The 54031-nt window shown below is 62.8% G+C and carries 59 protein-coding genes and 1 pseudogene (1 of these 60 cut by a window edge); 23 read left to right on the top strand and 37 right to left on the bottom strand.

Annotation, left to right across the window (positions count from 1 at the left end; genetic code table 11):
• The first annotated feature begins 190 nt into the window (after nucleotides 1-190).
• The 3 genes from NKI01_RS13320 to NKI01_RS13330 are packed head-to-tail and all read left to right on the top strand — an operon-like array spanning nucleotide 191 to nucleotide 2222.
• The gene (locus tag NKI01_RS13320) at nucleotides 191-919 is read left to right on the top strand and encodes a hypothetical protein (RefSeq protein WP_245278485.1); all 729 of its coding nucleotides are present in this window, start codon (nucleotides 191-193) and stop codon (nucleotides 917-919) included.
• Complete coding sequence (locus NKI01_RS13325; protein ID WP_352493900.1) at nucleotides 916-1311, top strand: phage holin family protein; 396 nt, start codon at nucleotides 916-918, stop codon at nucleotides 1309-1311. The genes NKI01_RS13320 and NKI01_RS13325 overlap by 4 nt, the downstream gene beginning before the upstream one ends.
• Complete coding sequence (locus NKI01_RS13330) at nucleotides 1308-2222, top strand: hypothetical protein (RefSeq protein WP_352493901.1); 915 nt, start codon at nucleotides 1308-1310, stop codon at nucleotides 2220-2222. Before NKI01_RS13325 ends, NKI01_RS13330 begins: the two co-directional genes overlap by 4 nt.
• Nucleotides 2223-2533: 311 nt before the next feature.
• Here NKI01_RS13330 and NKI01_RS13335 read toward each other — a convergent pair whose 3' ends face one another.
• The 3 genes from NKI01_RS13335 to NKI01_RS13345 form a co-directional block, all read right to left on the bottom strand.
• The gene (locus NKI01_RS13335) at nucleotides 2534-3055 is read right to left on the bottom strand and encodes a ferritin-like domain-containing protein (RefSeq protein WP_352482843.1); all 522 of its coding nucleotides are present in this window, start codon (nucleotides 3053-3055) and stop codon (nucleotides 2534-2536) included.
• A gap of 81 nt (nucleotides 3056-3136) precedes the next feature.
• A complete protein-coding gene (locus NKI01_RS13340) occupies nucleotides 3137-3412 on the bottom strand; it encodes a hypothetical protein (protein WP_352482842.1) in 276 nt (91 codons plus the stop codon).
• Nucleotides 3413-3578: 166 nt separating this feature from the next.
• Nucleotides 3579-4664 carry a M20/M25/M40 family metallo-hydrolase gene (locus tag NKI01_RS13345; protein WP_352482841.1) on the bottom strand — a complete coding sequence of 362 codons (1086 nt, stop codon included), beginning with the start codon at nucleotides 4662-4664 and terminating at the stop codon, nucleotides 3579-3581.
• Between the two features lie 452 nt (nucleotides 4665-5116).
• Here NKI01_RS13345 and NKI01_RS13350 point away from each other — a divergent pair, with 452 nt between their 5' ends.
• The 9 genes from NKI01_RS13350 (at nucleotide 5117) to NKI01_RS13390 (ending at nucleotide 12247) form a co-directional block, all read left to right on the top strand.
• Nucleotides 5117-5215, top strand: a complete 99-nt coding sequence (locus tag NKI01_RS13350; RefSeq protein ID WP_352482840.1) for a pyrroloquinoline quinone precursor peptide PqqA — start codon at nucleotides 5117-5119, stop codon at nucleotides 5213-5215.
• Between the two features lie 87 nt (nucleotides 5216-5302).
• A complete protein-coding gene (gene pqqB, locus NKI01_RS13355; RefSeq protein WP_352482839.1) occupies nucleotides 5303-6235 on the top strand; it encodes a pyrroloquinoline quinone biosynthesis protein PqqB in 933 nt (310 codons plus the stop codon).
• A 14-nt stretch (nucleotides 6236-6249) separates the two neighbouring features.
• The gene (pqqC, locus tag NKI01_RS13360; protein WP_352493902.1) at nucleotides 6250-6990 is read left to right on the top strand and encodes a pyrroloquinoline-quinone synthase PqqC; all 741 of its coding nucleotides are present in this window, start codon (nucleotides 6250-6252) and stop codon (nucleotides 6988-6990) included.
• Nucleotides 6987-7283: a pyrroloquinoline quinone biosynthesis peptide chaperone PqqD gene (pqqD, locus tag NKI01_RS13365; RefSeq protein WP_023716589.1), complete on the top strand. Its 297-nt coding sequence runs from the start codon at nucleotides 6987-6989 to the stop codon at nucleotides 7281-7283. Before pqqC ends, pqqD begins: the two co-directional genes overlap by 4 nt.
• The gene (pqqE, locus tag NKI01_RS13370) at nucleotides 7253-8398 is read left to right on the top strand and encodes a pyrroloquinoline quinone biosynthesis protein PqqE (protein WP_051409553.1); all 1146 of its coding nucleotides are present in this window, start codon (nucleotides 7253-7255) and stop codon (nucleotides 8396-8398) included. The genes pqqD and pqqE overlap by 31 nt, the downstream gene beginning before the upstream one ends.
• Nucleotides 8399-8590: 192 nt before the next feature.
• The gene (locus NKI01_RS13375) at nucleotides 8591-9769 is read left to right on the top strand and encodes a lanthanide ABC transporter ABC transporter substrate-binding protein PedA1 (RefSeq protein WP_352493903.1); all 1179 of its coding nucleotides are present in this window, start codon (nucleotides 8591-8593) and stop codon (nucleotides 9767-9769) included.
• On the top strand, nucleotides 9757-10725 hold the full coding sequence (locus tag NKI01_RS13380) for a PQQ-dependent catabolism-associated beta-propeller protein (protein WP_023716592.1): 969 nt from the start codon (nucleotides 9757-9759) through the stop codon (nucleotides 10723-10725). Before NKI01_RS13375 ends, NKI01_RS13380 begins: the two co-directional genes overlap by 13 nt.
• Nucleotides 10722-11447 (top strand): lanthanide ABC transporter ATP-binding protein PedB/LutE, encoded by a 726-nt coding sequence (locus tag NKI01_RS13385; RefSeq protein WP_023716593.1) that lies wholly within the window; start codon nucleotides 10722-10724, stop codon nucleotides 11445-11447. The genes NKI01_RS13380 and NKI01_RS13385 overlap by 4 nt, the downstream gene beginning before the upstream one ends.
• Nucleotides 11444-12247 (top strand): lanthanide ABC transporter permease protein PedC, encoded by an 804-nt coding sequence (locus NKI01_RS13390; RefSeq protein WP_023716594.1) that lies wholly within the window; start codon nucleotides 11444-11446, stop codon nucleotides 12245-12247. Before NKI01_RS13385 ends, NKI01_RS13390 begins: the two co-directional genes overlap by 4 nt.
• A 3-nt stretch (nucleotides 12248-12250) precedes the next feature.
• On the opposite strand, the gene NKI01_RS13395 is transcribed toward NKI01_RS13390, so the two are convergent.
• The 10 genes from NKI01_RS13395 to NKI01_RS13440 form a co-directional block, all read right to left on the bottom strand.
• Entirely contained in the window at nucleotides 12251-12664 is a 414-nt protein-coding gene (locus NKI01_RS13395) for a c-type cytochrome (RefSeq protein WP_023716595.1), read from the bottom strand.
• Nucleotides 12645-13523, bottom strand: coding sequence for a cytochrome c oxidase assembly protein (locus NKI01_RS13400; protein ID WP_352482832.1), 879 nt, complete (start codon nucleotides 13521-13523; stop codon nucleotides 12645-12647). The genes NKI01_RS13395 and NKI01_RS13400 overlap by 20 nt, the downstream gene beginning before the upstream one ends.
• The gene (locus tag NKI01_RS13405) at nucleotides 13520-13861 is read right to left on the bottom strand and encodes a hypothetical protein (RefSeq protein ID WP_023716597.1); all 342 of its coding nucleotides are present in this window, start codon (nucleotides 13859-13861) and stop codon (nucleotides 13520-13522) included. The genes NKI01_RS13400 and NKI01_RS13405 overlap by 4 nt, the downstream gene beginning before the upstream one ends.
• A 1-nt stretch (nucleotide 13862) precedes the next feature.
• A complete protein-coding gene (locus tag NKI01_RS13410) occupies nucleotides 13863-14468 on the bottom strand; it encodes a cytochrome c oxidase subunit 3 (protein ID WP_352482830.1) in 606 nt (201 codons plus the stop codon).
• Complete coding sequence (gene ctaD / locus NKI01_RS13415; protein WP_352482829.1) at nucleotides 14465-16441, bottom strand: cytochrome c oxidase subunit I; 1977 nt, start codon at nucleotides 16439-16441, stop codon at nucleotides 14465-14467. The genes NKI01_RS13410 and ctaD overlap by 4 nt, the downstream gene beginning before the upstream one ends.
• Complete coding sequence (coxB, locus tag NKI01_RS13420; protein WP_352855270.1) at nucleotides 16438-17412, bottom strand: cytochrome c oxidase subunit II; 975 nt, start codon at nucleotides 17410-17412, stop codon at nucleotides 16438-16440. The genes ctaD and coxB overlap by 4 nt, the downstream gene beginning before the upstream one ends.
• Before the next feature lie 38 nt (nucleotides 17413-17450).
• Nucleotides 17451-17984 (bottom strand): c-type cytochrome, encoded by a 534-nt coding sequence (locus NKI01_RS13425; protein WP_023716601.1) that lies wholly within the window; start codon nucleotides 17982-17984, stop codon nucleotides 17451-17453.
• Nucleotides 17981-18850: a substrate-binding domain-containing protein gene (locus NKI01_RS13430; RefSeq protein WP_352855269.1), complete on the bottom strand. Its 870-nt coding sequence runs from the start codon at nucleotides 18848-18850 to the stop codon at nucleotides 17981-17983. The genes NKI01_RS13425 and NKI01_RS13430 overlap by 4 nt, the downstream gene beginning before the upstream one ends.
• Nucleotides 18831-20633: a methanol/ethanol family PQQ-dependent dehydrogenase gene (locus NKI01_RS13435; RefSeq protein ID WP_352963458.1), complete on the bottom strand. Its 1803-nt coding sequence runs from the start codon at nucleotides 20631-20633 to the stop codon at nucleotides 18831-18833. Before NKI01_RS13435 ends, NKI01_RS13430 begins: the two co-directional genes overlap by 20 nt.
• 62 nt (nucleotides 20634-20695) lie before the next feature.
• Nucleotides 20696-21361, bottom strand: coding sequence for a heme-binding protein (locus NKI01_RS13440; protein WP_502897684.1), 666 nt, complete (start codon nucleotides 21359-21361; stop codon nucleotides 20696-20698).
• A 322-nt stretch (nucleotides 21362-21683) separates the two neighbouring features.
• On the opposite strand from NKI01_RS13440, the gene NKI01_RS13445 reads away from it, so the two are divergent.
• From NKI01_RS13445 to NKI01_RS13460, 4 genes are all read left to right on the top strand, one after another.
• Nucleotides 21684-22514 carry an SIR2 family NAD-dependent protein deacylase gene (locus NKI01_RS13445; RefSeq protein WP_502895875.1) on the top strand — a complete coding sequence of 277 codons (831 nt, stop codon included), beginning with the start codon at nucleotides 21684-21686 and terminating at the stop codon, nucleotides 22512-22514.
• Between the two features lie 84 nt (nucleotides 22515-22598).
• Nucleotides 22599-22784 carry a hypothetical protein gene (locus NKI01_RS13450; protein WP_352482822.1) on the top strand — a complete coding sequence of 62 codons (186 nt, stop codon included), beginning with the start codon at nucleotides 22599-22601 and terminating at the stop codon, nucleotides 22782-22784.
• A 49-nt stretch (nucleotides 22785-22833) separates the two neighbouring features.
• On the top strand, nucleotides 22834-23424 hold the full coding sequence (locus NKI01_RS13455) for a LysE family translocator (protein ID WP_352494026.1): 591 nt from the start codon (nucleotides 22834-22836) through the stop codon (nucleotides 23422-23424).
• A gap of 85 nt (nucleotides 23425-23509) precedes the next feature.
• Nucleotides 23510-24007 carry a hypothetical protein gene (locus NKI01_RS13460; RefSeq protein WP_352493906.1) on the top strand — a complete coding sequence of 166 codons (498 nt, stop codon included), beginning with the start codon at nucleotides 23510-23512 and terminating at the stop codon, nucleotides 24005-24007.
• Between the two features lie 29 nt (nucleotides 24008-24036).
• Here the strand turns inward: NKI01_RS13460 and NKI01_RS13465 are convergent, their stop codons facing one another.
• The 3 genes from NKI01_RS13465 to NKI01_RS13475 all read right to left on the bottom strand — a co-directional run bounded on the left by NKI01_RS13465 (nucleotide 24037) and on the right by NKI01_RS13475 (nucleotide 25031).
• Nucleotides 24037-24336, bottom strand: a complete 300-nt coding sequence (locus tag NKI01_RS13465; RefSeq protein ID WP_352482820.1) for a DUF982 domain-containing protein — start codon at nucleotides 24334-24336, stop codon at nucleotides 24037-24039.
• A gap of 70 nt (nucleotides 24337-24406) precedes the next feature.
• On the bottom strand, nucleotides 24407-24700 hold the full coding sequence (locus NKI01_RS13470; protein WP_352493907.1) for a DUF982 domain-containing protein: 294 nt from the start codon (nucleotides 24698-24700) through the stop codon (nucleotides 24407-24409).
• Between the two features lie 127 nt (nucleotides 24701-24827).
• Nucleotides 24828-25031, bottom strand: a complete 204-nt coding sequence (locus NKI01_RS13475) for a hypothetical protein (RefSeq protein WP_023676144.1) — start codon at nucleotides 25029-25031, stop codon at nucleotides 24828-24830.
• Between the two features lie 290 nt (nucleotides 25032-25321).
• Between NKI01_RS13475 and NKI01_RS13480 the strand changes: the two genes are divergently transcribed.
• Nucleotides 25322-25906, top strand: a complete 585-nt coding sequence (locus NKI01_RS13480) for a sigma-70 family RNA polymerase sigma factor (protein WP_036244131.1) — start codon at nucleotides 25322-25324, stop codon at nucleotides 25904-25906.
• A gap of 367 nt (nucleotides 25907-26273) precedes the next feature.
• Here NKI01_RS13480 and NKI01_RS13485 read toward each other — a convergent pair whose 3' ends face one another.
• The 10 genes and pseudogenes from NKI01_RS13485 to NKI01_RS13530 form a co-directional block, all read right to left on the bottom strand.
• Entirely contained in the window at nucleotides 26274-26492 is a 219-nt protein-coding gene (locus NKI01_RS13485; RefSeq protein ID WP_352963615.1) for a hypothetical protein, read from the bottom strand.
• A gap of 222 nt (nucleotides 26493-26714) precedes the next feature.
• Nucleotides 26715-27482, bottom strand: a pseudogene (locus NKI01_RS13490) (class I SAM-dependent methyltransferase); the annotation flags it as partial.
• Nucleotides 27479-28468: a GNAT family N-acetyltransferase gene (locus tag NKI01_RS13495; protein WP_352963460.1), complete on the bottom strand. Its 990-nt coding sequence runs from the start codon at nucleotides 28466-28468 to the stop codon at nucleotides 27479-27481. The gene NKI01_RS13495 and the pseudogene NKI01_RS13490, both read right to left, overlap by 4 nt.
• Nucleotides 28469-28475: 7 nt before the next feature.
• Nucleotides 28476-29540 (bottom strand): glycosyltransferase, encoded by a 1065-nt coding sequence (locus NKI01_RS13500; protein ID WP_352493909.1) that lies wholly within the window; start codon nucleotides 29538-29540, stop codon nucleotides 28476-28478.
• A 20-nt stretch (nucleotides 29541-29560) separates the two neighbouring features.
• A complete protein-coding gene (locus tag NKI01_RS13505) occupies nucleotides 29561-30493 on the bottom strand; it encodes a glycoside hydrolase 5 family protein (protein ID WP_023716616.1) in 933 nt (310 codons plus the stop codon).
• Complete coding sequence (locus NKI01_RS13510) at nucleotides 30486-31247, bottom strand: TIGR04290 family methyltransferase (RefSeq protein ID WP_023716617.1); 762 nt, start codon at nucleotides 31245-31247, stop codon at nucleotides 30486-30488. The genes NKI01_RS13505 and NKI01_RS13510 overlap by 8 nt, the downstream gene beginning before the upstream one ends.
• Nucleotides 31248-31249: 2 nt before the next feature.
• The gene (locus NKI01_RS13515) at nucleotides 31250-32050 is read right to left on the bottom strand and encodes a nucleotidyltransferase family protein (RefSeq protein ID WP_352590375.1); all 801 of its coding nucleotides are present in this window, start codon (nucleotides 32048-32050) and stop codon (nucleotides 31250-31252) included.
• On the bottom strand, nucleotides 32050-33153 hold the full coding sequence (locus NKI01_RS13520; RefSeq protein WP_352963464.1) for a CgeB family protein: 1104 nt from the start codon (nucleotides 33151-33153) through the stop codon (nucleotides 32050-32052). Before NKI01_RS13520 ends, NKI01_RS13515 begins: the two co-directional genes overlap by 1 nt.
• Nucleotides 33154-33167: 14 nt before the next feature.
• A complete protein-coding gene (locus tag NKI01_RS13525; RefSeq protein WP_352963466.1) occupies nucleotides 33168-33764 on the bottom strand; it encodes a histidine phosphatase family protein in 597 nt (198 codons plus the stop codon).
• A complete protein-coding gene (locus NKI01_RS13530; RefSeq protein ID WP_352850525.1) occupies nucleotides 33761-34864 on the bottom strand; it encodes an inositol-3-phosphate synthase in 1104 nt (367 codons plus the stop codon). Before NKI01_RS13530 ends, NKI01_RS13525 begins: the two co-directional genes overlap by 4 nt.
• 159 nt (nucleotides 34865-35023) lie before the next feature.
• Between NKI01_RS13530 and NKI01_RS13535 the strand changes: the two genes are divergently transcribed.
• Complete coding sequence (locus NKI01_RS13535) at nucleotides 35024-36856, top strand: hypothetical protein (protein WP_352493911.1); 1833 nt, start codon at nucleotides 35024-35026, stop codon at nucleotides 36854-36856.
• A gap of 251 nt (nucleotides 36857-37107) precedes the next feature.
• On the opposite strand, the gene NKI01_RS13540 is transcribed toward NKI01_RS13535, so the two are convergent.
• From NKI01_RS13540 to NKI01_RS13575, 8 genes are read right to left on the bottom strand one after another with little or no spacing between them, the layout of a single operon-like run.
• Nucleotides 37108-38154, bottom strand: a complete 1047-nt coding sequence (locus NKI01_RS13540; protein ID WP_352493912.1) for a UDP-glucuronic acid decarboxylase family protein — start codon at nucleotides 38152-38154, stop codon at nucleotides 37108-37110.
• Between the two features lie 23 nt (nucleotides 38155-38177).
• The gene (locus NKI01_RS13545) at nucleotides 38178-39287 is read right to left on the bottom strand and encodes a CgeB family protein (protein WP_352482807.1); all 1110 of its coding nucleotides are present in this window, start codon (nucleotides 39285-39287) and stop codon (nucleotides 38178-38180) included.
• Nucleotides 39284-40378, bottom strand: a complete 1095-nt coding sequence (locus tag NKI01_RS13550; protein ID WP_352963469.1) for a CgeB family protein — start codon at nucleotides 40376-40378, stop codon at nucleotides 39284-39286. The genes NKI01_RS13545 and NKI01_RS13550 overlap by 4 nt, the downstream gene beginning before the upstream one ends.
• Nucleotides 40375-41505, bottom strand: coding sequence for a CgeB family protein (locus NKI01_RS13555; RefSeq protein ID WP_352590366.1), 1131 nt, complete (start codon nucleotides 41503-41505; stop codon nucleotides 40375-40377). The genes NKI01_RS13550 and NKI01_RS13555 overlap by 4 nt, the downstream gene beginning before the upstream one ends.
• A gap of 2 nt (nucleotides 41506-41507) precedes the next feature.
• Nucleotides 41508-42608, bottom strand: a complete 1101-nt coding sequence (locus NKI01_RS13560) for a glycosyltransferase family 4 protein (protein WP_352482804.1) — start codon at nucleotides 42606-42608, stop codon at nucleotides 41508-41510.
• Nucleotides 42593-43885 (bottom strand): TIGR04295 family B12-binding domain-containing radical SAM protein, encoded by a 1293-nt coding sequence (locus NKI01_RS13565; RefSeq protein ID WP_352482803.1) that lies wholly within the window; start codon nucleotides 43883-43885, stop codon nucleotides 42593-42595. The genes NKI01_RS13560 and NKI01_RS13565 overlap by 16 nt, the downstream gene beginning before the upstream one ends.
• A complete protein-coding gene (locus NKI01_RS13570) occupies nucleotides 43882-44961 on the bottom strand; it encodes an NAD-dependent epimerase/dehydratase family protein (protein WP_352482802.1) in 1080 nt (359 codons plus the stop codon). Before NKI01_RS13570 ends, NKI01_RS13565 begins: the two co-directional genes overlap by 4 nt.
• Entirely contained in the window at nucleotides 44958-46064 is a 1107-nt protein-coding gene (locus NKI01_RS13575; RefSeq protein WP_352493913.1) for an NAD-dependent epimerase/dehydratase family protein, read from the bottom strand. The genes NKI01_RS13570 and NKI01_RS13575 overlap by 4 nt, the downstream gene beginning before the upstream one ends.
• A 238-nt stretch (nucleotides 46065-46302) precedes the next feature.
• Here NKI01_RS13575 and NKI01_RS13580 point away from each other — a divergent pair, with 238 nt between their 5' ends.
• The gene (locus NKI01_RS13580; protein WP_023716631.1) at nucleotides 46303-46575 is read left to right on the top strand and encodes a hypothetical protein; all 273 of its coding nucleotides are present in this window, start codon (nucleotides 46303-46305) and stop codon (nucleotides 46573-46575) included.
• A gap of 29 nt (nucleotides 46576-46604) precedes the next feature.
• Here NKI01_RS13580 and NKI01_RS13585 read toward each other — a convergent pair whose 3' ends face one another.
• Both NKI01_RS13585 and NKI01_RS13590 read right to left on the bottom strand, forming a co-directional pair.
• Nucleotides 46605-47153, bottom strand: coding sequence for a response regulator (locus NKI01_RS13585; protein ID WP_352547433.1), 549 nt, complete (start codon nucleotides 47151-47153; stop codon nucleotides 46605-46607).
• Between the two features lie 49 nt (nucleotides 47154-47202).
• On the bottom strand, nucleotides 47203-47400 hold the full coding sequence (locus NKI01_RS13590; protein WP_352493915.1) for a hypothetical protein: 198 nt from the start codon (nucleotides 47398-47400) through the stop codon (nucleotides 47203-47205).
• A 148-nt stretch (nucleotides 47401-47548) separates the two neighbouring features.
• Between NKI01_RS13590 and NKI01_RS13595 the strand changes: the two genes are divergently transcribed.
• Together NKI01_RS13595 and NKI01_RS13600 are read left to right on the top strand one after the other, a co-directional pair.
• The gene (locus NKI01_RS13595) at nucleotides 47549-50653 is read left to right on the top strand and encodes a CheR family methyltransferase (RefSeq protein ID WP_352856154.1); all 3105 of its coding nucleotides are present in this window, start codon (nucleotides 47549-47551) and stop codon (nucleotides 50651-50653) included.
• Nucleotides 50650-51009: a response regulator gene (locus NKI01_RS13600; RefSeq protein WP_352493917.1), complete on the top strand. Its 360-nt coding sequence runs from the start codon at nucleotides 50650-50652 to the stop codon at nucleotides 51007-51009. The genes NKI01_RS13595 and NKI01_RS13600 overlap by 4 nt, the downstream gene beginning before the upstream one ends.
• 60 nt (nucleotides 51010-51069) lie before the next feature.
• On the opposite strand, the gene NKI01_RS13605 is transcribed toward NKI01_RS13600, so the two are convergent.
• Nucleotides 51070-53370: an FdhF/YdeP family oxidoreductase gene (locus NKI01_RS13605; protein WP_352895229.1), complete on the bottom strand. Its 2301-nt coding sequence runs from the start codon at nucleotides 53368-53370 to the stop codon at nucleotides 51070-51072.
• A gap of 51 nt (nucleotides 53371-53421) precedes the next feature.
• Here NKI01_RS13605 and NKI01_RS13610 point away from each other — a divergent pair, with 51 nt between their 5' ends.
• Nucleotides 53422-53721, top strand: a complete 300-nt coding sequence (locus NKI01_RS13610) for a hypothetical protein (protein WP_352963478.1) — start codon at nucleotides 53422-53424, stop codon at nucleotides 53719-53721.
• 27 nt (nucleotides 53722-53748) lie between these two features.
• Nucleotides 53749-54031: the 5' portion of a GFA family protein gene (locus NKI01_RS13615; RefSeq protein ID WP_023716638.1), read on the top strand. The gene runs 155 nt beyond the window's last position; 283 of the gene's 438 nt are visible here — the first part of the coding sequence; its start codon is at nucleotides 53749-53751; its stop codon lies off the right edge, out of view.

Raw genomic sequence — 54031 nt, forward strand, 5'->3', positions numbered from 1 at the left:
CGCTAAACACGGGGGCTGCGCGGCGGACACGCCGACGTCACAGCTACTGCCACGCCATTTTTGCAGAACTTGACGCACACAACTCAGGACAAGATCCCGTCTTGAGGCGGGTTAGGCTTCGCTTACCAAAAAAGATGACGTCCGAGGGAACACGGGAAGCACAGGCAAGTTCGGTGCGCAGTGGAGGAGATTGCGCCATGAACAGTGTTATTTATCTCATCGGCCTCGTCGTCGTCGTGCTTGCGATCCTCTCCTTCCTCGGATTCCACTAGGAGACACCATGCAGGACCAGGACGATCAGGGCCGTCAGCCGGCCGATTTCGAGACAGCCAGAAGCGAGCTTTCGGAAAGACTACAACGGGAAAAGCAGACCGCGACGGAAGCGCTCCACGATGCGCGTGACGAGATCACCAGGAAAGCCGGAGATTACGCATCGGAAGCAAAGCAAGCATTGTTCAACAAGGCGGAGGGAACGCAGCGCGACGTGAGCGCCAACCTCAAGGCCTTCAGCGGCGCATTGCGCGCGGCAAGCGAGCATCTTGCCAACAATGATCAACGGACCGCTTCGAAATTCGCCCTTGACGCCGCAGGCGGGCTCGAGCGGCTTTCCTCGTCCCTGAAGGATAAACCGTTCGACGAGGTGCTTGGCGAAATTCAGTCGTTCGGCCGCGAAAACTCGGGCGCGCTGATCGCCGGTTCGGTATTGGCAGGCCTCGCGTTGGGGCGGTTCATCAAGAGCTCGCCACCCTCTGCCCAAACCGGAGCACCGGGCCAGTCGGAAACAGGCCGGGCGCCCGAGACGGGTCCTCGCTCGAATGAGTTCGGATGGCAATCGGCAGAGGCAGTTGAGCCGGCCCCGCTAGGATCCGATCAGTCCGGCGATGACTGGGCCAATGCAAGCCTGGAGCGAAACCCATGACTGACAATCAGGACACTCGCAGCCTGACAACCCTTGTCAGCGATCTGGCACAGCAGGTCACAACACTGCTTCAAACCGAAAGCAGGCTGTTGCGGGCTGAAATGTCGGAAAAGGTAAGCAAGGTCGGCGCCGGCGCCGTGGAGGTAATGGGAGGCGTCATTTGCCTGCTTGCCGCCCTGATGGTGCTTTTGCAGGCGCTGGTGATTGCCTTGGCGAGCGCCGGGCTGGGGGCCGGATGGTCCTCGCTGCTGGTCGGCGTCGTGGTGGCAGTACTGGGCGTCGTACTCTTGCGGTCCGGCAAGGCAAGCATGGCTCCCTCAGAGTTGACCCCCGACCGGACACAAGACCAACTTAAACGCGACGCACGCGTGATCAAGGAACAGATAAGATGACCGACAAATCCGCAGCCGAGTTGGAACGCGATGCTGATATTGCTCGCGCCAGAGTGGCAGATACCGCAGACTCGATCCGCAGCAAGATGACACCGGGCCAACTGATCGACGAATTCACCGGGATGTTCAGCGGCGAGGGATCCGCCATGCTCAGCAATCTTAAGACTCAGGTCAGGGACAATCCGTTGCCGCTTACATTGGTCGGCGCGGGCCTGGCCTGGCTGATGCTTGGCAAGGGCACGTCGGTAGACAGTTCAGCACTTGGTGCCTATTCGACCGGCAGGGAACATGACGCCACCCGAAACTTCTCTGACCAGAGGGGCTTGGGCGGGGCCTGGCAGGGCTCACGCGGCGATGAGTACGGTGCCGAGGGCGAAGGTTCCGCCGGCTCCATGCTCTCCGATGCCGCTCGTTCGGTCGCTTCCGTGGCAGGCGGTGCGACTGAGGCTGTGGCAGACGTTGCGAGCGGCGCCAAAGAAAGATTGACAAGCACGGCCGGGCAGGTCGGCTCGGCCGCCACCGATATCACGGGGCGGGTGCGTCAGTCGGCGCAGGACCTGTTCCAGCGCGAACCTCTGGCAATGGCCGCGGTGGGCCTTGCCGTGGGCACCGCCATCGGCGTGATGCTGCCTCACACCGCCGCGGAAGACGCGCAACTCGGCCCCTACCGCGACAAGCTTCGTGACAGTGCCGAAGAAGTCTTTGAAGAAGGCGTGGAACAAGCCAAGCAGGTCGCCGCCGAAGCATATGAGACTGTAAAGGAAGAGGCTGACCGACAGGGTTCCAGCGGCGACGCCGAGACGTTGGTCGACCGCGTCGAGAAAGTCGTGAAAAAGACGGCAAGCAAAACCGAGGAAGCCATTCGCGATCGTTTGCCGGAGACCGACGAGGCTCCCAAATCGACGTCATAGCGCTGCCACCGGTCGTTCCTGGTGATTTCGACCGCGGGTCGCCTTGCGGTGGGAACATCGAAGTCGGCCAGGAGTCCGCAACCTTCCGCAGACAAATGGGATCGCGGCGTTCAAGCCATCAGAACCGGGGCGCTCCGATCCGTTCGGATTCTTAGCTCTGAATCCGTTCGGTTCTTCGGGCTCCAAGGAAGCGTGTCTGGCCGACGCGTGGCGCGCGGTCCTTAGCAGCACTTCCGATCCCAGAAAAAACAACCACCCCGTCAATTCGGCTGGGGTGGTTGTCAGGAATTCCTCTTCCCCAGCGGGGCGGCCTAACTCTTGGCGGTCTCTCCCGCCTCACGCAGCCTGGCGTATTGCAAGGTGACGGCGCGAAGGTTCTGCTTCAACCAGTCGGCCATTTTTTCTTCTTCGCTGAGATTCTGCTGAAGAGAGTTGGTTGCCTGACTAAACCCTCCGGCTTCGGCGAGTACGAGCAATGAGTTGTAGGCGGCGATCTCGTAATTTTCGAATGCAAAGTTGGCGAAGCTGTTCTTGAGGATTTCGTCGCCGGCTACGGAATGTCCCATCGCCGCCATGCTGCCGACCATCGACATGGCCGTGTCTTTCAATGTGGAATGGTCCTCGCCGAGGCCATCCAGAATGGATTCCAGCCGGGCGATCTGCCCTTCGGTCTCCGTGATATGCTGCTGCAGGCGATCGGCGACCTGCGGATAGTTCTCGATCCGCTTGACCTGAGGCTTCATGATCGAAAGTGCCTGGTTCTCCATGGCGTGGGCGTTGCGCAGCCCAACAATGAAGATCGAACGGGTTTCGGAGTTGACGTCAGTGTCCATAGGATTTCCTCGCGATTTGATTTGTAGAACCAAACCTCGGCTTCGCCGATTTGTTCCTGGCGAGATTTGATGGACTCGTACCTATCCTTGCTCTTTAAGCAGCGCTGCACAAACATCGCTCACGACCTGCGGCAGGACGTCGAAAGCATAGCCGATGTGAAGCCGCTCAGGCGGCGTGTGGTAGTCTCGTCCCCACGGACCGATATTGATGGTGGGAATGTTGGCTAGCCCACCTGACTTCGGCCAGCGAATGCCGTCCCGCCACATCGGCGTGTTGCGGGCGACGACCTTGAGACCGGACTCGGCCGCCTCGCCAAAGAAGCTCATATCCGAGATGCCGGCGAAATAAATCCGCACAGCCGATTGCCGAGCCATAGCGGGCGCTTGCGTCGGCCGCGACGTCCGAAGCGATCGCCCGCAGCCGCGCCGCTGCCGGCCGGTCCGAAAGGTTCGTCGGCAAGTAAGGTATCGAGCCGAAGCCGGTGACGATTGCCGGTCCCGGCAAGCGGCTCAATCGCCATGCCTAGTCGGTGACCAGCCGGCATTGCTCCGGCAGTGGAAGATCGCGGGCGGCAAGCGAAGCCCCAACGGCGCCAAGCCTCGATCTTGCCTCCGCGTCGAGACGGTCCAGCACTGCCTCGTAACGATGCAGGGGGATTGTTTCGAGGAGATCGATCGCGGCGCTGCCGTGCTGGAAGTGCCGCCGCCGCTTCAACTCCGCCAGGCAGGCCGAAGCAGCATCGGCGCAAAGCCGGTCGAAGCGTTCGAGCACCTCATCCGGCGTCCGGCGATAGCTCAGCACGTTGAAGGTGGCGAACGCCGCAGCCGGCGTGGTCACGTCATAGCCGGACTTGCCGTCGCGAATGCTGAGCAGACTCGGCGGTGTACCCGGAAGCGACCGGGAGTCGTCGGTCAGCTCCGATGCCCATTCCACCCGGGCGGCTATGGCCGCGGCAATGGTCGCCGCATTCAGGCCACTCAACGGAAAGCCGCTATGCGCGGGAACGCCGACGACATGGGCCGTCGGAAGCAGCTTGCCGACCGTTCCAAGCGCGATGACGCGACCCTTGCTGCCGTCCCCGTCGTCGGCGATCGCATCGAGATTGATCGCCGCGAAAATGTCCAACTCGTGCTCGCCGGCTATCTCGGTGAGAACCTGTGCCGCTTTGCGCGCACCGGCAGAATTGTTCTCTTCGTCGGGAACCGCGATAAACAGAAAGTTTCCCGCCGCGTTGGTGCTTTCGGCGAATGCGGCGCAAACCGCCAGCCCGGCGGCCAAACCGGCCTTCATGTCGAGCAGCCCGCGGCCGGCGAGAAACTCCCCCGAGGCGAAGTCGTCCCGCGCCCGCCTCACGGCAGGCGCCTCGGCCATGGCCAAAGTTTTTCTTAGCGCTTGGGTGAGTTGTTGCGGCTGGGTGGCCAGATCCTCCAGATCGCCATAGTCGCGCGTCGTGACGGTGTCGTAGTGACCGGTCAGCACGATGGTGGCGCGGCCAGTACCGCGGACCAGCATCGCCACGCAATGGCGGCCATCTTCCGGCTCGACCTCTATGGTCCAGGTTCCGCGTGGCGAAACGCGGCTTCGCGGCGTAACTCGTCTGCCAGCCACGGGCCGAACGAGGCTTCGCCGCCGGTCCCGGTGACGCTCTTCTGCTCGGTCAATGCGATGGCCCAGCGCATGGCGCGCCCGGACAGGCTGCTTTTCGCCTCACCGTTCATCATTGTGCCCGATACAAGATGCAGGAGAACGAGCTTAGCGCCAGCAGGGCGATTTCCTCAAGAGTTGCGTTGCGCCGGCTTACATCCTCCTGGCTTCGTCAGAAGCCGGTTGTTTCACCGGGGCTTGCTTCTGGTCACAGGTGGCCGGCCGATGCTGTAAGCTTCGCGCGAACATCCGCCACCCCGGTTCCGCTTTCGGTTGATCTGTCTTTTCTTTGACGCGAGCGTCCGACGCCCAATCCGAAAGAGCACCCCTCGCATACCCTGTCGGGAACAAAGCTTGGGCTGCGTGCTTATGGGATTGGCTGCGGTATTTCCAAGGCAGCCAGATCGGAGAAAGACATGAAGAAGAAGACTTGGAAGAAGCCCGTCATGTGCGAAGTCGCGGCGGGAATGGAGATATCGCGCTATTTGCCTGCCGAAATCACCACAAAGAAATGACATTACGCAACCGGCGGGTACGGCATCGGCTGTGCTCGACCGGTTCGCGACATTGCTGGAATAGAGAAACGCGGAGTTTGTCACGGCGTGTGGATTAGGATCATCGGGTCCGCCGCGGGTGGCGGTTTTCCTCAGTGGAACGCCAACGACAGGCTGAACAGGGCCGCGCGGGCGGGTAATCCTGGGGTCCGCCCGCGTCTTCAGACGAGTGTTGCGGCATCTCCAGACGGGCGACACTGGGTGCTTTTCAATGCCTCTCCCGATATCCGCCAGCAGATTGCTGAAAACCCTGAACTCCAACCGCATCCGGAGATGTCGGCACGCGCCACACCGCTGGCAGCCGTCGTCCTGACCGGCGCCGAGATCGACCAGATTTCGGGGCTCCTCAGCTTGCGTGAGCGGCAACCCTTCGCTCTTTATGCAACGGAGCAGGTTCTGGCGGTTATCGCCTCCAATTCGATCTTCGATGTCCTCGATGCTCAGATTGTTTCGCGCCGCTGCCTTCCTCCTGAAGGCTTCATCGATCTTTGCGATGCCGAGGGCGCGGAAATCGGCATCCGCATCGAGGTGTTTTCCGTTCCTGGCAAGGTGGCGCTCTTTCTTGAAGATGGCGGCCGACAGGATCCGGAGCTCCGTTCCGCCGATGGCGGCACGATCGGGGTTCGTCTGATGGAGGGGAGCCGCTCGCTGCTCTTCATTCCCGCTTGTACAGCCGTCGATGAATCGCTGCGGCAACGGATTGCCGGCGCCGACATGGTTCTCCTCGACGGCACAGTGTTCACGGACGACGAGCTGATCACGGCCGGCGTGGGCGTGAAGACCGGCGCGCGCATGGGACACATCGCCATGTCCGGACCGAACGGTGCGATCGCATGTCTGAACCACCTGCCGGTCGACCGCCGGATTTTCATCCATATCAACAACACAAATCCGGTTCTGGACGAGGAATCGCCCGAACACGCGGCGGTGCGCGCAGCTGGATGGGAGATTGCGCAAGACCGGATGGAGCTCATGCTGTGAACGATTTTTCCGACGTGGTCGGCCGCGGCCTCAATGAACAAGATTTGCGCACAGTCCTTCTGCAGGTCGGCCGCGAGCGTTATCACAACCGACACCCCTACCATCGCAGAATGGTGGAGGGAGCGATGTCGAAGACCGAGCTGCAGGCCTGGGCGCTCAACCGCTACTGCTATCAGGCGGCCATCCCGCGCAAGGACGCCACCATCCTGTCCTACGCCGAGGATCCGGCATTCAGGGCCGCATGGCGCAAGCGCATCGAGGACCATGACGGCGAGGACGGCCGGAGTGGCGGAATTGCGCGCTGGCTGCATCTCGCGACGTCGCTCGGCCTTGAGTCGGAAGAGGTGAAAAGCCAAAGGCTGGCGCTGCCGGCAACACGCTTCGCGGTGCAGGCGTATGTCAATTTCTGCGCGTCCCATACGCTGCTCGAAGCAGTTGCTTCCTCCCTCACCGAACTCTTCTCGCCCGATATTATCGCAGAACGCGTGCCAGCGATGCTGGCGCGATACGACTTCGTCAGGGCCGACACGCTCGCCTATTTCGATCGGCGGCCCGATCAGGCCGCACGCGATTCCGATTTCGCGCTGGGCTACGTGCTTCGCTACGCCGATACGCCGGAACGTCAGCAGAAGGTTGTCGACGCCTTGGTCTTCAAGTGCGATGTGCTCTGGGCGATGCTCGACGCGCTCGACTACGCATATGGGCGTGACGGCGTCATACCCCCTGGCTGCTTCCGGCCGGAGACCAACGGATGACAGCGGACCGCCGGAGAGGGATTGTATCGGCGCAATCTCGCCCGCGCCTCGCGCCCTATGTACGCCTGCGTTTCGATCCCGTCCGGAATGCCTGGGCGGTGCTGGCACCCGAGCGCGTTCTGTGGCCCGATGCAATCGGACTGGACATCCTCCGGCGCTGTGACGGCAAGACGTCAATCAGTGCCATCGTGAGGGAGCTTGCTTGCGAATATGACGGTCAGGGCCAGGAAATCGACGCCGACGTCGGCGCCTTCCTGCAGGAATGGGCAGACCGGCTGTTGGTGCGGCTGTGACGCAGGCGCCGTTCCCTCCGATCGCGATGCTGGCTGAGCTGACGCATCGCTGCCCTCTGCAGTGCCCCTACTGCTCCAATCCCATTGATTTGCTGAAAGCCGACCGTGAAATGGAGACGGAACGCTGGCTCGACGTGTTCGAGCAAGTGGCGGCTATGGGCGTTCTTCAAGTGCATCTTTCGGGCGGCGAGCCGACGCTGCGCCGGGACCTCGAACAGTTCGTGTCAACGCTGTCGCAAACCGGTGTCTACACCAACCTCATCACGGCCGGCGTCGGCCTTGCCGGCATCCGTCTGGAAGCACTTGCCAGCGCGGGGCTAGACCATGTTCAGGTGAGCTTCCAGGGTGCCAATGCCGAAACCACCGCGCGGATCGGACGCCATTCCGGCGCCCACGCGCAAAAGCTCGCTGCCGCCAGACATGCGCGGGCCCTCGGACTGGCGCTGACGATCAATGCGCCGATCCATCGGCACAACATCGCGGAAATTCCCGATTACATCGACCTGGCGCTCTCGCTCGGCGCCGAGCGGCTGGAGATTGCCAACGTGCAATATGCCGGCTGGGCGTTGCTCAATCGTCGCTATCTGCTGCCCGACGGCGCCTCGATAGAGCATCAGGTCGCGACCGTGGAGGCCGCACGGGCACGTCTTGTCGGCGTGCTGGAGATCGATTTCGTGGTGGCGGATCATTTTGCGACCTATCCCAAGCCCTGCATGGGCGGCTGGGGGCGCGATGCTTTCGTCATCGCACCGGACGGCTTGGTGCTGCCCTGTCATGCTGCGATGACCATTCCATCGCTGCGATTCGAGCGCTTCGGCTCTCGGCCGCTGGCCGACATTTGGCGGGACTCGCCGGCATTCAACGCCTTCCGTGGGACGGACTGGATGCTGGAACCCTGCCGCAGCTGCGAGCGCCGTGATGTCGACTGGGGCGGCTGCCGTTGCCAGGCGCTGGCGCTGGCCGGCGATGCTGCGGCGGCCGATCCCGTATGCGTCAGGTCGCCCCTCCATGCCCGGATGGCGATGCTGCTCGAGGAGACGCTTCCGCCGTCCGATGCGAGGACCGGCGGAGACCTCATCCCGCCCTTTGCCTTTCGCCGTATCGGCCGCACATGATCTCGATCAAGAGTCCGGGGCCACCCTCGTTCTCACTCGGCGGCTGGAAGGAACAGTCGAGGTGAGGCCGATCCAGATCTGACCAGCCGTCACCACAAGGCCGTGAATATCCAGAGTGGAACCTTTTCAATGGCGGGGAATTAATCCAACTCCGCCTCGGTCAGTCACTGCGGGAGAGGGAGCTGCAGCGGAATGAGGCTGGCGCTTGCTGTTCTTGCCCTGTTGCTTTTCGTCGCTGCTCCCGGTCTTGCCGAGCCTCAGACGGTGGTAATCGGCTATCTCGGCCAGTCGCGCAAGCCGCCCTTACAGTTGGGTCCGCTGGACCAGTTCGCGACAGATGACGGGCTGCAAGGCGCACGTCTTGGCATCGCCGACGACAATACGACCGGGCGCTTTCTCGGCCAGCATTTCCGGCTGGAGGAGCGAGTGCTGAAGCCCGCCGAGGCGGCATCGGACGCGATAGGCCAGTTCGCTGGCGCCGGCCTTGCGTTTGTCGTCGCCGATCTTGACGCTGTGCCGCTCACGCAGGCGCTTGCGGCGCCTGGCGCCGAGAAGATGCTGCTGTTCAACAGCCGCGCTACCGACGATGCGCTGCGCCAGCAGGACTGCAGGAAGAACCTGCTACACACCATTCCAAGCCGCGCCATGCTCGCCGACGGCCTGGCGCAGTACCTGGTGTGGAAGCGCTGGCAGCGCTGGTTCCTGCTTGTCGGCACGCATTCTGCCGACCAGGCGATGGCCGCCGCTTTTCGCCGCGCGGCGCAACGTTTCGGGGCCGAAATCACCGTCGACCAGCCATGGACGTTCCGTCCGGCGAACGGACGCGCTGATACCGGCCATGTCACGCTGCAGTCAGAAATACCGGCCGCCACGCAGGTCGCCGATTATGATGTATTGGTCGTCGCCGACGAGGCTGACGAATTCGGCGCCTATCTCGATGACCGCACGGCACTGCCGCGACCGGTCGCCGGCACGCAAGGGCTGGTTGCGGCCGGTTGGAGCGCCGTCACCGAGGAATGGGGAGCGACGCAGTTGCAGGACCGCTTCCGGAAGCAGGCGGGGCGATGGATGACGCCGAGCGACTATGCCGCCTGGCTCGCCGTGCGCAGCGTCGGCGAGGCCGCGACGCGGCTGCGCAGCGTCGATCCGTCAGCCATCGCCGGCTACGTGCGCGGCGACGATTTTCTTCTCCCCGGTTTCAAAGGCCAAGGGCTCAATTTTCGTCCATGGGACGGGCAACTGCGGCAGCCGATCCTGATTGCTGGGCCTCGCCTGCTGGTCTCCGCCTCGCCGCAGCCCGGCTTCCTGCATCAGCGGACGCCGCTCGACACGCTTGGCATCGATCTCGAGGAGAGCGCATGCCGCTTTTGACCGCAATCCTCCTGGTGGTGTCCGTGCTTATCTCGGTCGGTCCTGTTGCTGCCGAAACCGTCTACGTGTCGAACGAACAGGACAATGCGGTTGCCGTCGTCGACGGGGCAAGTATGAGCCTCTCGGCAACGATCGACGTCGGACGGCGGCCGCGCGGACTGGCGCTTTCCATTGACAAGAAGACCCTCTTTGTCGCTGTCGGCGACGACAATCGCATCGATGTCGTCGACCTTGCCAAGAGACGAGTGGTCGGCCAACTGCCTTCGGGAGCCGATCCGGAATTCTTCGTCGTGCATCCCGACGGCAAGCGGCTGTTTGTGGCCAATGAGAACGACAATCTGGTCTCGGTAGTGGAAATCGCCTCGGCCAAGGTCATCGGCAACGTCGATGTCGGTGTCGAGCCCGAGGGAATGGCGGTCAGCGCGGACGGCCGTTACGTCGCCTGCACCTCGGAGACGACGAGCATGCTGCATCTCATCGACGCCGGCACGCTCGATCTCGTGGATAATTTGCTGGTCGACACGCGACCGCGCGCCGCGGCGTTCTCCCCGGACGCAAAGCGGCTTTGGGTCTCTTCCGAGATCCGCGGCACGGTGACGGTCTTCGACACCTTAACACGGGCTGAAACCGGCAAGGTCCAGTTTGAGGTGCCGGGTATTCGCCGCGAAGGCGTCCAGGCCGTCGGCATCGAGATGTCGCGTGACGGCGGCACTGCGTATGTCGCGCTGGGTCCCGCAAACCGGATCGCCGAGATTGACACGGCCACGCTGGCGGTGCGCCGCCTTTATCTTGTCGGCCAGCGGCCATGGCACGTCGCGCTGGCAGACGATCAGAGACGCCTATTCAGCGCCAACGGCAATTCCGGCGATATCTCGGTCATCGACCTTGAGAATGAAGAGGTGGTCAAATCGCTGCCGGTCGGGCGCGGTCCGTGGGGCGTCGTGGTTGGGCCATGAAAGCGCTGTCGCTCGACAATCTGGGGCACAGTTTCAAGGACCGGCGGGTGCTCGACGCTATCTCCTTCTCGGTCGAGCAGGGCAGGATGTGCATCCTGCTTGGTCGCAACGGCGCCGGCAAGACCACCTTGTTCTCGCTGATTACCGGTCTCTATCACGCTCGTTCTGGCTCGGTGCAAGTGTTCGGACACGCCATGCGCACCGACCCTGCGACCGCGCTCGCCCAGATGGGCGTCGTCTTCCAGCAGCAGACGCTCGATCTCGATCTCACGGCGGGCGAGAACCTACGCTATCACGCCGCCCTGCATGGTCTTGCCGCCGACGTTACCAAGGTCCGAACACGCGAGGAACTCGGCCGCCTCGAAGTCCTCGACAGGCTCGGCGATCCCATCCGCTCATTGTCGGGCGGCCAGCGGCGGCGTGTCGAGATCGCCCGTGCGCTCATGCACCAGCCGCGCCTTCTCCTGCTCGACGAGCCGACCACCGGACTGGACGTGCCCGGGCGCCGGGCACTGGCGCAGCATGTTCGCGGCTTATGCCGCGAACGCGGCATTGCGGTATTGTGGGCGACGCATTTCCTTGAGGAGGTGACTGCCGAAGATGATGTTGTCGTGCTTCACGGCGGCCGGGTGCGATGGGCAGGCCGCGCCGATCGCATTACCGCCGAACTCGGCGTCGGCAGCATGGCAGACGCGTTCGCTCGCTTGACGGAGTCGGCATGATAACCCGTCATGCGCTGCGGGCGCTCATCGGCATCTTGCAGCGAGAACTGCTTCGCACGCTGCGCCAGCGCGGCCGCCTGATCTCGGCGATTGCCCGGCCATTGGTATGGCTGGCCATCTTCGCCGCCGGCTTCCGCTCCGTGCTCGGCCTGTCGATCACGCCGCCTTACCAGACTTATGTGCTGTATGAAGTCTATGTGGTGCCCGGGCTGGCCGCGATGATGCTGCTGTTCCACGCCATGGCCAGTTCGCTGGCAATGGTCTATGACCGCGAAATGGGCAGCATGCGTCTGTTGCTGACCGCGCCGCTGCCGCGCTGGTATCTGCTCGGCGCTCGCCTGCTCGCCAGTGTGGTCGTCGGCCTGCCGCTCGTGTACCTGTTCTTGCTGATCGCGCGCTACTGGGACGTGCGGCCACCGATGCTCGGCTATCTCGCGGTTCTGCCGGCGCTGGTGCTGTCCGGGCTGATGCTTGGCGCCTTCGGCCTGCTCGTCTCGTCAGTATCGGCCCAGATGGAGAATTTCGCCGGGGTGATGAACTTCGTCATCTTTCCGATGTTCTTCGCCTCGACCGCGCTCTATCCACTGTGGCGACTTGCCGAGGCTGGTCCGGTGCTTGCGACGGTCGCAGCGCTGAATCCGTTCAGCCATGCAGTCGAGCTGATCCGCTTCGCGCTCTATCTGCGCTTCGAGCCGGTCTCATGCCAAGTAGTTCTGGCCTGCCTCGTCGTGTTCTTCCTCGCCGCGGCGGCCGCTTATGATCCCGGTCGTGGTCTGTGGTCGCGACGCGGCGAGCAATGACTTTCATTTGAGCGAATAGAGGTAGGCAGCCACGTCCCGCGCCTCCTGCTCGGAAATTCTGGTCGAAGGCATTGCCGTATGCGGGCTGATCTCCCTTGCCGCACGGATCCAGCGGATCAAGTTTTCCGGCTTGTTGTACAAGACGCCGCCGACGTAAACCCGGTTGGCCAAGCTGGCGTCGAGGCGCGGGCCGACCAGCCCTTGCGCTCCGGGAACGCCGGTGATGGTGTGGCAACCGGCGCAGCCATTGGCCATCATGATCGGTATGGCGCGGGCGCCGACACCGCCGGTCGCATTGTCGGCCTTCTGCTCGACCCGACGGCTTTGCTCGAAGTACAACGCAATCCCGGCCAGGGCTGCAACGAGCACGACAATTACCGCAGCGCCGATTATGGCTTTAGACAGCGTGAAGCGCATGCGGCGCCTCCTTTCGGCTGCTCGAGCGGATCCACAGGCCAGCCAGCAGCAACGCCGCGCCGCCATAGATCAGGCCGGCCGGAACCCACATCACCAAACCGGCGAGTTGCTGGTCCTCGAGCGGACTAAGGCTCCACAATTCTGCGCCGGCGGCGTTTTCCGGGTACCACAGCCTTGGCGAGACCAGCAGCAGCACTCCGAGCAGGCCGGTGTGCAGCGAGGTGAAGAAAAGGTGCATGACCGCGCTGCCATAGGCTTGTTCGCGGCCGGGGCGCGGCAGCAGCACCCACCAGAACAGCAGGCCGCTACCGAGGAAGCTGGCATGTTGCGCATAGTGCAGGGCACCCTGTCCAAGCGCTGCCTCGAACAGGGCCGGAACGTGCCACGCCCATATCGCGACGCCGTGCAGGACGGTGGCGGCTGCAGGGCGGCTGATGGCGACCCAAACCGCTCGCAGCATCTTGGCGTGCCCGGCTGTGCCCAGCGCCTGCCGCAGCTTGATCGGCAATGCCCACATCATCGCCGCGGCCGGACAGGAGGCGACCAGCAAGGGCGCCGCCACCGCCATCAGCAGCTCATGTTCGATCATATGGGCGGTGAAAACGCGCTCACCCAATGCATGGAGCGGATTGACCAGCGCTGCTGCCAGAATGACCCAGCCGGCCGCGAACAGCAGGGCTTGCCACAGCCGCAACGGGCGGCTGCGAGCACTCCGCCGCCACAACCGAGCGGCTCCAGCGGTGTAAAGCAGTGCGATCGCTGCCAACGGCAGCGTAATTGGCAGCGCCAGCGTCCAACCGGCCTGAGGGGCGCCGGCACCGTAGCAGATCGAGGTCGAGAAGAGCGCCTCGAAGCTCATCGTATGCAGCCGTCAAGAATGAGCGAGGCAGCGCCCTGCATGACGATTACCAGCGTAAACAGCACCGCGCTTAGAATGCTGACATTGGCGACGAAATCTTCGGTGCCGCGCGTACGCTCCGGTTTGAAGGCGGCGCCGCCTTGCTGTCGCGCCCGCCACGAAAGCGCGCCGCCGAGCAAGGCCAGCACCGCCAACACCAACGCAATGACGGGGATGATCGCAATCCTGTGAGCGCACTGCCACTCGACAACCGCGTAGTTCAGTTGCGTCGATACCGCCCAGGCCAATGGCCCCGACAACAGCCCACCCCAGGAAGTTCCGTACCGAACCGCACGCATCTCAACCCAGCCTCGGCGTCCAGTAAATAAACAGATAGATCGGGATCCAGGTCGCGACCACGAAATCCCAGTAGAAGACGTTGTCGCCCACATCCCCGAAACGCCGGCCGCTATAGCCATGGCGCGTGAACATCAGAACCGTCAGCACCAGCGTGTCGCCGACATCGGTGATCAGATGTGTGGTGTGGAGGCCGAGCAGCACCCACAGCATCGAGCCATACGCATTGGTATCCCAATAAATGTTGAGGGCCGGAAATTCGAACCAGCGCACGACAAGCGGTGCGATGCCGAGCAGCGACATCACCAGCAGGCCGATGCGCACCGGCACCATGGCACAGGCTTCGGCGTAGCGGTTCAGTATGTGGTTGGGCACCACGCTGGCGAGCAGCAACAGCATGACGATGGTGCCAGGCCAATGGTTGGGCGGCGGCACGCCGAGCGGCCATTCGGGGGACAGGTAGGCAAGGTAGAGATAGGCGCCTGCGGCGAGCGCGAAACCAGTGCCCTCAAGCGCCATGAAGGCGAGGGTGCCCCACCAGGTCGGGCTGCGCGGTCCGAGCCCGAAGGTCGGGAGTTCGGAAAGATCCGCGGCCGGGCGCTGTTTCATTCCTCGTCCTCCGGATCGCCTTTCGGCCAGAACCAGCCGATCAAGGTGATGGCGATCGGCCCGGCTCCCCAGACCACCGCCCACGGGCTGAAGATCGAATAGAGAAAGGTGGCGCCCACGGCGAGGGCGGCGAATAACGGCCAGATCGATGGCGTCGCCGACTTCTCGCGCACATCGGGATGCGCCTCTGCCACGGTCGAAATAACAAGTTCGCGCACGTCGACACGAAGCCCAGTCGCCACCGGCAGCGTATCGCGTTCGGCCCACAGCGGCTCGGCATGTGTAACCACCGGAATATGGGCGAAATTGTAGTTAGGCGGCGGAGACATTGTCGCCCATTCCAGAGTGCCCGCATTCCAGGGATTGTCCCCGGCCGGCGCGCCCCTCAAGGCGCTGTGAACCAGGTTTATGGTAAACAGCACGAAGCTCAGGAACAGGACGACCGCGCCGGCTGTGATGCACAGGTTGATGTTGCCCCAGCCGAGCTCCGCCGGATAGGTGTAGACCCGGCGCGGCATGCCCCACAGCCCGACAATGTGCATCGGAAAGAACGCCGCATTGAAGCCTATGAAGGCAAGCCAGAAGTGCCAGCGTCCGAGACGCTCGTTCATCATCCGGCCGGTGATCTTGGGGAACCAGAAATAGGTCGCGCCGAGCAGCGGGAACACCGACCCGCCGATCAGCACGTAATGGAAATGCGCGACCACGAAATAGGTGTCGTGCACTTGCAGGTCCAATGGGACCGAGGCCAGCATCACGCCGGTCAGGCCGCCTGCGACGAAGGTGAAGAAGAAGCCGAACACGAACAGCAGCGGCGTCCTGACTATCGGCTTTCCGTCCCACAATGTCGCCAGCCAGCAGAAGATCTGCAGCCCATTCGGGATGGCGATCAGCATGCTCGACGCGGTGAAGAAGCTCGCGCCGAGCTTCGGCAAGCCGGTTGCGAACATGTGGTGGACCCACAGGCCGAACGACAGAAAGCCGACCGAAATCAGCGACAGAACCATGCCCAGATAGCCGAATACCGGACGCCGGGCGAAAGCGGCGATGATCGAGGACACCATGCCGGTGGCCGGCAGGAAAATGATGTAGACTTCGGGGTGGCCGAAGAACCAGAACAGGTGCTGGAAGAGCAGTACGTCGCCACCCTCGGCGGGATTGAAGATATGGGTGCCGACCAGCCGGTCGAGGATCAGGAACGTCGACGTGATCATGACCGCCGGCATGGCGAACACGATCACGAAGGAGGTGACCAGCAGCGCCCAGACGTAGAGCGGAATCTTGTCCAGCGACATGCCCGGCGCGCGTTGCTTCAGCACGGTGACGATGGTGGCAACCGCGACCGCCAACGACGACACTTCGGTATAGGTGATCATCTGCGCCCACACGTCGGAACGCTTGCCTGGCCCGAATTCAGGGCCGGACAGCGGCACATAGGAGAACCAGCCGACGTCGGGCGCCATGTCGAGTGCAAACGACACCCAGGCGAAGAGGCCACCGGAGAGATAAATCCAGAAGCTGAATGCATTGAGGCGCGGAAAGGCGATGTTGCGGGTGCCGACCATCAGCGGCACGAGGTAGATGCCAGTCGCCTGAACGATCGGCACTGCAAACAAGAACATCATGGTTACGCCATGCATGGTGAACAGCTGGTTGTAGCGGTCGGGCCCGATCAGCCCGCGCTCCGGCCCCGACAGTTGGATGCGCATGGCAACGGCGCTGAGGCCACCGAGGCACAGGAAGAAGAAGGCGGTGATCAGGTAGCGCCGCGCGACAATTTTGTGGTCGACGCTCGAGAGCGCACCGATGATGCCCGGTGCCGTCTGCCATGTCCGCGCCAGCCAGCGGTCAAGGCTGGCGTCGTCGAGGCCGGTATCGCGAGGACCGTCATGCTCGGGAGCTAGGTCACCCTTTTGTGCTGCGGCGCGTTGCTGGGCGAGGTCACGCTCATGGGCTAGGTCGGCGCTGCTCATTTCAGGCCTTCGAGATAGGCTACGATCGCATTCAGCTCGTCCCCGTTTAGTCCCACCACGGGCATGTGGGCACCTGGCTTGATCCCTTGCGGATCGGCTATCCAGGCTGCGAGATTGCCGCGGCTCATCGCCAGCGTTCCGGCAGCGAGCGTCTGCCGGCTTGCGATATGTGTAAGGTCGGGAGCGACCGTACCGCCGGCGATGGTGCCGCCGATCTTGTGGCACATCACGCAAGGCCGTTTGAGGAATAGGTCATGGCCGGCTTTTGCCTCGCCAGAGGCAGGAGCGACCGCCGGCCGCAGCTGATCGTTCAGCCACGCGTCGAAGACCGGCCGGGGTTCGGCGACGATGAAGGTGCTCATATTGGCATGCTGCGCGCCGCAGAACTCGGCGCACTGGCCGCGATAGACGCCGGGCTTGTCCGCCTTCAGATCGAGAACGTTCTCGTGGCCTGGAATGAGGTCCAGCTTGCCCGAGAGGTTCGGCACCCAGAAGGAATGGATGACGTCGGTCGAGGTCACGACAAGCCGCACCGGCTCCCCCGCCGGGATGTGGATTTCATTGGCGGTCGTCAGGATGCGGTTCGGCTGATCGTTTTCGTAGCGCACCTCCCACCACCATTGATGCCCGGTCACCCGGATCGTCAGCGCCGCATCCGAGCCGATGGCGGCGAGCGTCCGGTTAGCGAAGTAGCTCAGCAGCGTCAGGCCGACCAGGATCAGGGCGGTAGCGGCGAGTGCGGCGACGACAATTCGCATCTTGCTGCGCTCGGCGGCAGCGTCGAGGACAAGCGGATCGCCGAGCGGCGCCGGGCGCCGGGCCAATGGCATAATCAGCACGGCCATCACCAGAAGCCAGACCGCCGTGCACAGCGCGGTGAAGAACCAGATCAGCCATGCAAGCTCGCCCGCGGCCGGGCCTTTCGGGTCGAGCGCGGATTGCCAGCCGCTGCATCCTGCAAGGAGCAGCATGCAGGCTGTGCTGCAGCACACCCTGCAAAGAAGGCGGTTCACGGCGACTTCCCCAGCGTCGCGGCGTCCGGCAGGCGATTTTCGGATGGATGGGGCATCATGTCGTCGTCGCGGCTCGGCGCAGCGGACTTTGGCGCGTTGCCGCTCAGCGCGCGGACGAAGGCGGCAAGCTCCCAGATCTGGTCGTCAGGGATCTTGTCGCGGAAGCTCGGCATGCCGTTCGGCCGGCCGTCCCTGATCGTGGCGTGGATGCTTTCGATCGAGCTGCCATAGAGCCACTTCTGGTCCATGAGGGCCGGGCCCATGCCGCCGCCACCATTGGCATGGCAGCCGGAACAGTTGAACCAGTTGAACAGACGCTTGCCCTCGCTGAGGTGGAAGGCGTTGGCCTCGAACACGCCGGCCTTGTTGTCGGACGAGGCCGGCCGTTGGCCGCCCGGCTCGAGGGCCGTCACGGCCGCCGGTTGGTCGCCCGAGCCGAGCACCGACTGTGGACGCGTGTCGCGTTCCTCGCGCTGGCAAGCGGCAAGGACGAGCATCGCCGACAGCAAGCATGGAAGGCCGCGGTTCATCGCACTGCCGCCCCGGCGCCGTCGAGGCGAGGCACGCCATATTCCGCCAGGATCGTATCGATCTCGGCGCGGTGTTTGGCAATAGCTGCGTCTACCTCACCGCGCAGTGCATCGTCGTCGCGGCGCACGGCCATCGAGATGTCGTAGATCATCGGCAGCAGCGGACCGTCGATACGCGGCGCAACCGACGTAATTCGTAACGGAGCTTTTTGCCTGGCGGCGAAGTAGCCGGCCAACGGTCCCCAGACGACGGCAACATCGATGTCGCCATTCGCCACCGCCTCGATGATGCGTGCTGGCGGGTTCGGCGCGGAATAGTCGCCATAGACCGGGAAGCCGATGAGATGGCCGACGATGCCGCGGCGCCCGAGCGCCTGGACGGGTGGCGAGTTGGCGCCGTCGTCGCCGATCAGCTGGACGCCGATGTGCAGATCGCGCAGGCGAGGATCGTTGAAGGACGTGATTTCCGGCGCATCCTTTCGTGTCACGAAGACGTAGGAAGACCGGTAGTAGGGCGCGGTGGTGCGCAGCATTTCGAGATTGGCGGGTGTGCCGGGCACCAGATCGCACAGGCCGGCTTTCAGCGTGTTGCGCACAAAGCCGCGCCGCTGTGCCCACCATGTGTAGGAAACAGTCGCACCAAGCTCCTCGGCGACGAGTTCGGCAATCTTGTTTTCAAAGCCCTCCCTGGCGGCATTGGAGAACGGCATGTTGTTGGGATCGGCGCAGATTCTCAATTCGCGCGCATCGGCAAGGGGGGCAACAAGCGAGAGCGCCAGTGCACCGACCGCGGCGGCAAGCCGCCACGGTCGCGTTCTCCGTGGCCGCGCAACTCGGCCGATCGTCTCAAGGCAGCCGGAACACATACAGCGTACCTCCCGGCGTGGTTACATCCTTCAGATCCTTCATGACGTTGACGAAGCCCAGCGCGGCGGTGGCGTCGCGCGGGTCGAGATCGCCGGATACGATCGCCCCAGCCCAGCCACCAACGCCCGAAAGGACCGCGACATATTGGTGCCCGTCTGGGCCGCGATAGGTGATCGGCTGGCCGATGATGCCGGACGACGTCTTGAACTGCCAAAGCAGCGCGCCGGTCCTGGCGCTGACCGCCTTGAACCAGCCTTCCATCGTGCCATAGAACACGACATTGCCGGCGGTGGCGACGGCGCCGCTCCACACCGGAAAGTTCTCCTTCAGGCTCCACGCCGGCTTGGCGGCGGCGACATCCCAGGCGGTGAAAGCGCCGCGATTGCCGCCCGGCCCCGGAATAATGCGCACGTTCATGCCGACATAGGGCGTCCCGGCGATGTAATTCACCTCGACGCCTTCTTCGTCCATGCACATGTTATTGTGCGGAATGTAGAGCAGGCCGGTCTTTGGCGAGAACGCCGAAGGCTGCCAGTCCTTTAGCCCGGATGCGGTGGGGCAGATGTCGCGCACGACCTTGCCGGTGCCGGTTTTTTTGTCGGGATTTACAATCAGCCGGCCGGTCTTGAGGTCGACGCCCTTGCTGGAATTGACAGGCCCGAACGGCACCGCCGACAATACCTCCCCCGTCGTGCGGTCCAGCAAATAGACATAGCCGTTGCGTTCCGGTCGGACCAGGACCTTGCGGAGCTTGCCCTGCCAAGTCATGTCGAGCAGCACCTGCTCGTTGATGCCGTCGTAATCATGGAGGTCGTGCGGGGTCCATTGATAGAACCATTTGGCTGCGCCGGTGTCGGGATCGCGGGCAAAGATGCCGGCGGTCCATTTGTTGTCGCCGGGCCTCAGATCCGGATTCCACGGGCCGGGATTTCCGGTGCCGTGGAAGATAAGGTTCAGATCCGGATCATAGGAGATCCAGCCCCACACATTGCCGCCGCCGATCTTCCACGCATCGGGCGGCCATGACGTCACGCCGAGATCCTTGCCCTTGTCCATGTCGTAATGCGGCTTGAAATCGGGGCCGATCAGCACCTCGGCGTCCGGGCCGGTGTTGTAGGCCGTCCAGACGACGTGCCCGTCGCCGGCGTCGAGCGCCTTGATCCAGCCGCGCACGCCCATTTCGCCGCCGGAATTGCCGACCAGCACCTTGCCCTTGACCACCAGCGGCGCCATGGTGATGGTCTCGCCGATATTGATGTTGCCGATATGGGTGTTCCAGACCGGTTTGCCGGTGGCTGCATCAACGGCGATGGTATGGCCGTCGAGCGTGTTGAAATAGATGCGCCCGTCGAAGAAGACCGCACCGCGGTTGACCACGTCGCAACAGGCAACGCCCTGCGCCGCAGGCTCGGGATTCGGCTCGAATTTCCACTTCATCGGCGCGCCGGGCTTGGTAAGGTCAAGCGCGTAGAGGATGTTGGGAAACGGCGTCACGATGTACATCGTGTTGCCGACGACCAGGGGCGCAGCCTCCTGGCCCTTGTTGACGCCAGTGGAGAATGTGAAGGCCACCTGCAGGTTCTTGACGTTGTCCTCGGTGATTTCCGCAAGTTCGCTGTAGCGGGTCGAGGCGTAGTTCTTTGCCGGCATCGCCCACTGGCCGTCGTCGGGCGGAGCAGCTGCGGACGGCGGATTTATCGCAAAGCTTGACGTTGACTGAGCAACCGCCGTGGTAACTAGCGCGAAGCCTGCCAGCAGCGTCCATCCCAGCATCGCAGCCATTGGCCTTTCTCCCCTTTTGGCTGACACACTGGTTTTCGCTGCCACCTGTCGCACTTGCCTCATTAGCGTATCGACCCGCCGACACCGGCGCCAAGCTCTGCGGCTACGTCCGCCTCGGTTCCGGCACACAATGGATGGCCCCAGCCGGAAGCGCTCTTGCCGCCGGGATCGAGGTCGAAAATGATAGCGTCCTTGCGGTTTGGGTTGACGCCGGCCGGTACCTTGTCCAGCCCGAGTGCGGCCCGCACCCGCCAGGCGACATTGTGGTCGGCACAAGAGGAATCGCCGCTTATCCCGAGGGCCCCGACGATCCCCTTGCCGTCGTAGAGAGCCAGGCCACCGCCAAACACGACGACACCGCCGATGGGCTTTCCCAGCAATGGATCGCTGGAACTTCCATACGTAGAAGGATCGCCCGCATAGGCTGCCGCCTGATTGACCGGATTGGTGGCCAGGAGGCCGAATAGAGGACCGCCGGGCTGCACCGGCGCGTAGAGGTTCGCGGTGGACAAAGCCATCTGCGCGAGGCTGAGCCCGTTGGCCGTATTGGCTTTTTCGGCGGCGATCAGTCGGCTGCCGGGCCACTGGGCGTCGGCGGTAGGCCCGCTGAAGGCGACGGCGCAGACAGTTCCGTCGCGAGCCACGATTGCCGCCCATTCATTGGTATCGAAGCCGCCATTGCCGGGGCCGCCGCTGGCTTTGACGTTGGCCTTGAGGGCGGCCAGCAATTTGTCATGGTCGGCCGGGCAAGGTGCTTGAGCCCAAGCCTTTTGCTGGACGGCGCCGATTGTAAGCAGGAACAGACATAATGCTACTGAGACAATCCGATGGCGATCCATTAGCTGCGCCGTCTTTGTTGAACACTCCCAACGCGCGAGAGGCGCAGAAGTGCCAAATGGAATGAAATAAATGTCGGATTCCGTCGGCCAAACTCGGCGGCCGGCGCTCGGGATAGTTGATCCGGGCGTTCTCATTCAACCGCAAATCGGAGTTATTCCCGCGGTGGTCGGGCTCGGCCGGAACGGAGGGCGCTGTTCGCAGTTGTGTCGGATGCTGTCTGCAGTCGAGCAACTGGCTCAATCGGTGAAAGAGCGGCGAGCGGTCTTGTTCGTTGGCGCCGGAGTATCGATGAGCGTCGGCTTACCGTCCTGGCAAAAGCTCATCGAGCACATGCAAAACGAGCTCGGCCTCGACGAGGACATGATCGGCGCACCGGAGGCCAACTATCAGGCCCTTGCCGAATATTACCGGCTGAAGCAGGGGAGCCTCGGCCCTTTGCGCAGCTGGATGGATCGCGAATGGAGCGTATCGCGGGAAAAAGTGCGGGGCTCGGCGATCCACAAGCTTATCGTGTCGCTCGATTTTCCGATCATCTACACCACCAATTATGATCGCAACCTCGAGGTTGCCTTCGAGATCCATGGCCGGCCCTTTGTGAAAGTGGCCAATGCAAAGGACTTGCCCAAGACAACAGGCGAGGTCACCCAGATCATCAAATTCCACGGCGATTTCGACGACGACAAATCGCTGGTTCTGGCGGAGACCGATTATTTTGAACGGCTGTCGTTCGATTCGCCGCTCGATGTGAAATTTCGGGCCGACGCGCTGGGGCGCACCATCCTGTTCATCGGCTACAGCATGTCCGACATGAACATCCGTCTGCTGCTGCATAGGCTTTGGCAGACCTGGCAGCGGTCGGGCTACGAGAAGAGCCGTCCGAAATCCTTCATCTTCATGTCGCAGCCGAGCATCGTCCAGGAGGCTGTTCTCGGCCGCTGGGGCATCGATATGCTGACCGAAGAGGCCGACGATCCGGAGGACGCGCTGCTCGCATTCCTGAACGAACTCAAGGACAGGGTCGGCCGGCCAGACGGCGCCTGAAAAGCCTGCGCCGTGACGAAGCTGTGGGGAACCGGCCGGCCCAATGTGAGTTGGGGAGGCTAAGTCTCACGGGATCAAGCCTGTATGAACGAACGCAAACACAAACGAAGAGTGCATATCAAACATGGCCTGTCGGCCGAGCAGGTCTATGAGATCAATTTCTTTGCCCGCAAATGCGGCCTGACCAGGGATGAAGCGCTCAAGATGATGCGAGATGCCGGTCGGTTGAAGGATAGCGCGAAGGCATCTTACCAAACCTGGGCGAAGTAGCGGCATGGATCCCGCCTCTTGGGCGGCCTTTCTCGGGACGGTCATCTTGATGCAGATGCCGCCGGGGCCTGACAGTCTGCTGGTGATGGCGCGTGGCATCGGGCAGGGCCGGGAGGTTGCCCTGTTAACCGTTCTGGGCATGACCCTCGGCGCCGGCATGGTCCAGTTGCCGCTCCTTGCCCTCGGCATATCGTCGCTGCTCCAGGCGTCGCCCCTTGCCTTTGCCATGCTTCGCTGGATGGGCGCGGCCTATCTCGTTTGGCTTGGATCACGTTTGGTATTGTTGCCGTCGGACGGGGTCGAAGTCGAGAAGCCTGCGGCCGTCGGGCCGCTCGCGGCTGCGCGCGAAGGGATGATCGCCAATCTGGTAAATCCCTGGCCGATAACCTTCATGGTGGCTTTCCTTCCACAGTTCGTCGATCCGGCTCGCGGATCGGTTACACTGCAATTGCTGCTGCTCGGAGGCACCCAGAAGATGACCGGTGTGCTGGTGCTGGGCACATATGCGCTCGCATCCGGCACGCTCGGGGCCTGGATCATGAGGCGACCGAAGGTAAGGCTCTGGCAGCAGCGCGTGGCAGGCTGCTTCGTCGTCGGTCTCGGTATCCGCATGGCACTCGGTGGTGGCGCACACCGCTGAGGATCGAGCGATGCACCGGCGGTGCGTCATGGAACATCCGCCGACAATTTTCGTTGACATGCTCCACAAGGCGAAGAGGTCGAGCATGTCGAAGGTCCAAGCCGCCACCCCGGAGCGTTTGCAGCAGCTCAGGCTCGAGGCGACAGCGCACTTTGCGCCGCTCATATTGCGCGAGGCACTGGTGCGTCTCTGCCGGGCGTGTGGAAGCGAGAGCCTCGAACGGTTCGAAAAGACCATGGTCGACCAAATCGAGGCATCGCGTGACGAAAAGGCCGATTTCGACACAATGAAGGAATTTGCCATCGAACAGCTCTATGGCTGGATTCGAGAAGTCAGGTCTTCACCGGACATGACACAGCCGCTGGAGAATGTAGACACCCGAAGGACCCCTGGCCGCTCGGAGGAGCCGCAGACGCTAGAAGACCAGCTGCAGGCGGGTCTGGAGGATTCTTTCCCGGCAAGCGACCCGCCGGCTGTTGTTTCCACCGCGATCCCCGGCGGATCGAAGAAGCTGGTCGGAACCGACGAGGTCCTCAGGCAGCAGCGGAAGAAAAAGGCCGAGGAAGCCAGCCATTCGCGATAAACGGCACTGCGGGGAAGCAGCCTGCCAGCTCACCCGCCGTCCGGCATGAAGGCTGTCGGGGCATGCGTGTCATGCGGCTCGCCTTCGACAAGAATCTTCGCTTCCAAAGCCGCGTCGATAAATGCTTCGCGGGCTTCCGCTGCCGTAATCTGGCCGATCTGGGCGCCATCCAATGCATCTGCCGCCATCAGCGACAACGGGGCATTGCGGGCAGGCCATTTCTCGCTTTTGAGGCAGTAAGAAGCCTCGAAAACGGAGCTGACCATTCGCGATCGGCCCGGCTTGCCGAAGTAGATGCAAACCGGAGCATCGAACTTTATCTCCAGCATGGCGGTCCTCCCGATTTAACCACCCTTGATATAAATTAGCCTCAGCGGGTCACATGGCCTGCTGGGCATTTTAGCCGACATCGCGAACCTCAGTGGGATTGGTGCCTGCTGGTATTTCGGCGGCGACATCGTGCGCCAGAATGCCCGCTTTTTGGGCGAATGCTTCGAACGCCGCGCGCACCGTCTCGGCATCGACCTCGTCAGCCAGCCCGGCGCGACAGGCGTTGAACGCCGCCATGTGCGCCGGGCCGCGGCTCGGCCATTCGTTTAAGACGTCATAGGCCTGCCACATATTTTCGACATGGCGAGGGAAACCAAGGCCGACAAGAATTGGAACGGGGCGGCCAAACGAGCTTTTTGTCATCTGTGTCTCCGCGAAAGTGCCTGTCGCATCAACGCTCGATGCGGACACGAGGCCGATGCCCGTTAACGCGGGATTGGTGCACGGGTTGCAGCGGATTTGTTCGATCGTGCGCCGGCCGATGCTGGCGTCACTTGTTGGTCCGCATCTTTTGCCGGGGATTGATACCGCCTTGAGGCGTGGTGTCGTTCTCGACATCGCCTTCGAACGTGTTGTCGCCCTGATCGAGCCGGTCGCCCTCCTTGATCGTGCCCTTGGAACTGCCGATGCCGGGATCGTTGGCAAGGTCGCTATCGGCCGGCGTTTTGCCTTTGGCGTGCTTGTTTCCTGTCATGGATTCCTCCTGTTTTGAGGTGGCGGACTGTCCTTGAGGTGGCGGCCAAGGCTCGCTGCGAATCGCGTTTCGACGCGCCAATGGCGGTCCCCCGGATTTTCGGACGACCTCGATTCGAACTCCGCGATACCGGTGGTTGTTCCGTCAAAAATATCGCCGCCGGCTGGAGTGCCCAGCCAAGCCTCTCCGGTTTCTGGAGCCGGGTGATTTTCGCCAGCCGGAACGATCTTTCGCCCAATGCATTTAACTGGTCTGCGCTCACGAACTCATTCTGGACGGGAGCTGGACCATTGCCACCCACAGCCTACGCCTTCGCGACCCGCGAAACCGAAGAAGTTTCCATCGTCCACCTCATACCCGCCTTAAGGGCTTTCGCGCGTACTTTCTGCCGCACCCCCGATGATGCAGACGACCTGGTCCAGGAGACGCTGACCAAGGGACTGGCCAACATCGACAAGTTCGAGGCTGGAACGCGCATGAAGTCATGGCTCTTCACCATCATGCGCAACACCTACTACACGCGTGTCAGAGCCGCAGTGAGGGAAGCGCCTGGCCTGCTCGACTGCGCTTCGCTGCGGCCGATCTCGGAAGCGACGCAGGAATGGTCCGTACAGGGCAAGGAAGTCCACCAGGCCATCCAGAGCCTTCCCGAGCACCAGCGCGAGGTTCTGATGCTGATAGGCGTGCTGGGCGTCAGCTATGAGGAGACTGCCGAAATATGCGGTTGCGCGGTGGGAACCGTGAAAAGCCGGCTCAACCGCGCACGCGCCGGCGTGCTGGAATACCTTGGCGAAAGTTCCTCGCAAACGCTGATGGAAAGGCGCAGCTATCTATCCGAAGGACAATTGGACTTCGAAGCCGAGAGGCGCCGCTAATACATGTCACGCTAATTGCTGGTTTCGCGCAATCGTCTTTCCACAAGCGCGTTCTGCAATTCAATCGCAAGTTTGGTCAGCCGGTCAGGAACCCTTTCCTGTTCGATGGCCGCAAGCAAGGAAGCGATTTCCCGGTCTATCCTCAGATCGGCACGCGTGCTGACGGAATCTTCCCTTGAGCGAGACATCGCGTTCTCTTGGCAAATGTTAGTCCCTTCACCTCACTCTGGTGGCAACAGTGCGAGTTTGCAAGAATTTGCAAGCTATCCATGCGACCGGCTTCGGTCCTTGCACAGCTTCGTCAGCGGTTGGCTCTCGCTGCGTTTTCAATTGCTCACCGGCTGCAAGCCACATGCCGCCGCAACGATCAGTCTTCAGGCCGTCGATCCGCTGAATGATCCTGGTACTGCTCGGACTTGACCCGATTGCCGTCGAGCCCACGCTCCTTGCTGTGCTGCTTCTTGTCTCTGTTGGACAGAACAGCGTTCTCTCCGATCTTGTCCTTGGGAAGATCGGTCATTGCGCCAGCGCCAGCGCCTTTGCCATGACTGCCGCGACCGACGTGCTTCTTGCTGCCGGACGCCATCTTATCCTCCTTCATACTGTCGAATAGCGGCTTTTCCTGTTCGGCATCCGAACCAGCGTTGGGCCACAATGTTCCGCTGGAAATCGTAAGCAGGAAGGCATCGCCGTCCCAGTGCCGGAACGGCTTTTCGCCGTCGACGAGGATTTGCATGCCATTTGCATTGGCGAAGTTATGAACGTCGGCGCGATCCAGCGCCGGCGATCCGCGATATGAATAATTCAAAAGCACGGCCATGCCCGGCCTCTTCAGCACGCGCCCGATTTCCACGAAATGCCGTTCGGCGAGGCCGGCCAGCACCAAATAGGGAAAGCTGTCGACGGCCAGCACGCGGTCGAAGCTCGCATTGCCGAAATCGGCAAGATCGAAACCTTGGGTAGGGCGAAATTCCACATTGCCGAGCCCGGCGCATCGCCGGCGAGCGATCGAGATCATCGCCGCGGATATGTCGATGCCGACGATCCGGTGCGATAGAGCGGAGAGCGCCTGTTCGAAGCGACCGATACCACAGCCAATATCCAGGATGTCGTTATTTGCGCCGCTAAAACCTCGCCTCTCCAGCCATGCAACGATCTCAGCCGTAGCGGCCGAGAGCTTTTCCTCGTTGCCCAGCGACGACAGCTGGACGCTCGCCGCCGGGGAGATCGCCGCCGCCGCGTCAAACCCGGCTGCCAGCCGCTTGACGACCGCATCGCCGGTCTCTCCCTCACCGCGTTCGTGCCGAACGGCAGCACCCGTTTTGCGCAGCGTGGCGAAGATCTCGGGCCTGCGCTGAAGCAGGTCGGCAATCCGCTGTAGTTTTGCCGTCTTTCGCGGTTCGGCCGAGTGCATGTCTTGCGCAATCTTCGCCAGTTCTGCGGCTTCGATTCCTGTCTCGAAACGGAGAGCCAGCCTGGCGATGACGGCTTCGACGCCGGCACCATCTGCCATGCATTCCTCCAGCACCCGCCTTGCTGATGTCGACCACCGAGATCCCGGTTGGGTCGCGCTCATCGCCCTTTGCTCCGCGTCCAGATCTTGCGCATCGTCCACCGGTCGACGGCGCCCCAGCTGTATTTGTAGGCCTCTTGTCCGCGCAGAAAATCGAACTCTTCCGCGCCTTCGCAGATCGCCTGCCTTATCGCCTGGCCGATGAGCAGCGCGCCGGGACTTTCCTCCGCATAGGCCGGATCGAAGCCACCGAGGTAAGCGTAAGCGCGGCCGCGATGATGGAACCCGTAATAAGCGCCCACGACCGCATCGCCGATCATGATCAGCCAGCATCGGGCAAGCGCTTGGGCGGCCATTTCCGGCAGCGCCTGACGGTGGAATTCTTCCACGCGGGTATCGCACAGGACGCCGTCGCCGTTTCCGGCCCAGCGCGCGCGGTGGAGGCGGATCAAATGATCGAGGAATGTCTGCGGATCGGACAAAACGGGTTCGATGGCGACCCGGCCACGTCTCGAAGCGGCTCTATGGGCGCGGCGCAATTGGCGCCGTCGCCGCGCCGGAACACAGCTTAGAAGCGTCTCATCGCCCGTGAGGGAAAGCACCGGGCAAGCAGCGTGGCCGACAGCCTGGCACGTTTCGAGCGCGGCATGCCTGATGGCGAGGCCGGCACCGCCGGCCGGCAGATCCGGCAAGATCCACTGTGACCAGCCGATGGAAAGAACCGAGCCGGCGATGACGGCGCCGACCGGTTCGGCGATCTCGGGAAGACAAAGAACGTCCAGATAGTCGCTCAACGAAATCCCGAGCGGAAGCAACCGCGCGCCGGCTTCCTGGCATTCCAGATAGAGTGGCGCCAGGCCGACCAGATCGTCGCCTCGCCAGACGGCGACCGTCGCAAGGTCGCCGGGAGCGAATGTCCGCCACCACGGCACCAGCCATGCGGGAGACTGGAACGGCGTCGCCGAGGGACTGCGCGACCAGAGTTCCCACCAGTGTGGCCCGAGGGCTTCGAGGCCCGCCGCATCGTCGATGATCTCGCTGCGGAGCATGTCCCGCTCACTTCGCCGCCGCGAGCTGTCCGCTGTCTGTGCCGAGCCGTGCCAGCGCCCGATAGGCGTCCATGTAGGAGGAGACCATGCGGTCGAGTGAAAAGCGGCGCCGCGCCTCGGCCCGGCAGGTCTCAGGGTCCAGGCCGGGTGCGGCAACGATGGCTTCCGCCATTTCGTCGACATCTCTGACGAGATACCCCGTCTTGCCATGCTCGACCACATCCGGCAGTGCGCCATTCGGGAAGGCCACCACGGGGGTGCCGCAGGCGAGTGCCTCCATGGCGACGAGAGAACTGGTTTCCGCGGCAAGGCTCGGGACGACCAGGCAGCGGGCTGTGTTGAGCAGGCGCCGCTTGGCGACAAAGCCGAGCGGACCGAGGAAGCGGCGCCGACTGTCCAGCCGCGGCTCGACCTCGTCGCGAAAATACGCTGTGTGGGTTTCGTAGGGATAGACTTTGCCGCCGATGACCAGCGGTACGTTGGCCTTCTTGGCTGCGTCAAGCGCCAGATGAATGCCCTTTTCCGGGCAGATTCGGCTGAGCACGAGCGCAAACTCACGCTTGACCTGTGGCTCGCTCAGCGCGTCGATGTCCACTCCGTTGGGGATCGGCCCGATCAGCCTGGCGCCCGGTGGCGCGGTTCGTTGCTGAGCCGCCGATACCGCATGCAGCCACAGATCCTCTCGCGCCGGACTGAGAGCATCGGCCGGATACCAGTCGAGCGGCAGGTGCAAGGTCACCAATGTCGGCCCATCGCCCGGCAGATAGGCATCGAAATCGATGCCATGCAAATGAACCGCGTCGATTGGCCAGCGTGCGCGTGCGGTAGCTATTGCTGCGCGATGAGCACGCTGGGCCCGGCGCTTCGCCGCTTCATCGAGCACGCCCGGTTCGGCCGGCGTCTCGATGAGGACACCCGCAGCGCGCGAGCCCTGGCAGCCGATCACGATCGAACGGTGTCCGGCCTGTACGAGCGCCTGATCGAGCATCGACAGCACCTGCTCGGCGCCGCCGACCGCATCCGGCCCGACCGGGGCGAGGGGATAGGCGACGTTGAGGACGGTGAGCGTCATGGCTGGCGAGCCGAAGCTCCTCACGCTGCGGAGGCGCGCTGCCTGCCGGCGGAAGGGGCAGCGATGCTGCCGGCATAGCGGCGCGTCATTGCCGCGCAGAATTCGGCGAATTCCGCCGGCACCAGCGGCGGGCTGGCGTGGTGCGGCATCATTCCGCGGTGTTCCGGCGTGAAGCAGAAGGTGACCGTCACGTCGAAGTCGGCCAACGCCTCCATTTGCCGGTCGAACCAGTCAAGTGCGTTCGGCCTGAAACTGTCGGCCCAGGAAAGCCCGGTGCGCAGATTGGTGACGCCGAGCCGTTTCATCCAGGCGACGGCGTCATCCAGCCGGTGATCTTCGAAATGGAACCACTGCACCAGTCCCATTGCCGGCGCGTGGTGCAGGAATTCCTCGAGCGCGGGCTTTGGCGTGCCGTCCTGGCGCAGCAGGCCCATGTAGAAATGGCGGTAGTAGGAAGAGCCTTCCGCCTCGCGATGGCGCGTCGTCGCTTCCCATTCGCGCGGCAGGTCGTAGAGGCTATACCATTGGATGCGCGGTGCGTTGCCGATCAGCAGTTCCGCTGTCCGGCGCAGGCCCCAGGCCTGTACCTCCTCGGCACCGAAGGTCGACACGCCGACCTCGCTGACCCATACCGGAAGATCGGTGACAGCCGAAATTTCGCCAATCTTCTGCGGCCATTCGTGGATCTGCCAGAGGTTCCAGTCGAGCGGAAAGCCGTGCACGGCGACCGCGTCGACATGATCGAGCACGCCGAATTCCTGCATCCGTGTTATGAAGGCGGCGTCGATCGGCGAGATGCCGCCAAGGACCTTGGTCAAGGCCGGATTCTCCGACGCTATCGCGTCGGCGGCCAGGATTGCCATGTTGGCGAAGCGGCTCCAGTCGGGATCGAGCTCTGGATCCCAGTGGGATTTGTTGTTTGGCTCGTTCCAGATCATCGCGGCTTCAATCATTTATCTGTCCTTTCGACGGGTAGATGGCGCCGCCGCCGGCCGGTACGTCGGCGGTGCGGCAGAAATAGACCTCCTGCTCGGGTTGCAGCACGATCTCGAAGCCGGCGCTGCGCAGCATGGCTTCGGTGCAGGCGCGATTGGGAATCCACCAGTTGGTCGGGTCGTCGGCATAACGATGCTCGATGAAATGCAGCTTTGGGAACTCCGGCCGGTCGAACAGGTCGTGCGTCCAGAAATGATAATTCTGCTCGAGTGCCGGCACGTCGGTGCTGCCGCGCTGCATCGACTGGAAAATCATCAGGTCGTCGGCAACGTGCTCCCGGATCAGATCGAGAGCGAGCAAGGGATGGCGCAAATGGTAGAGCACTCCCATGAACAGCACGATGTCGAACCGCTCACGCAGCGCGCCAACGTCGTAGACCGAGAGCTGCTGGAATTCGATGTCGCAGTCCGCAACCTCAGCGGCAAAGCGCGCCTGCGCAAGGTATGCCTCGTCGAAGTCGATGCCGAGCACGCGACCGGCGCCGCGGCGTTTCATCTCGATAGAGTAGAAACCTGCATTGCAGCCTATGTCGAGCACCGCCTTGCCGGAAAGATCGGCGGGAATGGCGTCGGCGAATTTGCGCCATTTGATCAGCGGGTAATTGCCGAGGAAATGATCGGGAGCCGTTTCCACGCCGGCCAGCTCCATATTGTGGAACCATGGGCCGAGCGCATCGATGCGGCGGCGGATTTCGGCATCGGAATGCAGCATGGCTAGCCTCCTTCGCCTGCGAGGATAGGGACGTGCTGGTGGCCGGGCAGCGTCATGGCGGCTTGGTCGTCCTTGGTACCGGCGGCGCTTTCGAGCAGCCGAAGTGCCGTACGATAGCCGTTGAACGTACCGACGTCGACATAGGCGGTGCCAGCCTTGATGCCATGCGCTTCACCCCCGGCGGCCAGATAGGCATTGACCAGCGTGCCGATATATTCGTCGCACCGGTCCCGCTCCCGCCACAGCGCGGCAAGCCGGTGAAGGGTGTGGCCGGGCATCTTAAACGCACCCCAGATCCAGTTCGACGCGGCATTCTGCTGCTTGACCTGGATTTGCTTCACCCGGTCGTCCTGGTCGACAACGACGGCATCGAAGAATTCCGGCTGGTCCACCGGAAACAGCAGGAAGGACAGGCCGTCGTCCGGGAGAGCCAGGAAGCCGTCTTCGGGAAACCAGATTGTATCGGGAAGCCCGACCAGAACGGTCTCGTCGGCTCCGACGAGCGGTGCGGCGCGGAAGATGGCGTCGCAAAGGCCGACTGGAGAGGGCTGCACCACGAACAGCGCCGCCGCATCGGCATAGCCGGCAGAATAATATTCGAGGATATCCGACTTACCCGAACCGATGACAAAGCAGATCTTGTCGGCCCCCGCGCGCACCATGCGGCGCACCAGGTATTCGCTCACCGCGCAAGGCCGCTCGGTGTTGCCGTCGATGCGGCTGCCGACCGGCAGCAGTTCCTTCGAAAAGCCGAGCGGCTGGATGCGGCTTCCCCGCCCGGCGGCGGGCACAATGCCCAACATCAAACTGCCTCCTTCAACGGCTCGCCACGCGTGGAGCCGTGCAGTGCATCGGACAGGATGCGGTCGAATTCCTTCGCCCGCCGCGCCGAGGTGTGTTCGTCCAGCACCCGCTCGCGCGCCCGGCGGCGGATCGCGTCAAGCTCGGCGTCGGGCAGGTCGAGCGCGGCGACCACGTCGTCGGTGCTGTTGGCCACGACGATCTCTTCGCCGGGCCGGAAGAAGGCCTCCAGTCCCGGCCACGTGTCGCTCACCATCGCAGCACCGCACGCGGCGGCTTCGAATAGCCGGCCGGAAGGACACCAGCCCCTTTCGGCCATCGCCTCGCGGGTCACGTTCAGGGTCAGCCGTGATGATGAAAAGAAGGCGGGGTGTTCGGCGGGCGGCAGGTGACGGACGAAGAAAATATTGTCGCTCCACGGGAATTCTTGCGGATATTGTGCGCCGCCAATGATGAAACGGCGATCCGGCAGGCGCGCAGCCGGACTGACCAGCAGCCTTTCGACCCCGGTCTGGCGGTCTGCCGCATACGTCCCGAGATAGGAAAGGTCGCCGGCAAACTCCGGCTTGGGCGGGGCCGGCCGGTGTCGCTCTGGATCGACATGGCCGTAGAGTGGCATGACGCGGCGCGCGCCCAGCATCGTCTTCAGCGCATCGATCGCGGTTCCTCCCGTGTAGCTCAGCACGAGGTCGAAATCCCGAAGCCCTTCCGGCCCGAAATAGGCCGGAGGCTCACCTTGTTCGATTCGCGCCAGCGTCACCGGCGTGTCTAGGTCATAGAAGACCTTCAGCCCGCGACAGGCCTGGTGGGCAAAGCGCGACGCGCTCACCGCATCGGGGCAATAGGAGGTGACGATGACGACATCGGCCTCATTCACCGCCTGCTCGGCAGCGCTCTGGATGTCCTGCCAGTCCGGATAAAGGACAATGCTGCCGCCATCCAGCTGGTCGAGGTCGCGCGTCCCGGCATAATAGGGAGTGTTGCGTTCGAAGAAGGTGATGGACCAGCCCAGCCCGGCCATCGCCCGGATCAATCCGCGCCACAGCGTGGCGTGCCCGTTGCCCCACGACGATGTCACGGTAAGACCGAAAATGACCATGCGCATCCGGCAATTCCTCGTCAGGCAGCTTCGTTGAGTCTGATCAGCTTCGACCCCCAGTCTCCCCAAACAACCGTGGTGATCGACGCTGGGTCGATATCGAAACGAAAGCAGTTCCCCAGCGACAGGCCGAGCACTTTGCACACGGCGGCCTTGATGACGTCGGCATGGCTGACCAGTGCAACGCACTGGTTCTGGTATGTTCCGCGGACCTGCTCGATCAGCGAGACGACGCGTTGCTGCACGTCCAGCATGGTCTCGCCGCTCGGTGTTCTCGCCTGCTGGCGCTGGTCGTTCCACACCCGCCAGTCGGCATCCTGGTTCAGTTCTTCGAAGGTCTTTCCCGACCAGGTGCCGAAGTCGATCTCATCGAGTTCCTCGCGGATCACGATTTCACCGGCATTGCAGGCGAGTGCAATCGGATTGGCCGTCTCCTGCGTGCGTTCGCGCGGGCTACAAAAGATTGCCGCTATCGCCTCGCGTGCCATACGGTCAGCCAGATGCGAGGCCTGTGCCCTGCCGGCTTCGCCGAGGCAAACGCCCGCCATCCGTCCGGCAAGATAACAGCCGACATTGTCATGCGCGGCGTGGCGGACCAGAAAGAACGTCGTCATCATTCCGCGGCATCGAGCATCGGCTCGTCCTTACCGGCGATGAAAGAGAGCGTGCGCTGGCGGGCTTCCGCGTCGGTGAACTGCTCGGGCGGCGATTTCATGAAATAGCTGCAGGGACCGGTCAGCGCGCCTGCGATGCCGCGGTCGAGCGCCAGCTTGGCGCAACGCACCGCATCGATCACGACCCCGGCCGAGTTGGGCGAATCCCACACTTCCAGCTTGAGCTCGGCATTCAGCGGCACACCGCCGAAGGTCGTGCCTTCGACCCGGATATAGGCCCACTTGCGGTCGGTCAGCCACGGCACGTGGTCGCTCGGCCCGACGTGAATGTTGCCGGGCTCCAAGGGAACATCGATCTGGCTGGTGACGGATTGCGTCTTTGAGATCTTCTTCGATTCCAGCCGCTCGCGCTCCAGCATGTTGAGGAAATCGGTGTTGCCGCCGAAATTGAGCTGGTAGGTGCGATCGATACGCACGCCGCGCTCACGAAACAGGTTGGCAAGCAGACGATGTACGATCGTCGCACCGACCTGGCTCTTGATGTCGTCGCCGATCAGCGGCAGGCCGTGTTGCTCGAAGCGGCGGCGCCACTCCGGCCGCGAGGCGATGAAGACTGGTATGCAGTTGACGAAGGCGCAGCCCGCATCGAGCGCGCACTCGGCATAAAAGCGCGTTGCCTCCTCCGAGCCGACTGGCAGATAGGACACCAGGATTTCGGCGCCGCTGTCGGCGAGGATCTTGCCGACATTGGCGACCGGCTCGTCGGCCTCCTCGATCTCGTCGCGCAGATATTTGCCGATGCCGTCCAGCGTCGGTCCGCGTTCGACGCGAGCGCCGGTAGGCGCCACATTGGCAAAGCGGAAAGTATTGTTCGGCGCGCTGTAGATCGCGTCTGCCACATCGCGTCCGACCTTGCCCTTGGCGACGTCGAATGCGCAGACCACTTCAATGTCCTTGACATGGTAGCCGCCAAGATCGGCGTGCATCAGCCCGGGTATGGGCTCATTGCTCCTTGCGTCGCGGTAATAGGTGATGCCCTGAACAAGGGAGGAAGCGCAGTTGCCGACGCCGACTATACCGATTCGAACTTTCTTCGATCCCACGAAACCGCTGCCTATGCTGTTGAAGGTAAGTTCTTCGTGCCAAACCGCCTTCCTCCCGGATTGTTCCTTGCCGGCTGCAAAAATCGTGCAACCGATAGTGGATCAAAGTAGCGCCCGCCGAGTTGTGCAGCGAAGGGTGAGGCCAACCGGGACGGGACAATGATCGTCTATGGCGACCACAAGCGAATGCAGAGCGCGCAACATGTTCGCGGCTCAGCGTGCAAAGCGGCCGAGCACATTGCCGACATGCCAAGTGGGATCGAACGCCACGCAGCCTTGGTCGGCCTGTTCATCACGGCCTCGGAACTGGTCCAGGGTCTTGCCGATGCTGAATTCGAGGCCAACGGCACGGACAGGAATTCCCGATACCGGATCGCGGGCGCAAATCTCCTGGTCGGCTTGGCCCGGCACGTGGGTAGATCGTGGGACGCCGGATTCACGATCGATGGCCCAGTCGATGCTGACGTGCCGCGAATGTTGGCCGAACTCGAATGCGATGGCGAAATCCTCACCGGCACGGCTGAGGGATATGCTCACTATGCGCTCTATCCGGAAAGCTATTTCGTCGCCGCGCGGCATTCCGGTCTCGATGCGAACACATGCGTAATCGGCATCCGCAGCATCGGCCTGGGGCTTGCAGCGATGGTGGCTGCAGCCATCGGCACGCCAGCACCCGTCAGCGTCCGTCCGACCGGCCACCCGTTTCGCAGGCGGCTTGCCGCCGATCCGGAGCTGATCGGTGGCTGGATGACGAAGCCATCGGCCCGCTTTGCCATCGTCGACGAAGGCCCGGGCCTGTCCGGCAGTTCGTTCCACGCCGTCGTCGCATGGCTGCAGGGGCTAGGCATCGGGGCCGGGCGCATCCATCTGTTCCCCAGCCATTCGGGTGGCGCGGGTCCCGAGGCTTCGGCGGACAGTCGTGAGGCATGGATGCACTGCAAGAAACATACCGCCAACTTTGAACGCACTTTCCCAGCTGGATCCGCTGTCCCGACGCTGCGGGACTGGGTAGCCCTGACGATCGGCAGCACAGCGGTCAGCCTGACCGAAATATCCGGCGGAGAGTGGCGTCGCTTTCGAGACAGGACGGAGGACCATTGGCCACCCGTTCACCGCGGCTTCGAGCGGCGAAAGTTCCTCGCTTCTGCAGGCCGGGAAAAATGGTCGGTCAAGTTCGTTGGCCTGGGCGAAATCGGAATGCACAAGGCCGAGACCGCCAGGAGGCTGCACGATGCAGGCTTTGGCCCGGAAGTCGCCGGGCTGTGCCATGGCTTTCTCGTCGAACGCTGGATCGACGGTACAACGCTGGACCGGGCAAGGCTTTCGAAAGAAAAAGTGGTCGCACATCTCGCGCGCTATCTAGCCTGGCGCGCAGCCAATCTGCCCGCCTCTGAGCCGGGCGCCTCGCTGGAGGCGCTTGCCGACATGGCGGTGCGGAATACAAGTGAGGCGCTGGGCGAAAGCCGCGCGGCGGAGCTGCAGAACTGGTTTTCGACACAGGCTCCACCCAAGAATATGCAGCGGGTCGAGATCGACGGGCGGCTTCATCGGTGGGAGTTCATCCTTTCGCGAGGCGGAACGCTGATCAAGACGGACGCCCTCGACCATTGCCGGTCGCACGATCTGGTCGGCTGTCAGGACATCGCCTGGGACATTGCCGGCGCCCGCGTCGAATACAGCCTCTCCGACGCGGCGACTGCGGCGCTTTGCAAGGCTGTGGAAGCGAGAGCCTCCCGTCCCGTCGATGCCAATCTGGCCCACTACTACGAGCCCTGCTATCTCGCCTTCCAGCTTGGCTTGTGGAGCATGGCTTTACGATCTGGCGATGATCGGGAACAGATCCGGCTGGCGGCCGCGGCAAGACGTTATACGGCGATGTTGCTTCGGTTCCTGGATACCCAAGGGCACCTGCGGCCCTTCGAGCAGGATCAGTCCAGCCGGCGAAGCATATCCGCTTCCTTTTCGAGGATGGCGGCTACCTCTTCCCGCTGAAGATGCGTCAGCATCAGGCTCACGCAACATTCCAGATAGGTGATGGAGGCGCGCCGCAGGAAGGCAGCCGTCTCTCTTGCGGCCATTTGCTCGATGTCTTTGGCGGATCGCTTCGGATGCACAAATCGTCTCCGTGCCGGTACCCTGGCCGAACCGGAAGCTGGACGGATTGTTCCCGCGACGAGAAAAAGTGACCGACGATCGGCGCGAAACGACCGTGATCTCCGAGGGGAACGTGGCAAATACTGCCGTCAGGCCGGCAGATTTTGCAGCCGGCCTGATGCAGAATGCACGCTGGTGGCAATTCGCCGTGTTCTGTCGACCGTCTGCGTCGTCTCAAGCTCGGTAAAATAGCTGACTGTATGCATCAAACCTTGCCTGAGCGGCACTTTTGGCGACCAGCCGAGAAGCTTCTTTGCACGGGAAATGTCGGGTTGCCGACGACGAGGATCGTCTTGCGGCAGCGGCAGGAATTTCAAGGCCGATCCGGTTCTGGTCATGCGCCTCACCAGGCCCGCCAATTGCAGGATGGTGAACTCCCCCGGATTGCCCAGATTGACGGGCTGGCGCGGGCTGGGATTGACCTCCATCAACCGGATCAAGCCGTCGACCAGATCGGAAACGTAGCAGAACGACCTGGTCTGCAGCCCGTCGCCGAATATCGTCAGCGGCCGTCTCTCGAGTGCCTGCACGATCAAATTGGAAACAATCCGTCCGTCCGCAGGGTCCATCCTGGGACCATAGGTGTTGAAGATGCGCGCGACACGGATATCGGCTTTTCCCATTCTCAAATAATCGAAGCACAATGTTTCGGCGGTGCGCTTGCCTTCGTCATAGCAGGCGCGGGGGCCGATGCAGTTCACGTGGCCGACATAGTCCTCCTTTTGCGGATGCTGTTCTGGATCGCCATACACTTCGCTGGTGGACGCCTGCAGGAAACGGGCGCCGTTGCGGGCGGCGAGCTCCAGCAGATTGAGCGTCCCGATGACGCAAGTCCGCGTCGTGTGGACCGGGTCGGCCTGATAGCGTGGTGGCGAGGCCGCGCACGCCATGTTGAAAATGCGGTCCACAGGTTCGCCAAGCTCCAAGGGCCGGCAAATGTCTTGCTTGATCAGCCGAAAATCCGGACGATCGGCGATCGATGCAATGTTCTCCATGCGGCCGGTAAGGAAATTGTCGACGCAGATCACGCGCCAGCCGGCCTGGAGCAATGTCTCGCAAAGATGCGAACCGAGGAAGCCTGCGCCGCCGGCGACAAGCACGGTCCTGGTCCGTTCCGCCTTCCTTGATAGCTGCATCTCTATTTTCTCCCGTCTGCGGGTCATGCTGCACTCTCGACATCCAGATCGAGAGCAGAACGTGGCGATTTGGCCCGCGCCAGCAGCGAAACGAATTCGCGGGCTCTCGCGGTGCTTGTGTGGGCTGCCAGGACGAGCGCGCGCGCGTGCCTGGCCATGGCAAGCCGGGCACCGTCGGATTCCCCAGACAGGATGCCGATCACGTCCTCGGTCCTGCGCGCCGTGTGGATTGTCCGCTCCGGAAACAGGCTGTCCAATCCGGTCCAGCAGTCGCTGATGATCGCGGTGCCGCAGGCGGCTGCCTCGAAGAGGCGCACGCTGGGCGACCATCCGGCCGCGATCATGGAACTGCGCGTGACGTTCAACGTGTAGCGTTGGCGGCTATAGAAGACTGCGTGATCTGCCGGTGGCAGGTGTTCGATGCGATCGACATTGTCCGGCCAGGCAATTTCGCGCGGATATTGCGAGCCGGCCACGACGAAGCGGCGCTCCGGCATGCGACGCGCCGGTTCGAACAGCAGCGCCTCCAGCGTCGCCTGGCGGTCGGGGCTGTAGGTGCCGAGATAGCCGAGATCCCAGCGGATTGGATCACCGGTTCCGTGATGCCGTTCCGGGTCGACGGAACAGTAGAGCGGCTCGGCCCGCCTCGCGCCGAATTCCGCCGTCAGACGGGCAAGCGTCGGTCCGCCGGTGAACGAGAAATAGACGTCGAAATACGGGACCTGCCGCCTGGCAATGTACTCGCAATCATCGGTTGAAAGTTTCGCCAGCGTAACCGGCGTGTCGATATCATAGAAGCAGAACTGACCCGTGCACAGGGACGCCACGATGTCGATGATTTCAGGGCCTTCCGGAACGAAGGAGCCGACGACCACGATATCGGCCTCGCGCAGGCAGCGCGCAAAATTGCGGCGAAGATCATCGGTCGTTTCATAGTAGCGCAAGGCGCAGAAATCGGGATCGCGCAGATCCCGGTGACTTGCGTACCACGGCACGTCGCGTTCGAGAAAGGTGACGCGGTGGCCGAGCTCGTGGAGACCTCTAAGCAGCCCCCGAAAAGTCGTGGCGTGGCCGTTTCCCCACGATGAGGAGAGCGACAGGCCAAGAAAGACGATGTCGAGTGGCTTCGTCATTCGGCGGCCTCCACGGTCGGGCGCTCGAAATGGCGCCTGAAAATGGCATCGGCCAAAACGGCCCGTGTCGTATAGGTATGTTCGCCAAGCACCCGCCGAAGCGCAGATGCCCCGATCGCCTTGGCTCGTTCGGCGGTAAGGCTTTGCATCATCTCGGCGACATCCCTGCCGTCGCGCGCGACCAGGATTTCCTCGCCAGGTTTCAGGAACAGGTCCACACCGAGCCAGGCGTCGGTGATGAGGCATGCGCCGGCGCCCGCGGCCTCGAAAACCCGCGTCGCAGGCGAAAAACCGTTGGCCGCCATGCTGTCGCGGCTGATGTTCAGCACCGCCTTGGCCGTGACGTTCAGTGCATTGTGGTCACGCGTGCCGACATGGCCGAGCCATCGGACATTGGCGGGCATCTGCTTGTCGCCCCAGCCCGATCCGCCGAGCAGGAAGCGCTGATCGGCCAGGCGGCTGGCCGGGTCGAGGAAGAAGGCCTCGACGCGCGCCTCGCGGTCCGGCAGCCGGTTACCGAGAAAGGCGAGATCGCAGGCAAAGCGCATATCCTTGCCGACAGGATGATGCGTTTCCGGATCGAGCGCATTGTAGATCGGCACACATTCGGCGGCCCCCATGGCCCGATAGGCCCAGACCACGGGATCGCCGCCGCCATAGGTCAGCACCAGGTCGATTTCCTGCAGCGCGCGATGCAGCGTGTGGTCGGGCTCGTCGCGTAACTGGCCAAGTGTCGCCGGCGCATCGACATCCCAGAACACGGTCAGCGCATCGGCACGGGCGTGATCGAGCACCGCCCGCAGCAGCGCGTCGTCGGCGAAACCGACGCCACTCGCCTTGACGACGATGTCCGCGTCGGCCGCCCGCGCCGCCACCTGCATGAGCGCATTCGGGGTGGCCTCGTAGACGACGACGGCACACCAGTCCGGCGCCTCGATGTCGCGGTTCTTCTGGCGATCGTAGACGTCCGGCTCATAGAAGATGATGTCGTAGCCGAGCCTGGCCAGAGCCTTGAGCAGTCCGCGGTAATAAGTCGCCGCGCCATTCCAATAGGACGACAGCAGGCTCGACCCGTAAAATGCGATCTTCATTCGGCGGCCTCCTTTGCAAGGATCGTATCGGCGGCTTGGCGGTGCCCGCATTCGGCGAGCACGCCGAACAATTCATCCGCCCGATGCCGGCACGTGTGCCGTGAGCGAATAGTCTCGAGGCCCGATGTCGCCAGAGAAGCGGCGAGATCCGCGTCACGCAGCACGGCGCGAAGATGATGCCGCATCTCGAAGCCGGTGTTTGCAAACAGGAAATCGGTGCCCGGCCTGAACAGACGTTCGACATCGGACCACGGCGCCGAAACGAGTGGGATGCCGCAGGCGAGCGCCTCGAACATGCGGATGGTCGGGATGCCGGGCAGGCTTTCGCGATATGGACGCCGCGGGATGTGAACCGTGATGCGGTTCGCCGCGAATGCCTTCGGCACGTCGGCATTGGCGATCCAGCCTTCGTAGCGCAGGCCGGCGGTGGCGAGGTCGGCGAGCGCCTCGCGTGGATAGCGGACGCCGTGGACAGTGCCGCTCAGGCCAAGTTCATGCACCGGGTCGACCAGGAACTCCCTGATTTCGGTGCTGCGCTCGTCGTCGCCCCAATTGCCGATCCAGATCAGGTCGGCGCTACGCTCGATTTCAGGATGCGGCTGGAACAGGTGGTCATCGGCTGCCTCGTGCCAGGTGAAGACCCGCTTGCCCCATCCGGCGCGAAGATAGCTTTCCCGCAGCGCTTCGCCGAAGGCGAGCACGCCATCGTAATGTTCAAGCTGCAAGGCGGAAATCGCTTGCGTGGCCGAGATGGCGCGATGGTGCGTGTCGTGAAACAGCAGCGTGAAACGGCCGCCAATTGCTTTCGCCCTGCCCAGCCGCGCGACAAGGTCCGGCGCGGTCCACTCGTGCACGATCACCACATCGGCATCGGAGATCCAGGCTTCGTGGTCGAAGGCGGCGTCATAGGTGACCGTCATCAACTCCGGAAAATCTTTCCGGAATCGCTCGATCGCGAAGGACCCTTTCTCGGCCAGCAGGTTCGACCGGCTCCAGCCGTCGGCGGGCTCCAGCGCAATCACCTGGTGCCCACGCGCGACCAGCTCGCGCATGATGCCGCGCAGGAAATGTGCGTTGCCGTGGTTCCAGTCGGAAACGATCGAATGGGTGTAGAATAAAAACCGCATAATCAACTATCCGCCATGGTGGCCAGGGCCGCCTTGTCGTAGACGCCGCGCATGGCGGTCGCCTGTCTTGCCAATGAAAATCTGCGGCTTCGGCGGGCGGCTGCCTCACCGAGTTCTCGCCGGCGCTGCGTGTCGCTGCAAAGACCATTGATGCATCTGGCGAGATCGCCCGGATCGCGCGCGTCGTAGAACATGGCCGCCCCGTCCCACAATTCGCGGTAGGTCGAGATATCGGCAAGCACCAAAGGCGTCGCCGACATTGCGGCTTCCAGCGTGGCCAGGCCGAACGGTTCGTAGAGCGACGGCGATACGAAAATGCCGGCCCGCGCCATCAGCGAGCGCACTTCCTCGTGTGGTACCGGCCCGACGGGAACGGCGTGGCTGAAGCCAACATGCTGGCCGTCCGGCCCTTGCAGCGAACCGGCGACGAAGACCGGCCATTGCGTTAGGGAGGCGGCCTGGTCAAGCACCGCCGCGTTCTTTCCTTCATCCCACCAGCGCGCGGCGGCGAAAACCACCGATTCCCGCCTTTCGCCCTTCGCGCCCGGCCGTGCGCCGTTGCCGACGACGCTCAGCCGCGCGATCGGCCCGTAGCAGGTTTCGAGCATGTCGGCATGGCTGCGGCTCGGTGCAACGACCATGCCTGCTTTGTCGAAACCGCGCCGGTTACGGTCCTTTTGCCAGGCCCACTCGCCGTCCGCCGCCTGTCCCTTGACGGCGTGGAACCATGTCACGACGCAGGAATGCGATACCGCAACGATGGGGCAGGGCACGTCGAGCGCCGCCGCCTGCGTCGGCGCGTTGAGATGGACGACGTCGACAGCGTAGTCACGTATGAGTGGGCGCAGCTCCTGCTGCAATGTGTCGAGAACGTGCTCGCTGCGGGTCATCCAGTCCGGCGGCGTGTTGAGCCATGTCAGCGCCGCGAAAGACTGGGCCTCCTCGGCCTGCTGCCTGGACGGTTCCGGACCAAGCCCGGCAAGCACGACGCTGTCGCCGCCGGCGACCAGTTGCCCGGCCAGATCGAGCGTATAGCGCCAGACGCCACCGACGGCATCGACGGTCATCAGTATGCGACGCGGCGGGCTCAGTGTCCGCAACATGTGGCCTCCAATTCGGCCAGCGGACGCGGCCGCTTCTCCTGGATGTCGCTGAACGTTCGGAAGGATGCGAGGTAATGTTCATGCGCGCGCTCCCAGGCGAGGTCGTCGGGCTCGCCCCAAAGTTCGCGGTAGCTCGGCGAACTCGGATAAGGATAGAGCGGCACCGGTTCGTTGGCCCAAACGCCGTTGTCGATCAGGTGCTTTCGCCAATAATCGACGAGCGCGGGATCGTCCTCGACCACGCCGATCAGATTGGCCTGCACGAACGGCACGTGGCGCCTTGCGTCGACCAGCAGCGCGGCCAGCTCCTCGGTGCCCAGCCGGCAGCGTTTTGCCAGCATGGCGCGGCCTTCCACAGTCAGGCTTTCGAGGCCCGCCTCGATCGAGACGCAGCCGGCGGCACCGAGCAGCTTCAGCAATTCCGGCTTCCAGAGGTCGATACGGGTCTGCACGCCGAACTTCACATCGCGATCGACCAGCGCCTCCAGCAATGCCTTTTGCGGCAGGAAGATCTCGTCGATGAAGTAGATGTAGCCGACACCCTGTGCGATCAGCCGGTCGATCTCGGCGATCACTGCTTCGTGGTTCCGGCGGCGATAGGCATCGCGAAAATCGATCTTGGCGCAGAAACTGCAATTATACGGGCAGCCGCGCGACGCCTCGACCTCCGCGCCAAAACCGACCTGGTTGTCGTCGAAGCGGTGATGGTGGTGCGAATGCGCGGCAATCCAGTCCGATGGCCATTCGAGCGGCGGGTGATCGATGAACGAGCTCGCATGCACGCCGCCGTTCGAGACCAGTTCTCCATCCTCGAAATGGGCGGTGGACGGCACCGCGGTCCAGTCGTCGCGCCGGGCAAGTTCCGCGACCACTTCCTCGCATTCGCCGCGCACGACAATGTTGACGCCAAGCTTGCGCAAAGTCGGCGTCGGCGTCGCCGAGCCATGCGGCCCGACGGCGACGGTGCGACCGCCGCGCCCGGCAAGATGATTGAGGAAATCGGCCGGCACGCGCAACTCGGGCGGTGCGCAGCGCCAGAACAGGTAGGTCGGCGCGGTGCTGACGACGGTTATGTCAGGCTCGAATGCGGCGGCGCGATCGGCGAGCGCGGCGTTGTCGAGCTTCTGGATCTGCCCGTCCAGCATCAGCACCTCGTGGCCGGCAGCTTCGAGCAGCGCTTTCGAATAGCCGAGTTCGAGCGGCAGATGCGGCTGGCGGCAGCCGAAATAGATGCTGTCCTGGTAGGTCCAGGACGGATTGACCAGGGCGACCTTCATGCCACGTACCTCGCCGGTTCGGGATGCGGGTCGAGGCGATGACGCTGCAGCCAGTCGGCGAGGTCGCGGATGCCGTTTTGCCACGAGACATGCGCTTTCCACCCCAGCGCCGCCTCGATCGCGCGCGTGTCGGCGACGAAGAACGGTTGGTCACCGGTGCGTTCGCGGTCATAACGAATCGGAACGTCCCGTTTCGTTATGTCGCGGATCTCCTTCAGCAGCATGCGCAGGCTGACAGCGTTTTCCGGTCCGCCGCCGAGATTGAATGCCTGGCCCTTGACCGCCTCGATCCGGTCCAGCACAGCGCGATAAGCCGCGACCGCGTCGGCAACATGCAGGATGTCGCGCACCTGCTTGCCATCGCCATAGATGGTGATCGGCCGGTCGGAGAACGCGCTAAGCAGGAAATGGGCGACCCAGCCCTGATCCTCCGTCCCGAATTGGCGCGGTCCATAAATGCAGCTCATGCGCAGCACCGCGGTCGGCAGATCGTATGACTTGGCGTAGTCGAGGACATACTGGTCCGCCGCGCCCTTGGAGCAGCCATAGGGCGTGCAGAAATCGAGGCCGCGCGTCTCGTCGACGCCGTGCACACGGATGCCCGCATCGCAAGGCGCGTAGTTGCCGTCCTCTTCGCGCATGGCGAGGTCGGCGAGGCGGCCATAGACCTTGTTGGTGCTGGCGAAAACGACGGGGATGCGCTTGCCGCTGCAGCGAGCGGCTTCCAGGACGTTGAACGTGCCGCGCAGGTTGATGTCGAAATCCTCGTCCGGCCGAACCAGGCTCGTGGTGACGGCGGTCTGCGCGGCAAGGTGGAAAACTGCCTTCGAACCTGCGACCAGCGGCGTGAGCGCCTTTGCGTCACGGATATCGGCGATTTCGACGGCGAGGCGGTTGCCGTGCTTTTGCGTCAGCCATTCGAGGTTCTGCTCGACGCCGGGACGGCTCAGATTGTCGATGACCAGCACCGGCTCGCCGTCCGACAACAGGCTGTCGGCGAGGTTCGAGCCGATAAAGCCGCTGCCGCCGATAATGGCGATGGGCGCTTCGCGAAAATTGCGTGAATCCGGTCTCATGACACCAGCCCTCGCACTTCGAGTTCCCGCTTCATCTCGGCGCTGCGATCGATGGCGACCGTGTTACGCACCCATGCGACGAAATCGCCGAGCGAATGCTCCAGCCGGTACTGCGGCTGGAAGCCGAGCAGTTCGCGCGCCTTCGAGATATCGGCAAAGCAGTTGCGGATATCACCGGAGCGTGCCTTGCCGAGGATTTCCGGCTGGCGGCCGGGCACGCCCATCGCCTCGGCAAGCAGCCGGGCGACCTCGCTGACCGCGTAGGCGCGCCCGCTGCCGATGTTGATGACGTGGCCGCACGCCTTGGGCTGTTCCAGCGCCAGCCGGAAGGCGAGGGCAATATCGCGTACATGAACGAAATCGCGCTGCTGTTCGCCGTCTTCGAAAATCAGCGGCCGCTGGCCATTGGCGATGCGGGAGGCGAAGTTCGCCAACACGCCGGTATATGGGTTCGAGAGCGCTTGTCCTGCGCCGAAGACATTGAACAGGCGCAGCGCCACCGCGTCGACGCCATAGGCTTCGCCGAAGATCAGCACGGCACGTTCCTGGGCATATTTTGTCAGCGCGTAGATCGAGGCGAGGTCGACCGGTTTTTGCTCGTCGGTGGGCAACGGCGACAGGACTTCACCTTCCGGCGACAGGGGATTCCATTGGCCGCTGCGGATGTCGTCCGGCTGCCGTTTTGCATTGTCGATGCGCCGGCCGTCCGGCGTGGCATAGAGACCCTCGCCATAGACACTCATCGATGACGCAACGACGATCCGTTCGATCGGGCGTTTGATCAGCGCCTCCAGCAACGTGGCAGTGCCGAGGTCGTTGGCGCCGACATAACGGGCGATCTCGTACATGGACTGGCCGACGCCCACTTCAGCCGCCAGGTGAATGATCGAGTCGACATCTTCGACGGCTTCGGCGATGGCGTCGCGATCGCGAACGTCGCCTTTGATCAGCTTGGCACCTGGCGGCAGGCTGATTGCCTCGCCGCCATGCACCTGATCCAGCAGCGCATCGAGAATTGAAACCCCATAGCCATGTTCAACGAGTTCCTGGGCGACGTGGCGGCCGATGAAACCGCAGCCTCCCGTGACCAGTATACGTTTCACGACAGCTCCTCATACGAATGGCTTTGCCGCCCCAAACTTCCGGGCGAAAGGTTTGTTCCCTTGCTTCAACAAAGTTCAGGAGGCTCGCCGGGGTAGGTTTCAACCAGGCGTGGGAACATCGAAGGCTGCTTGGTGTTAGGAGCCATGTTCGACCAACCGCGCGCACATGCCGGGCAGCGATGCATCTGCTGGTTGTGCAACGCGGGGGATCTCGCGGTGGAATCGAAGGGAGATTGCGATGTCTGAATCGAAGACGACCACCGATCACGACGAAATCCGCCGCTGGGCCGAGGACCGCGACGGGCGGCCGGCGGTGGTGCGCACCAAGGGCGAGGGCGGCATATTGCGCATCGACTTCGGCGAGCCTGAAGAGACGTTTGAGCCCGTTGAATGGGACGAGTTCTTCAGGATCTTCGATGAGAACGAACTGGCCTTCCTCTACCAGGATGAGACCAGCGGCGGAAAGACCAGCCGCTTCAACAAATTCGTCGAGCGCAGCCGGAAAAGCTAACATCGTCTAGTTGCCGGCGGCGGCCGTGGTTAGTGCAGCAGGTTTGCTCCACGTGCCTTGACGATGTTTCGCATGATGCCGTTGAGCCAATCCTCTGTCGAGGAACCAGATCGTCTGTTGTCGATTTCGCCGATGGCCTGCTCGAGCGTTCGCTCGACCAGCCGGTCGGAAGCATCCATGTCTCCCAGCAGCAGACGTGCCGCGAGCCGGAGCTTAGGCAGAAGCGAAAATACGTCGTCTGAGGGCTCGGACGCTCGGCCTCCTTTCGATGCCGACGTCTCGGCCGGAAAAAGAGCGTCGAAAACAGCCTGGCCGTCCGAGGACTTTCTGAGACTGCTGGCATATCGAAGGCGCTCAGGAATAACGATGTCTTCATCGCCGCTGAAAAACACGAACGGCACGCCACGGCGCATCAGTTCGTCCGCTATCGGGAATACCCGTCTTCCGTTGAGATTGACGTCCAGGATCGCAGCTTCCGCCTCCTCCGTGTGTTTCGACGCCTGTTCGACCGTCGCCACGGGGCCAAGTACGACGGCGCCCATCTTGCTGAAATAACGTGCAAGATCGCCCGCCAGCATCCATTCGTCCTCGACGATCAGGATATGCAAGCCTTGCAGGTCGCGCACCTCATTGATCCTTCTTCCTGCGGGTTTTACGGCTGTCGGCGCAGACTTGTTCAAAGTGACGGGCCAGAACCTCTTGCAACCGTTCCGCGAGCGCGAGCAGGCGAGGCGGAATGTTCTCAGACACCGGGAACTTGGTCAGGTCCGGCGAGGGCAACAGGATGCGCTTGGCCGGCTTTATTTCAGGTGGTCGTTTTGCCATTGGAACCGCCTCCAAAGTCAAATGTTAATGCCCACCGACGGTGCTTTGTTCCGTTGGTAGACTATTCGCTGGCCGGAGGCTCGGCGCGGTCTTAGTCTAAGGCCCGATTGGGCGGCTTTGTGTTCGCGGCGGTTGTCAGGGGCGTGGCGTGGCATCCCAGAATGGAAGATTTCCCATTGTCGGTGTCGGCGCATCGGCCGGCGGCATTCCCGCGATGGAGGGCCTGTTCAAAGGACTGACCGGCGGCACCGGCATGGCGTTCGTCGTCGTCACCCATCTCAGCCCGGAGCGGGAAAGCCTGCTGCACGAGGTCATCCGACGTTATACCGAAATGCCGGTCGTCGTGGCCGAGGAGGGCGCAGCGGTCCAACCCGACCAGGTCTATGTGATGCCGCAAAACGTCGTCCTCACCATCCGCAAGGGCGCGCTTTCGCTGCGCAGGCCGAACACGCTCAACCGCGAGCGCAAGCCGATCGACATCTTCTTCAGCGCATTGGCCGAGGACCAGGGCGAGTATGCCGTCGGCATTATCTTGTCGGGTGGTGATTCGGACGGCACGCTCGGCGCCAGGGCAATCAAGGAGCATGGCGGGCTGACCATTGCCCAGGCGTCCAACGGTTCCGCCCCACGCAATCCGGACATGCCGCAGAGCGCGATTTCGAGCGGCCTGATCGACATAGCGGCGCCCGCCGAGCAGATCGGTGCAAAGCTTCAGGCGTTTGCCCGCGGCTTCGATGTGCTGCACGGACTGACCGAGGCGGACGACGAACACAAGGCCGGGATGGATCGGGCCCGCGATGAAATCTACGCCATTTTGCGCAGCCATTCCGGTCACGACTTTTCCGGCTACAAGACCAAGACGTTCCTGCGTCGCGTAAAGCGGCGCATGCAGATCACGCAGCTGCAGTCGATCACCACCTACATAGAACGGCTGAAGAGGGATCCCGACGAGGTGGCGAAGCTGTTTCGCGACCTGCTCATCAACGTCACCAGCTTTTTCCGCGACGCCGAAGCGTTCAAATTGCTGGAGGACAAGATCCTACCGCAGATTTTCGAAGGCAAGAACGCCTCCGATGCGGTGCGTGTCTGGGTACCCGGCTGCGCCACCGGCGAGGAAGTGTTCTCGATCGGCATGCTGATGCGCGAACGTATGGAGAAGCTTTCCGCGCCGCCGCGCGTCCAGATATTCGCGACCGACATCGACGAGCCGGCGCTCGCGGTGGCGCGTGCGGCGCGTTATCCCGAAGCGCTGCTGCACGGGCTTTCGCCACAACGTAGGCAACGCTTTTTCAACAGCGACGGCGCGAGCTACGTGCTTGGCAACGAGGTGCGCGAACTGTGCATCTTTTCGCCGCACAGCATTATCCGCGATCCTCCCTTCTCGCGCATGGATATGATTTCCTGCCGCAACCTGCTGATCTATTTCGGCCCGCAGATCCAGAACCGGGTGATTCCAATCTTCCATTACGCGCTGAGGCCGGGCGGCTATCTGTTCCTCGGCACCTCGGAAAGCGTCGGTCAGCACGGCGACCTTTTTGCCACGGTCGACAAGAAGCATCGGATTTTCCAGGCGCGGGAACATTCCACGCCGCGGCCGCTGGTTCTGATCGGCAATGGCCCCACGGGTGCCCTTCCGGTCGGACGCGGCGGCTCGACGAAGGATGCCGCCAGCCATTCACTACGCCAGGCGATCGAGGCTCAGGTGCTGGAGCGGTTCGCCCCGCCTCACGTTCTGGTCAATGGCGATGGCGACATCGTCTACTATTCGGCGAGGACGGGCAAATATCTGGAAGCACCGCAAGGCGCCCCGAGCCGGCAGTTGCTGACACTGGCCCGCCGCGGGCTGAGACTTGAGCTGCGCGCCGCGTTGCGGGAGGCAGCCACGACGCGCCGCACGGTCGTTCGGGAGAACATAGCGGTCGAAGAAGACGACGGACAGCTTCAGTTCATTACACTGATGGTCGAGCCGTACACGGAACGCGGCAATGGCGAGCCCCTCTACCTCGTCCTGTTCAATCCGGTGGGACAGGCCCAGATCCGCTCCGATCCGGCACGCGAAAGCCGCGGCGCCGAAGATACGACCGATCTCGAACGGGAGTTGCGCGACACGCGCGAGCGGCTGCAGTCGACCATCGAGGAATACGAGACCGCGCTGGAGGAAGTAAAGTCTTCGAACGAGGAACTCGTCTCCGTCAATGAAGAGGCGCAGTCGACCAATGAGGAGCTTGAGGCCTCGAAGGAGGAGATGCAGTCGCTCAACGAAGAGCTCAACACCATCAACGCAGAGCTGACTGGCAAGATAGAGGAACTCGACCGCGCCAACAGCGATCTCAGAAACCTGTTCGAAAGCACGGAAATCGCCACCATCTTCCTCGACCGCAATCTTGTGGTGCGGACCTTCACTCCCGCCGCGTCGTCGTTCTTCAACTTGCGTCCGTCCGATGTCGGCCGACCGCTGACCGATCTTTCGAGCCAGCTCGACTACCCCGAGTTGAAGCGGCACATCCAGGCGGTGTTCGAGACGGGAGAGACCCTGAACCATCACCTTGCGCGCGACGACAAGGGCCGGTTCTACTTGGTTCGCATCAACCCTTACCGGGACAAAGGCGGCAGCATCCAGGGCGTGGTCGTGACCCTGATCGACGTGACGACGCTGGCGCAGGCTGAAGAGCGTCAGCAGGTGCTCATCTCGGAGCTGAACCATCGTGTCAAGAACATGCTGGCGGTCGTCGCCAGCATCACCAACCGGACGCGTGAAAACTCGGCCTCGAAAGACGAGTTCGCCGAAGCCTTGATCGGCCGGCTGCAGGCGATGTCACGAGCCTACAGTCTGCTCTCGCGAGAAAGCTGGACGGAAGCCTCCGTCGAGGAACTGCTGCGCCATGAACTCGATCCCTTTGGGGCCGAACGGTTCGAGCTCGATGGCAAGCGGGTAAGCCTCAAGCCTGTGCAAGGGCTCTCCTTCGGCATGGCAATTCATGAGCTGGCGACGAATGCCGCCAAATATGGCGCACTGTCGAAACCTGCCGGGCGGATAGTTGTCAAATGGTCGGTGGCGGATGGCACCTTCAAGCTCGTCTGGCGCGAGAAGGGCGGCCCCCGCATCAAGGAGCCAACCGACAGCGGCTTCGGCCTTACCCTTCTGCGTGGAGAAATCGGTTACAGGCTGGGCGGAAAAGTTGAAACAAGTTTCCGCTCAAATGGTTTGGAGGTGGAAATTGCATTCCCTCTGACCCGCGAGGGCTCGTCGTGACCGGAAAGGTGCGTGTGCTGATCGTCGAGGATGAATGGCTGATCGCCGACGACGCGGCGGCTTACCTGCGCAAGGCCGGCCATCAGGTGGTTGGGCCGGTTTCGTCGGTGACGGCGGCCCTCCGGCTCGTTGGCGAAGGCGGGATCGACGCGGCGCTATTGGATATCCAGTTGAACGATGAAACCAGTTATCCGGTCGCGGAGGCATTGCGGGGGCGAGGCGTGCCGTTCGCTTTCCTCTCCGGGTATGGCGAACGCGAGATTCCGGCCGGGTTCCGCGCTTGCAGGATCGTGCAGAAGCCGGCGAGCCAGAGTGCGATCCTGAATGCCGTGGATGAACTCGCGCGAGCCGGCTGAGGTCATGATTTGAACCAAGCCACATCCGCATAGTGCGTGCCTGCCGCGAACAACGAACGCCTAGGCAACAATCCGCACCGGTACCGATTTGGCGGCCGGGACATGAGCCTTCTCGGCTCTGTGCCAGAGAGGAATCAGCGGGTTGAGCTCGGGATAATAACCGGCGCAATTTCCCTCCGGCACTGAGAAAGGCGTGATGCGCAGCCCGCGCACGCGGCGCTCCACGCCATCCTGCGCATTGGCTTCGAGATCGACCTCCTGTCCCGCGCTCAAGCCGAGGCGCTGGATATCCTTCTCGTTCATCAACAGCACCATGCGTGTGCCGCTGATGCCGCGCAGCCGGTCGTTGTAGCCGTAGACGGTCGTGTTGAACTGATCGTTGGAGCGGACCGTGATCAGTGTCAGCACATCGCGGCCGACGACATCGATGTCAGGATCGGTTTCAAGGCCAGTTGGCAGCTTGAAATTGGCCTTCTTGTTCGGCGTCTCCCACACCCGCTTGCTCGCCTTGATGTCGCGATGGAAGCCGCCGGGCGTCAGGAAGCGCTTGTTGAAGTCGCGGAAATGCTGGGGGTAGCAGCGCTCGATCTCGTCGCGGACGCGGGAATAGTCGCCAACCCACTCATCCCATGGGATCGAACTCCTGCCCGGCACCGTCGCCTTGGCAAGTTCGGCGACGATCCTGGGCTCTGAAAGCAGATGCGGCGAAGCCGGAGGTCGCGACCCGAACGAGCCGTGGATACAGGCGGTGGAATCCTCTATCGACACCCTTTGGTCGCCGCTCGCCTGATGATCTCTTTCCAGCCGTGACAGGCAAGGCAGCAGATAGGTTGTCCGGCCGGCGATCAGATGGCTGCGGTTGAGCTTGGTCGCGATCTCGACATGCAGGTCGAGCCCACGCCAGGCTTTCTCGACCAGGCCGGTTTCCGGCACGGCCCGCACGAAATTGCCGCCGAGCCCGACGAAGCCCTTGACCGATCCGTCGATGACGCCCTCGCAGGTCTCGACCGTATCGAGACCTTTCTCACGCGGCGGTTCAAAGGCGTAGAATTCGGCGAACTTGTCGAGCGGGACGAGCTCGGGTTTTTCCGATATGCCGACGGTGCGCTGTCCCTGGACATTGGAATGGCCGCGCAGCGGCGAAATACCGGCGCCGGGTTTTCCGATATTGCCGCGCATCATCAAAAGGTTGCACAGCATCTGGACGTTCTCGGTGCCGTGCCGATGCTGGGTCAGGCCCATGCCGTAATTGCCGATCACCGCGTTGGCATGGCTGTAGACCTCGGCGACATGCTCCAGATCGGCCTGCGCAATGCCCGATCGTGCGACGATATCGCTCCACTGGGTGTTGCGCAGGAAGGCTTCGAACTCGGCGAAGCCATGCGTGTGCTCGGCGATGAAAGCCGTATCGAGGGCACGCGTCCTGCCGCTTTCGCGGGCGGCATCGTCGAGCGCCAGCAACGCTTTGGCGATGCCCGTTATCGCGGCGATGTCGCCGCCCGAACGGACCTGGAAGAAGTCGCTGGACATTTTGGTGCCCGGTCCGGGCGACAGCATGTCGATGGGGTTTTGCGGATTCTTGAAGCGCTTCAGTCCCCGCTCGGGCAAAGGATTGAAAGTGAAGACGGGCACGTTGCGTTGACGTGCCTCTTGCAGCGGATGCAACAGGCGCGGCGCCGTCACCCCGGTATTGTGCCCGAAGAAGAGCATCATGTCGCATTTCGCAAAGTCTTCGAGCTGCACGGTCCCGACCGGCGAACCGATCGATTCCGGCAAGCCGACCGAGGTCGATTCATGACACATGTTGGACGAATCGGGCAGGTTCGAAGACCCGTAGATCCGCGCAAAAAGCTGATACATGAACGAGGCCTCGAGCGAGGCGCGGCCGGACGTGTAAAATACCACCGATTTGGGATCGAGCCGTCGCAATTCGGCAGCTATGTCGCGGAATGCATCGTCCCAGGAAACCGGTTCGTAACGGTCGACGGCGGCATTGTAGCGCATGGGCTCCGTAAGCCTGCCCTGTTTCTCCAGATCGTGGTCCGGCCAATCGAGCAATTCCGCCACCGAATGCTCGGCGAAGAAAGCGGGTTCGCAGCGCAGCTTGGTCTGGTCCCACATCGTCGCCTTGGCGCCGTTTTCACAGAATTCGAAAGGCCTCGGCTGGGCTGGCTTTGCCCATGAGCAAGACACGCACATATAGCCGTCGGCCTTGTTCTGCTTGAGCAGCGTGCTCCATATCCCGGACAACAGCAGGCCTTCGCCTCGCGCCTTGCGGACCAGGGATTTGAGCGATCCCCAGCCGCCTGTCGGGTGGTCGTATTTCTTGGTTTCGATGCGATCGGTTACGGCGGGTCTCATGCGAGCCATTCTCTGTAGAAGAGCACTCATACGAACCCGCCATGGGGCTGAATGTTCCGGCCGGCTCCGCGCCGTGCCACCGGAACCATTTCCGCCATGGTTTGTTCGGCTCGAAGAAAGGAGCCGTGCGAAATGGAGCGACGCAACGCGTTAATTGCGATGGTGATTTCGGCCATCATCATCGTCGGCTTTCTCATAGGCTTTTTGTACGGCGATATGGGCTGGCAAACCTCGCCGCTCAAAAGAGCCGCTGAACAGAACCAGGGCGGCAATGCTCCGGCCGAGACCTCGCCTGCCGCCGGCATCAAGAAGAACCCGAAGGAAAATACCGAAATGCCAGGCCAGCAGTGAAGGCGAGTCCAGCCATGAAGTTAGCCAATGCCACGAACTGAAACGGGTTCCTGTTTTTGCGGCGCCATAACGGCGCAAATGCGCGGCGAGCCGTTCTGGGTTTGCTCCGATCACGATGACGACTGTCGCAAGGCGATAGGAAGCCCGCTAACGGTGTGGGTCGGCTATCGGCCCTCTGAATTCACCTTGCTCACCGGCGCACCGAAGACCTTTTCGAAAACCCCCGGCGTGCTCCGGTCCTTCTGCGCGGATTGCGGAACATCGATCGGCTATGTCGACCAGGGCCTGCCTGACGAACTCTATCTGGCGA

It is taken from the genome of Mesorhizobium sp. M0815 (genome assembly GCF_040319995.1).
Lineage (GTDB): Bacteria > Pseudomonadota > Alphaproteobacteria > Rhizobiales > Rhizobiaceae > Mesorhizobium.

Coding starts and splice junctions, on each gene's coding strand:
- NKI01_RS13325 (WP_352493900.1), top strand. CDS start 916: ATGACTGACAATCAGGACACTCGCAGCCTGACAACCCTTGTCAGCGAT.
- NKI01_RS13330 (WP_352493901.1), top strand. CDS start 1,308: ATGACCGACAAATCCGCAGCCGAGTTGGAACGCGATGCTGATATTGCT.
- NKI01_RS13335 (WP_352482843.1), bottom strand. CDS start 3,055: ATGGACACTGACGTCAACTCCGAAACCCGTTCGATCTTCATTGTTGGG.
- NKI01_RS13350 (WP_352482840.1), top strand. CDS start 5,117: ATGAAGAAGAAGACTTGGAAGAAGCCCGTCATGTGCGAAGTCGCGGCG.
- pqqD (WP_023716589.1), top strand. CDS start 6,987: ATGACAGCGGACCGCCGGAGAGGGATTGTATCGGCGCAATCTCGCCCG.
- pqqE (WP_051409553.1), top strand. CDS start 7,253: ATGGGCAGACCGGCTGTTGGTGCGGCTGTGACGCAGGCGCCGTTCCCT.
- NKI01_RS13375 (WP_352493903.1), top strand. CDS start 8,591: ATGAGGCTGGCGCTTGCTGTTCTTGCCCTGTTGCTTTTCGTCGCTGCT.
- NKI01_RS13380 (WP_023716592.1), top strand. CDS start 9,757: ATGCCGCTTTTGACCGCAATCCTCCTGGTGGTGTCCGTGCTTATCTCG.
- NKI01_RS13385 (WP_023716593.1), top strand. CDS start 10,722: ATGAAAGCGCTGTCGCTCGACAATCTGGGGCACAGTTTCAAGGACCGG.
- NKI01_RS13390 (WP_023716594.1), top strand. CDS start 11,444: ATGATAACCCGTCATGCGCTGCGGGCGCTCATCGGCATCTTGCAGCGA.
- NKI01_RS13395 (WP_023716595.1), bottom strand. CDS start 12,664: ATGCGCTTCACGCTGTCTAAAGCCATAATCGGCGCTGCGGTAATTGTC.
- NKI01_RS13400 (WP_352482832.1), bottom strand. CDS start 13,523: ATGAGCTTCGAGGCGCTCTTCTCGACCTCGATCTGCTACGGTGCCGGC.
- NKI01_RS13405 (WP_023716597.1), bottom strand. CDS start 13,861: ATGCGTGCGGTTCGGTACGGAACTTCCTGGGGTGGGCTGTTGTCGGGG.
- NKI01_RS13410 (WP_352482830.1), bottom strand. CDS start 14,468: ATGAAACAGCGCCCGGCCGCGGATCTTTCCGAACTCCCGACCTTCGGG.
- ctaD (WP_352482829.1), bottom strand. CDS start 16,441: ATGAGCAGCGCCGACCTAGCCCATGAGCGTGACCTCGCCCAGCAACGC.
- coxB (WP_352855270.1), bottom strand. CDS start 17,412: ATGCTGCTCCTTGCAGGATGCAGCGGCTGGCAATCCGCGCTCGACCCG.
- NKI01_RS13425 (WP_023716601.1), bottom strand. CDS start 17,984: ATGAACCGCGGCCTTCCATGCTTGCTGTCGGCGATGCTCGTCCTTGCC.
- NKI01_RS13430 (WP_352855269.1), bottom strand. CDS start 18,850: ATGTGTTCCGGCTGCCTTGAGACGATCGGCCGAGTTGCGCGGCCACGG.
- NKI01_RS13435 (WP_352963458.1), bottom strand. CDS start 20,633: ATGGCTGCGATGCTGGGATGGACGCTGCTGGCAGGCTTCGCGCTAGTT.
- NKI01_RS13445 (WP_502895875.1), top strand. CDS start 21,684: ATGCTGTCTGCAGTCGAGCAACTGGCTCAATCGGTGAAAGAGCGGCGA.
- NKI01_RS13450 (WP_352482822.1), top strand. CDS start 22,599: ATGAACGAACGCAAACACAAACGAAGAGTGCATATCAAACATGGCCTG.
- NKI01_RS13455 (WP_352494026.1), top strand. CDS start 22,834: ATGCAGATGCCGCCGGGGCCTGACAGTCTGCTGGTGATGGCGCGTGGC.
- NKI01_RS13460 (WP_352493906.1), top strand. CDS start 23,510: ATGTCGAAGGTCCAAGCCGCCACCCCGGAGCGTTTGCAGCAGCTCAGG.
- NKI01_RS13465 (WP_352482820.1), bottom strand. CDS start 24,336: ATGCTGGAGATAAAGTTCGATGCTCCGGTTTGCATCTACTTCGGCAAG.
- NKI01_RS13470 (WP_352493907.1), bottom strand. CDS start 24,700: ATGACAAAAAGCTCGTTTGGCCGCCCCGTTCCAATTCTTGTCGGCCTT.
- NKI01_RS13475 (WP_023676144.1), bottom strand. CDS start 25,031: ATGACAGGAAACAAGCACGCCAAAGGCAAAACGCCGGCCGATAGCGAC.
- NKI01_RS13485 (WP_352963615.1), bottom strand. CDS start 26,492: ATGGCGTCCGGCAGCAAGAAGCACGTCGGTCGCGGCAGTCATGGCAAA.
- NKI01_RS13495 (WP_352963460.1), bottom strand. CDS start 28,468: ATGCTCCGCAGCGAGATCATCGACGATGCGGCGGGCCTCGAAGCCCTC.
- NKI01_RS13500 (WP_352493909.1), bottom strand. CDS start 29,540: ATGACGCTCACCGTCCTCAACGTCGCCTATCCCCTCGCCCCGGTCGGG.
- NKI01_RS13505 (WP_023716616.1), bottom strand. CDS start 30,493: ATGATTGAAGCCGCGATGATCTGGAACGAGCCAAACAACAAATCCCAC.
- NKI01_RS13510 (WP_023716617.1), bottom strand. CDS start 31,247: ATGCTGCATTCCGATGCCGAAATCCGCCGCCGCATCGATGCGCTCGGC.
- NKI01_RS13515 (WP_352590375.1), bottom strand. CDS start 32,050: ATGTTGGGCATTGTGCCCGCCGCCGGGCGGGGAAGCCGCATCCAGCCG.
- NKI01_RS13520 (WP_352963464.1), bottom strand. CDS start 33,153: ATGCGCATGGTCATTTTCGGTCTTACCGTGACATCGTCGTGGGGCAAC.
- NKI01_RS13525 (WP_352963466.1), bottom strand. CDS start 33,764: ATGATGACGACGTTCTTTCTGGTCCGCCACGCCGCGCATGACAATGTC.
- NKI01_RS13535 (WP_352493911.1), top strand. CDS start 35,024: ATGATCGTCTATGGCGACCACAAGCGAATGCAGAGCGCGCAACATGTT.
- NKI01_RS13540 (WP_352493912.1), bottom strand. CDS start 38,154: ATGCAGCTATCAAGGAAGGCGGAACGGACCAGGACCGTGCTTGTCGCC.
- NKI01_RS13545 (WP_352482807.1), bottom strand. CDS start 39,287: ATGACGAAGCCACTCGACATCGTCTTTCTTGGCCTGTCGCTCTCCTCA.
- NKI01_RS13550 (WP_352963469.1), bottom strand. CDS start 40,378: ATGAAGATCGCATTTTACGGGTCGAGCCTGCTGTCGTCCTATTGGAAT.
- NKI01_RS13555 (WP_352590366.1), bottom strand. CDS start 41,505: ATGCGGTTTTTATTCTACACCCATTCGATCGTTTCCGACTGGAACCAC.
- NKI01_RS13560 (WP_352482804.1), bottom strand. CDS start 42,608: ATGTTGCGGACACTGAGCCCGCCGCGTCGCATACTGATGACCGTCGAT.
- NKI01_RS13565 (WP_352482803.1), bottom strand. CDS start 43,885: ATGAAGGTCGCCCTGGTCAATCCGTCCTGGACCTACCAGGACAGCATC.
- NKI01_RS13570 (WP_352482802.1), bottom strand. CDS start 44,961: ATGAGACCGGATTCACGCAATTTTCGCGAAGCGCCCATCGCCATTATC.
- NKI01_RS13580 (WP_023716631.1), top strand. CDS start 46,303: ATGTCTGAATCGAAGACGACCACCGATCACGACGAAATCCGCCGCTGG.
- NKI01_RS13585 (WP_352547433.1), bottom strand. CDS start 47,153: ATGCTGGCGGGCGATCTTGCACGTTATTTCAGCAAGATGGGCGCCGTC.
- NKI01_RS13590 (WP_352493915.1), bottom strand. CDS start 47,400: ATGGCAAAACGACCACCTGAAATAAAGCCGGCCAAGCGCATCCTGTTG.
- NKI01_RS13605 (WP_352895229.1), bottom strand. CDS start 53,370: ATGAGACCCGCCGTAACCGATCGCATCGAAACCAAGAAATACGACCAC.
- NKI01_RS13610 (WP_352963478.1), top strand. CDS start 53,422: ATGTTCCGGCCGGCTCCGCGCCGTGCCACCGGAACCATTTCCGCCATG.